The sequence below is a fragment of the Ensifer sp. Root423 genome, from assembly GCF_001426275.1.
In the GTDB taxonomy this organism is placed as follows: Bacteria; Pseudomonadota; Alphaproteobacteria; order Rhizobiales; family Rhizobiaceae; genus Ensifer; species Ensifer adhaerens.
This window is the reverse complement of the sequence record NZ_LMEG01000001.1, coordinates 53,914-110,697: the sequence shown is the minus strand read 5'-3', so window position 1 is coordinate 110,697 and position 56,784 is coordinate 53,914. Positions and strand designations below refer to the sequence as shown.

Genomic DNA, 56,784 nt, shown 5'->3' with positions numbered 1-56,784 from the left:
GGATCGCGCTGCAGGCGGTCCGGGTCAACACCCGGGCGCCACGAGCAGTGGCATCGAGCGCGTTGAGCACCACGAGGCGCGCGTCATCGACCCAACAGTCGGAATATTCGAACGCTTTGCGATAATCGCGCTTGATCGGCGCGCCCTCGGGCGCCGTCGCAAGGTTGAGGCTGCGGGTGCCCGGCAGGCGTTTGCGCCCGCCGAGATGGTCGTAGAGGAACAGCCCGAGCCGGACGAGCCAGGCCGGGCGGTCCTGAGGGTTATGCGGCAGCACGAAGCGCATCGGCCAGATGATATGCGGCGCGGACTCCAAAAGCACCTCGCGCTCGATCAGCGCCTCGCGCACCAGCCGGAACTCGTAATATTCGAGATAACGCAGGCCGCCATGCACCAGCTTGCCGGAGCGCGAGCTGGTGCCCTGCGCCAGGTCGTCCTTTTCGCACAACAGCACCGAGAGCCCGCGCCCGGCCGCATCGCGCGCGATGCCCGCACCATTGACGCCGCCGCCGACGACGAACAGATCGTATATTCCGGTCTCGGAACTCACCATCGTTGCTCCTGTCATCAGCACGGATTGACCGGCGGCAGACCGGCGATGTAGCGGCGGACTTCCTCGGCCGCCATTTCGGCGGCGAAGGTGACGGTGCGTACCGAGGCGCCGGCAATATGCGGCGTCAGCGTCACATTCGCCAGTTGCAGCAGCGGCCAGTCTTTCGGCACCGGCTCGATCGCGAAGGTTTCGAGCATCGCCGCCGACAGATGGCCGCTCACCAGGTTCTCATAAAGGGCGTCGTAGTCGCAGAGCGGACCGCGCGCCGTGTTCACGAAGATCGCGCCCGGCTTCATCCTGGCGAAGGTCTCGGCGTTCATCATGTTGCGCGTCTCCTCCGTGACGCGCGGATGCAGGGTCACGACATCGGAACGGGAGAGAAGCGTGTCGAGCGACACCTGCTCGACGCCGGCGTTCAGATCATCGGCCGAGAGCTGCACATAGGGATCGTGCACCACCACCTTGGTGCCGAAGGCGCGCAAAAGGCGCACCACCTTGGTCCCGATATTGCCGTAGCCGATGACGCCGACGGTCATTTCGCAGAGCTCGCGACCGGTGCGATCGGCGCGGTAGAGATCGCCCCGCCACTCGCCCTTGCGCAAGGCTTCGTGGCCGGTGCGGATCAGCCGCGTTTCGGCGAGAATGGCACCAAGCGTGAACTCGGCAACGGCGTTGGCATTGCGGCCGGGCGTGTTGACGACGCGAACGCCGGCATCGCGTGCGGCCCCCATGTCGATGTTGACAGGACCGCCGCGCGAGACGGCGACGAGCCTCAAGCCGGGCAGTGCCTGAAGCATTCCGCGCGACAGAGGCGCCAGCTGCGTCACCAGGATCTCGGCGTCACCGATGAAGTCGATAATGTCCTCCGGCTTGCCGAGATATTCCTTGAGCCCGTCCATGCCCTCGACGGCATAGCCGTGCTCCATCGGCACATCCGGCCAGGGCAGTTCGAGCGTGCGGATGTCATGGCCGTTGCCGGTCGCCTCGACGATCTTGTCGCGAAACACGTCCGGCAGCATGAACCGGTCGCCGATAATGGCTATCTTCTTCATTTCGATGTTTCCTGTTGAGTTCCCGCGGCCGCACCTTGGGAGAGTGCGTGCCAGACGGGCCTGAGCGCTGTGCGCGACTGCTGGTAGGTGGGAAAGAGTTCGTTGTAGCGGCGGGCAAGCGCCGGATCGGCGGCCTCCGCGGGGCGCTGATAGGGCGTCACCCAATCGCCGAGGCAATCGGCCATCGAGGGATAGATGCCGAGCGAGACGGCGGCGATCATCGCGGCACCGGCAGCACCGGCCTCTTCCCGCTCGCTCGTCTGGACGCTGGCGCCAAGGGCAGCACCGAGGATGCGGCGGAGCGAGGCGCTGCGGGCAGCTCCCCCCGTCAGCCGGATGCGGCCTGGAAGCGGCCCCATCTCGGCGTAGCAATCGCGCGCCGCCATGGCGAGCCCGTCGAACACCGCCTTTACCATGTCGGGAAAGCCGTGGGTGATTGACAGCCCGACGAAGGACGCCCGCGCCGTCGCGTCGACGAAGGGGCCACGCTCGCCGGCTTCCGAGATATAGGGCTGGAAGATCAATGGCGTGTCCTTGGCATCGGCCAGCCAGCCGTCGACAAAAGCGAGCAACTCGCTCTTGGATTTCTCGACCCCCATGCCCTTCAAGAGGCCTGAGGCCAGCGAGAGGATCCAGTCGATATTGAGCGTCGCGGCCATGTTCGACTGCATCTGCGCATAGGCGCCGGGGATCGGCATGCACATGGTGTAGCCGGTCAAGTCCCGGTTCAGCCGCACATCGTCGGCGCCATTGGCGAGCCGCATGTGCATGCCGGTCGAGCCGATGATCGAGCAGCCGGTATCGGTGCCCGGATCGTAGAGCCCGGCGCCAAGGGCTGTGCAGACGACATCGACGTAGCCGAGCACGATGGGCGTGCCCTCGGTGAGCCCGGTGATCCCGGCCGCTTCCGCCGACAGCGGATGATGGGTCGCCGCTCCGTCGACGATCTCGGGCAGCACATGCTTCAGCTTTTCAAGGCCGAGAAAGCGGATGACATCGTCGCTATAGCTGCGGCTGCGGAAATTGCCGAAACTGAAATTCGCCTCGGAGGGATCGGTGGCGCGTTTGCCCGTCAGCTTGAAATAGAGCCAGTCCTTGCAGTGGAAGGTGGTGGCGACGCCTGAGAGCATCTCGGGCGCATGGTCGCGCATCCAGCGAAGCTGCGGCCCCTGCTGGCAGGCGGCAAGGCCCGAGCCGGTGCTTTCGAAGCGGGCGATATCGCCGCTGTCGGCGCGCAGCCGCTCGACGGTCTCGCCGGCGCGCGCGTCGAGCCACAGCCAGCCCTTGCCGACCGGCACGCCGGCCTTGTCGATCATCCATGTGCCGTCGCCCTGACCGGTCACGGCGATCGCAGCGACACGGCCGGCGAGGTTCTCGATCTTGTCGGAGAGCTGCTTCAGCGTCGTTGCCGCGTCGGCCCAGGTGCGGTCGAGGTCCTGCACGCTGCCGGCGCGGCCTACGGCCTCATAGGCGTTCGGTAGTGCCGCCGTGGCGATCTGCCGGCCGGTGAGATCGAAGGCCACCGACTTGATGACCGACGTCCCCGCATCGATGCCGATGAGGATGTCCCGCATCAGGCGAGCTCCTGTCCGTGACTGATCGCCCGTCCGCTCTCGCCATCGAACACATGCAGGCTCGACGGATCGAGATGAATGCCGATCGGCTGGCCGACATCGAGCTCCGTGCGATCGTGCTCGACCAGCACCATGGTGCCGCCGGCAAAGTCCGCGGCGATATGGGTCTGGTCGCCGAGCCACTGGTTGACGGCGACGCGGCCCGTCACACCATCAGCGCTGCGGCGCACCGAATAGGGCCGGATTCCGAGCACCACCTTCTGCCGCTTGATGAGTTCGTCGCGCACCGCATGCGAGAAATCCGACGCCGCATATTCGAGCCGCACGCCGTCCTTGAGCCCAAAGGCCATCTTGCTGTCCGAGCCGGTGACGCTGGCCTCAAAGACGTTCATCGGCGGCTCGCCGACGAAGGTGCCGGTGAACAGATTGGCCGGCCGCTCCTTGATCTTCTGCGGCGTATCGAACTGTTGCAGCACGCCGCCCTCCATGACCGCGATGCGGTCGGCAAGCGCGTTCGCTTCGGTTTGGTCGTGGGTCACGAGGATCGCCGTCAGCCCGCGCTCCTTGATGAAGTGCTTGATGCGGCCGCGAAGCAGCGCCCGAAGCTGCGGCTCGAGCTGTCCCATCGGCTCGTCGAGCAGGTGCAGGTTGGCGTCGCGGATCAGCGCCCGCCCGAGCGAGGCGCGCTGCTGCTGGCCGCCGGAGATCGAGCTCGGATAGCGCCCGAGAATGTCCTCGATTTCGAGCAGTTTGGCGATACTGGCCACCTTCTCGTCGACGACGCCCTGCGAGAGCTTCGAGGCCTTCAGCGCAAAGGCGATGTTCTCGCGCACCGTCAGCGGCGGATAGAGTGAATAGCCCTCGAATGCCATGGCGACGTTGCGGCGCACCGGCGGCAGCGTCTGGACCTCTTTGCCTGCAAGCGAGATCGTTCCGCGCGAGACCGCCTCGAAGCCGGCGATCATGCGCAAGGTCGAAGTCTTGCCGCATCCGGAGGAGCCGAGCAAAGCGATGATCTCGCCCTTTCGCACATCCATGTTCAGCTTCTTCACGGCATGCACGCCGAAGTCGACGGGGCCGTAGAACTTGTCGACGTCCTTGATCAAAAGAGCGGTGTCGGTCATGCCGCTTCTCCATTACGCTTGGCTGCAAGGTCGGCGCGCGGCAAAAGAGCGCCGCTCGTCTTGTCGAAGAGAAAGGCCTGCGCGCCATTGACGGCAATATGGGCAGGTCCGGCGGTCGGACCAGGCGTGCCGGCCGGACGCGACACCAGGATTTCGCGGCCGCGTGCCGTCAGCGCCAGCGTCACGGTCTTTTCGTTGAGCGGCGTTTCCGCCTCGACCGTCACAGGAATGGCGCCAGGTGCTGCCGCATCGACGAAACTGATCGCCTCCGGCCTGAGCCCGATAACGCACGGACTGCCGACGACATCGGCGCCATAGTCGCCGAGCCGCACCCGTACATTCGAGAGCTCGACGAAGGCGTCTCCGCCGCTGCGCTGCGGCGTGACATCCAGCAGGTTGATCGTCGGATCGCCGAAGAGCCGTGCGATCTCGATGTCGGCGGGCGCGTTGTAGATCTCTTGCGGCGTGCCGATCTGGCGGATGCGGCCTGAGGCCATGACCGCGATCCGGTCGCCGAGCGCCATCGCCTCCTTGTAGTCCTGGGTGACGTAGACGACGGTGGCGCCTTGCGCTGCGAGCAGTCGCGGCAGTTCCAGCCGCATCTCGAAGCGGAGCTTCGCGTCGACGTTGCGCAAGGGATCATCGAGGAGAAGCAGCGGCGGCGAGCCGACAAGCGCACGGGCAAGTGCCGTGCGCTGCTTCTGACCGTTCGACAGTGCCTTCGGGTGATGCGTCAGCACATGGTCGATCTTTAAGAGCTTGGCGACCTTCTGCACGCCTGCCGCTATTTTCTCCTTCGACGATCGCGTCGCCGTCAGCGGGCTTGCAATGTTGTCGAAGGCACTCATGTGCGGGAAGAGCGCGAAGTTCTGGAATGCCATGCCGACGCCGCGATGTTCGGCATCGACATCGGTCATGTCCTCGCCGCCGATCAGCACCCTGCCCTCGTCCGGCTCGATAACGCCGGCAACCAGCCGGAGCAGCACGGTCTTGCCGGCGCCGGAGGGGCCGAAGAGCACCAGCCGTTCACCGTCGGCGACGTCAAGCGTAAGATCGTCGAGAACCGTCTGGCTCTTGTAGCGCTTGACGATATTCTTCAGTTGCAGCGTGGTCATGAGTTACCCTTTCACCGCGCCGAGCGACAGGCCTTCGACGAGGTAGCGCTGGGCGTAGAGTGCAAGTGCGAGCGTCGGCGTCACCGAAAGCACGATGGCCGCGGCGATCTGTCCGTATTGGATGCCCGAGGAGGTGACGAAGGCAAGCGCGCCGACCGTCACCGGCTGCTTGTCGGCAGATGCCAGCACCAGCGCGAAGACGAAGTTGTTCCAGGCGAAGATGAAGGCGAGCAGGCCGGCGGCGGCAATGCCCGGTCCGGCAAGCGGCAGGGCGATCTTGCGGAACGTCGCAAACCAGGAATGGCCGGCGATGCGATAGGCATATTCGACGTCGGCCGAGATGTCCTCGAAGTAGCCGCGCACGATCCAGAGAATCAGCGGCAGGCAGATCAGCTGGTAGACCCAGATCAGGCCGAAGTAAGTGTTGGAGAGCCCGAGCCACTGGAAGTACTGCGTCAGCGGCAGGAGCACCAGCAGCGGCGGCGCGAAGCGGAAGGACAGCAGCGTGAACGCGATGTCTTCCGATCCTTTGAACTTGTGGCGGGCAAAGGCATAGGCCGCTGGCACGCCGAGCACCAGCGCCACGGCGACGGAGGCGACCGACAGGAAGATCGAGTTGCCGAGATTGCGCATGAAGGCGATGTCGAGCGTTCCGGCCGCCGTCTGCAGCTTGCCGGTGATCAGCGCCGCATAGTTGGAAAGCGTCGGCGAGAACACGACCGATGGCGGGATCGCGAGGATCGTCTCGTTCGTCTGGAACGACATCAGGAAGATCCAGAAGATCGGGAACATGAAGAAGACGACGACGAGCGTGAGGGCGAGACCGCGCAAGGTCCGTTCGAGCGGAGACATGGTTTCCATTGGTCCCTCCTTTACGCTTCGCCGCGTGCGCGTTCGCGCAGCCGCAGCCAGTTCTTGATGAAGACGTTGGACAGCGTGTAGGTGATCGCCCACAGGATGATCAGCAGTGCCGCCGACCGGCCGACATTGGTCGACTGGAAGAAGTTGAGATAGGCCTCGACCTGGAAGACGGTGAGCGTGTTGCCGGGCCCGCCCTGGGTCATCGCGTAGATGATGTCGAACTGCTGGATACTGTCGAGCAACCGGAACAGCGTTGCCGTCAGGATGTAAGGTGTGAGCATCGGAAGCGTGATGCGGAAGAAGACGAAGCTGCGCGGCACGCCATCGAGTGCGGCCGCCTCGAAGGGCTGCGTCGGCAGCGAGCGCAAGCCCGCAAGCAGCAGGATCATGATGAAGGGCGTATAGACCCAGATGTCGACGAGCACGACGGTGAGCAGCGCTGTGTCCGGCGAGGACGCCCAGCGGAAATCATGCAGTCCGATCAGGCTTGCGAGATAGCTGAGGATACCGAAGCTCGGATTGGTCATCAGCTTCCACATCAAGGCGGCCAGCGCCGGCGCGATCATCAGCGGCAAAAGCAGCATGATCGAGATGAAGTTGTTGACCGCGGAGCGCCGCTGCAGCAGCAGCGCGATGCCGAGACCGAGCAGCAGTTCCAGCGTCACGGTGAGGCCGGCATAGAGCAGCGACACTTTCAGCGTGTTCCAGAAGGCCGGGTCGGTGAAGAAGTTGAGGTAGTTTTCGCCCCAGTTGAACTGGCGCGCCCAGGGCTGGCTCAACCGGTAGCGCTGGAAGGAGTAGATGACCGCCGTGAAGAACGGGATGAGGATGCCGATGCAGACGAGCAGCGCCGGCAGGCTCAGCACATAGGGAAGCATCTTCCTGCTGATCCTGAAACCGGAGGCTGGTCTCTTGAGGGTTTCTGTTGAAGCCATGTCGAGCTCCGTTCCTGACGTCTTTGAAGAGCACGCGGCACGCGGCAGCCTTCAGGCGCCGCGCCAGTTCCTCGGCATCTCAGGTTGATTTCGGCGCGACCTCAAACCGGTCGCAACAGGCCGGTCGAGCCGGCATCTCGGGATCCCCGGCGCGTGCTGGCGCCGGGGATCGCTTGGGAGGCCTATCAGCCGAGACCCGCCTCTTGGAGCTGGCGGTTGATGCTTTCCACGAGCTGGTCGAGACCCTCATCGACCGGCACCTGCTTGGCGACCATCTTCTGCAGCGTCGACGCCCATTCGGTGGTCACGTCGAAGAACAGCGGCTGCGGCGTGAACTTGATGGAGGCGCCGGCGGCCGAGGCGTCGAACATTTCGACGTAACCCGGATACTTGCCGTTGAGCTTCTCGCGGAAGATCTCGTCCTTCCAGATCGACTGGCGAACCGGATCGACGAAGTCCATCTTGGTGGCGCCGAACAGCGCATGCTCCGGACCGGAAGCCCATTGCAGGAAGTACCAGGTGGCGTCCTTGTCCTTGGAGAAGTTGGACATGGCGAGCGACCAGATCCAGATGTTCGGCGTCGAGGCAGTGGCTTCCGGGTTGGCGGCGAAGGCGGCATAGCCGAGCTTGCCGGCCATCTTGTTGTCGCCACCGTTCATGAAGTAGCCGAGGCAATCGGCGTCGAAGATCATCGCCGAAGCGCCGGCGCCAAGGTCGGTGCCGACCTGATACCAGGTGTAGGTCGACCAGTCCTTCGGACCGCTTTCCTGGATCATCTGCACGAACTTGGCGTGGTAGGCCTTGGATTCCGCCGTGCCCATCGCCGCTGACAGCTTGCCGTCGGCCGAGACGTTCAGGTCCTTCTGGTTGAAGTTGGCATAACCCGACAGGAAGCCCGGATGGATCGTCGCCCAGGAGCGCGAACCGCGAACGCCGATGCCGTAGATGCCACCGATGTCCTTCTGCAGCTTGGCCGCCACCGTGATCATGTCGTCGAGGTTCTTCGGCAGCTCGACGCCGGCCTTGTCGAACATCTCGCGGTTATAGGTGATGTTGTTCTGCTCGAACGCCCACGGAATGCACCACTGCTTGGCGTCTTCCGAGCCGAGCGCCCCGCCCGGCTGGCCGTTCCAGGCGCAGGAATTCTTCACGCCTGCGAGGAAATCGTCCCAGTTGTAGTTGGGGTTGGTCTTGGCCGGATCCTTGATCCATTCGTTGAGGTCGGCGATCCAGCCGGCCGGTCCATAGGTCCAGGTCATGTAGGCGCCGGTCATGAAGGCATCGTATTCTGCCGAGCCCGAAGACAACGCCGCCGTCACCTTGTCGAAATAGACGTCTTCCGGAAACACGTCATAGGTAACGTCGATGCCGGTCAGGTCCTTGAAGGCCTGCAGGTTGGCGATCATCGCATCGGCGTAAGGGTGCTTGTTCAAAAGCAGCTTCAGCTTCTTGCCCGAATGCGCCTTCCAGTCGAAATCGGCGGCGAGCGCCTGCGTCGACATCATGTTGAACAACGTGCCGGCCGTGCCGGCTGCCAGGCCTGCAGCCCCCAATCCCTTGAGCATGCCGCGGCGGTCCACCTCCCCACGCAGGAATGCGCTGATGAGGTCCTTCTCCTTCTCGTACATTCGTCTTCTCCTCCGTTGCGGGTATGATTGCGACTGCCGGCTACCCCACCGGTATTCCTCCCGTTAAGGCCCGGATGGCAGATCCTCCCTGCCCTCCGCATGGCCTCGAATGTTTCAGCGCCTCATGCGCCGTCGGCGGCCAGCGCCCTCGCAGTCCTCTCGTCGGTGATGAGACCGCTCAATTGCCCGCTGGCGAGCACCGCCCGGATGGCCGGAACCTTGATCTTGCCGCCGGCAACAGCGACCGTGCGGCGGTTCTTCAGGTCCTCGCGGCTGAGCGTAAACGTGCGGTCGGAAAGCGTCGTCTCGACCGGCTTGCCGTCGCGGTCGAAGAAGTGGCCGAGCAACTCTCCCATCGCCCCGCCCTTCTGGATGTCCTCGATCTCGCTGGTCTCGATCATGCCGGTCGAAACCAGCGACGCCTCGCGCTCGACGGTGCCAATGCCGACCATCAGGAGATCGGCTGTCTTGGCGAGATCGAAGACTTCGCGCACGCCGCGCTGGCTGAAGAGCACGTCGCGATCCTCGACCGTGTTGGCGAAGAACGGCACTGGCATGACATAGGCCTCTGCCCCCGTACGCTCGGCGAGCCGGTGGATCACGTCATGCGGGTTGGCGGAGAACTTGCGGGTAAGCCCGCCGAGCAGCGACACGAAGCGGGTGTTGCCGCTGGCGATCCGCGGCAGATATTCGACGCAAGCAGCAAGCGTGCGGCCATGACCGACTCCGACCAGCGCCGTTTCGCCACGCTCGATCTCACGCTTCAGGAACTGTGCGCCGGAAATGCCAAGCGCCTTCAGCGGCAGGTCATCGGAATCGAAGTCCGGCACCACTTCGCAATAGTCGAGGCCGTAGCGCGCCGAAAGCGCCTGTTCGAGCTCCACGCATTCGGAGACTTCGCCGTCGATATAGACCTTCACCAGGCCTTCCTGGTTGGCCTTCATGATCAGCCGGTGGGCCTTGAGCGAGGTGAGCCCCAGGCGCTTGGCGACCTCCGCCTGGGTCAGGCCGCCGGCATAGTGCAGCCACGCCGCCCGTGTCGCCATGCTGGTTTCGTCATCACGAATGCCCGTCCCGCCAATCGTCATTGTCTCCACCCGGCTCTTGTTGCGCTGCATGATATTTTTTGCACCGCGTGATATTTTTATCCGTTAATGAAAGAAATTTCATGGCGTGAAATTTTTGTCAATAGCGTTTGACAAATGAGCGATCACGTTTGCGAAGAGACGGTTGAGCAGTTGCGGCGGCTGCACGCAGGGGCAGCGGTCGCAGGCAAGCGCCAGACGGCGTAGGCTCGTCAAAAGCGGAAAAAGGGCAACGCAGGCGGAAGATCGAACGGCCGATCAGCGGTGCAAGGATCGCAGGATTATTGCCCGAGATTTCTCAGATAGAGCGACAGAAGCTGGGTCTGCGAGGAGATGCCGAGCTTGCGATAGACGTTGCGGCGATGAACCTTCACCGTGCCGGTGGAGATGCCGAGCCTGAGGCCGATCGATTCTGACGAATGGCCCTGCAGCACCAGTTCGATGATCGAGGCTTCGCGGTCCGTCAGATTGAGATGCTGCCAGACGCCGTCGGCCGGCGGGTGCGTCGCCTTGCGCCTGCTGCGCCCGGTTTTCGCCAGCGCCGCATCGAACCGGCGGCCGAGATCGGCCCAGTGATGGCGCACCAGGCCGGAGACCAGCGGCTCCACCTTTTTCAACAGCGCGAACTCCGTCGCGCTGAAAGTCCCCGTCGCCTCGCGCCGCATCAGCGAAAGCACGACGGTGATCTGCTCGTCGATCGGCACGAAGAAGCCGACCTCTTCGGCAAGCCCCGTCTGCACATAATAGGTGCGATAATATTCCGAGGAGAAGAACCGGTCGGGCGCCAGCTCCCGCATCCGCCAGACGCCGGGCTCACTCTTGATCGCCGCGTGGTAGAACGGGTCGAGCAGGTACGGTCCAGCCTGATAGAGGCTGACGAAGAGCACGTGATCCTTGGCGTTGAAGGTGCTGTAGAGGTCGATCGGGCGTTCCTTGCCGCGATAGGCAAAGACAACCACGTAGTCGAAGGTCATCAGCGTCGACATCAGCCGCCGATAGGTGGAGCCGACAGCATCGTCGTCCATCGCGGCACCCGCCACCAGCGGCGCCATGACCTGAAAAAGTCCTTCGAGATCGACGCTCAAACCGCCCTCCCGGCCGGTGTTTCCTGCTCTGGGGTATACTCCTCACACAGAGCAATCTGCGTTGAAATACCTCTCTCGGGGTATATACCGGCAGGGCACGCGGTGACTAGGCTGTGTGTCAATGACGGTGGAGTGCCAGGATGCAAGATCCTGGCGACATCCGATAACAACCGCAGGGAACAGACGTGACATCCGCTTCGACGAACGACATCGAGTTCCGTTCGGTCGCCAAACGTTATGGCGCCGTGACGGCCGTTTCCGACATCAATCTTCAGGTGCCGCGCGGCGCCTTCATGGCGCTTCTCGGGCCATCGGGTTGCGGCAAGACCACGTGTCTGCGCATGATCGGCGGCTTCGAGCAGCCGAGCGAAGGCACGGTCTTCATCAGCGGCGAGCCGATGAATGGCGTTGCCGCCTATCGCCGCCCGGTCAACATGGTGTTCCAGCACTATGCGCTGTTCCCCCATCTCGACGTCGAGCAGAACGTCTCCTACGGGCTGAAGCAGATGCGGCCGCGCATCGCCGGCGCCGAGATTTCTCGCCGCGCCCAGGAGGCGCTGGAGATGGTACGGCTCGGCGGTTTCGGCAAGCGCCGCATCCACGAAATGTCCGGCGGCCAGCAGCAGCGCGTGGCGCTCGCCCGCGCCATCGTCAACAAGCCGAAGGTGCTGCTGCTCGACGAGCCCCTCGCCGCCCTCGACAAGAAGCTGCGCACCGCCATGCAGATCGAGCTGCAGACGCTGCAGCGCGAACTCGGAATCACCTTCGTGCTCGTCACCCACGACCAGGAGGAAGCGCTGTCGATGAGCGATTTCGTCTGCGTCATGAATGCCGGTCGCATCGTCCAGGTCGGCCCGCCGCAGGAAATCTACGACAGGCCCGCAAGCCTCTTCGTCGCCGATTTCGTCGGCAAGACCAACCGCATCTCGGCGACCGTCGACGGCAACGCCTCGATCGAGCTCGCCAACGGCACGCGTTTTGCCGCCCCCGCGATCAACGGCACACGGGGGGCGGCCATGGTGGCACTCCGGCCCGAGGCGATCCGCCTGACGCGCAACGGTGCCGTCAGCACGGCGGCGCTGGCCGGCACCGTCACCCACCGGATCTTCCTGGGGTCAGCGGTCGAATATTCCGTCGCGGTCGACGGTCTCGGCGACTTCCTCGTGACGGCCGACCGCCGCACGCTCGGCGACAGCGAGCTGGTCGAGCCCGGCGAAAAGGTCGGCCTCGCCTTCGATCCGAACGCGCTTCACGTCTTTCCAGCCTGACATCGCCCGGCTTCCGAAGCCGGTTCTGCCGCCTACGCATGAACGTCAAACGATAAAGGGAACAGCGTCATGAGCAAATGGTACAGAGAAAATGCCCCTATCACCGCCGACCAGCTCGCGGACGAACTGATGCGCCTGAAGCGCGGCTCGGTCACGCGCCGCCACTTCCTCGGCGTCACCGGCCTCGGTCTTGCGACCGCCGTTCTGGCGCGCCAGCCCGGCCTCTTCAATTCCACCGCCTTTGCCGGCGACCTCGGCACGCAGATGTCGATCGCCACCTGGCCGAACTACCATGATCCGGCGACCTTCGAAGCCTTCCAGGCGGCCACCGGCGTTGCCGTCGAGGTCAACGTCTTCGGCTCCAACGAAGAGATGCTGGCGAAACTCCAGGCCGGCGGCACCGGCTGGGACCTCTTCGTTCCCACCAACTACACGATCTCGACCTATGTGAAGCTTGGCCTCATCGACGAACTCGATCTTTCCAAGCTTGCGAACTACGACGCGTCGACCGAGACGGCGCGCTTCACCAACGAAGGCATCGTCGACGGCAAGACCTATGCCGTGCCGAAGAACTGGGGCACGACCGGCATCGCGGTCAACTCGGCGAAGATCAAGAAGCCGGTGACGAGCTGGAAGGAATTCTTCGAGATCGCCATGACCGAAGGCGACGGCCGCGCCATGGTGCACGATTACCAGCTCACCACCATCGGCAACTCGCTCGGCTATTCCTTCAACTCGATCAAGCCGGACGAACTCGCCAAGGCCGAGGAACTGCTGATCAAGGTGAAACCACACCTCTACGCCATCAACAGCGACTACCAGCCGTCGATGCGCGCGACCGATGCCTGGATGACCATGTGCTGGACCAATGACGGCGCCCAGCTCAACCGCGACATGCCGGAAATCCTGTTCACGCTCGGCAAGGACGGCGGCGAGATCTGGTCGGACTTCTACGCGATCCCGAAGAGTGCCGCCAACAAGGCCGCCGGCTACGCGCTGCTCAACTATCTGATGGCGCCGGAAAACGCCATGAAGGAGCACATCGCCAACGGCGCACCGACCACCGACAGCCGCGTCATGAAGCTGCTGCCGGTCGACGTTACCTCCAACAAGATCGTCTATCCGGACGAGGCCGCGCTGACGCCGCTCGAATTCGGCGCCGCCGTGACCCTCACCGACCCCGGCCGCGCCGAACTGATGGCGCGCTTCAAGTCGGCTTGATCTGGCATGTGACTGCCCCTCATCCGCCTGCCGGCACCTTCTCCCCGCAAGCGGGGAGAAGGAACAAGCGGCAAGCTCCCCGCCCTCCTGCTTCTGCCGGAAGAAAGGGACCGGGCGGGTGCCACAAATCCCCTTCCCCCACCTGCGGGGGGAAGGTGCCGGCAGGCGGATGAGGGGCCTTTCCCTCCCGCTCGCATCGAAGTGCTGATGAAACGCGAACGGAAGAATTTATGACCGCGGCAACGAACACGAAGAGAAACCTGGTGACGGCGGCGCTGGTGGCGCCGGCCGCGGCCTGGCTGATGATCTTCCTCGTGCTGCCCTTCATCGCCATGCTGGTCTTCGCTTTCGGCGAACGCGCACCGGAAGGCGGCTATCAGGCAGCCTTCACCTTTGCCCAATTCGCCAACCTGCCGACACGGGCGGCCGCCTTCTGGAACACGCTGATCCTCGCGCCGGTCGGCGCGCTCGCCTGCCTGCTGATCGCCTATCCGGTCGCCTATTATCTGGCGGTCAAGGCGAACCCGCGCTACCGGCTGATCCTCGTGTCGCTCGTCGTCGTGCCCTTCTGGACGAGCCTGCTCGTGCGCACCTATGCCTGGATGTACATTCTTGGCTCGCGCGGGATCCCCAATCTGCTCTCGATGATCGGCATCGAGGACGTGAGGATGTTGAACACGCCGGGCGCCGTGCTTCTCGGTATCGTCTACGGCTACCTGCCGCTGATGATCATGCCCATTTACGTGAGCCTTGAAAAACTCGATCGCCGCCTGCTCGAGGCCTCCGCCGACCTCGGCGGGAGGCCGGTGTCGACCTTCTTCGGCGTCACCCTGCCGCTCTCCTTGCCGGGTGTCATGACCGGCGTCGCGCTGGTGACGATCCTGCTGCTCGGCGAATACCTGATCCCGCAGCTCCTGGGCGGCGGCAAGGTTTTCTTCATCGGCAATGCGTTGGTCGATCTCTTCCTGCAATCGCGAAACTGGCCGTTCGGCTCCGCGATCGCCGTCACGCTGGTTGCCGTCGTCGTCGTGATCCTGATGGTGGCAATGCGCATTGCCTTCCGCGTCGCCGGCACAAGACAGGTGGATCTCGTCTGATGCGCGCCTTCATCTCCTCCGTCTACCTCTTCCTCTACGCCCCGATCGCGCTCGTCGTCCTGTTCTCCTTCAATGCCGGGCGCAATGCGAGCGAGTTCACCGGGTTTTCGACCGCCTGGTACGGCAAGGCGCTTGGAAATACCTTCCTGGTTTCGGCGCTGCAGAACAGCCTGCTGATCGCCTTTACCAGCGCCACACTCGCCGCGATCTTTGGCACCATGGCAGCCCTCGGGATGGAGCGGATGGCTCCGCGCAACCGGGCGATCTTCGATGCGCTGTTTGCAGCCGCAATCGTCGTGCCCGGTGTGGTCATCGGCATCGCCACGCTGGTCGCCCTCGTTGCCGTCTTCTCCTTCGTCAACCCGGCGCTGGCGACGATCTGGCCCGGCGACCAGCCGCCGCAGCTCGGCCTTGGCTACGGCTCTATCATCGCCGCTCACGGCCTGTTCTCGATGGCGCTGGTGACGATGATCGTGAAGGCCCGCATCGCCAGCCTCGGCCGCGATATCGTCGAGGCATCGAGCGACCTTTACGCGACACCGCTCACCACCTTCCGGCTGATCGTGTTGCCGCAGATCCTGCCGTCGATCCTTGCCGGCTTTCTTCTGGCCTTCACCTTCTCCTTCGACGATTTCATCATCGCCTTCTTCGTCGCGGGCTCGAAGACCACGCTGCCGATCTACGTCTTCGCCTCGATCCGCCGCGGCGTGACGCCCGAGATCAACGCGATCGCGACGCTGGTGCTCGTCGCCTCGCTGCTTCTGATCCTGACCGCCCGCATCCTGATGCGGGAAAAGAAAACGAAATCCGGGGAGTGAAACCATGATCCTGAAAGACCGGGTCGCGATCGTGACCGGAGCGGGCTCCGGGATCGGTCAGGCGGGTGCGGCCATCATGGCGCGCGAAGGCGCCCATGTCGTCGTCATCGACCGCAGCCTTTCGGCCGCGGCAACCGCCGTCGAGGCAATCGCCGCCAAAGGCGGCAGCGCCGAGGCGCTCACCATCGACGTGACGGATGACTCGGCCCTTTCTGACGGCATCGCCGATATCCTCTATCGCCACGGCCGCATCGACATTCTGCACAACCACGCCGGCGCCCAGGTCGCGGGGGACCTGGAAGAGGTCGAGGTCGCCGGCTTCGACCGCTCCTGGAACCTCAATGTCCGCGCCCATTTCATGGCAGCGCGGCTGGTCATGCCGTCGATGCGCGCCGCCGGCCGCGGCGTCATCCTCAACACCTCCTCATCCTCGGGCGTGCTCTACGACCGCGAGATGATCGCCTACACGACCACCAAACACGCCGTCATCGCCATGACCAAGCAGATGGCCGGCGACTACGCCCGCCACGGCATTCGCGTCAACGCGCTCTGCCCCGGCTGGGTCGACACCCCCTTCAACGAACCGTTCATCGCGCAAATGGGCGGCCGCGGCGCAATCGAATCCTATATCCGCGAAAAGGTGCCGCTCGGCCGCTGGGCCAGCGTCGAGGAGATCGCCGAGTCGATCCTCTTCCTCGTTTCCGACCGCTCCTCCTACATGACCGGCCAGATCCTGGTGGTGGACGGCGGCGAGACGGTGGTGTGATGAACAGAGAGTGCGGTAACATCCCGTCATGGTGAAGTGCCGCGGCGGAAAATCCGACACTGAAGAAGTGAGCGCCGGAAGGCCCACGCCGTGAGGCGGTCCCAATGCTCGCAATCACGAGATGGCAAGGCATGAGCCGGTTCAAGAATGGGCGCAGATGTGCCGCGTGTTGCATCACTTCGGCGTCATGAAGGATTACAGCGCAGCGGAATGCTACCGCATCGCCAAGGAACTGAAAAAGCTGGTCGCTGAAGGCAAGGTGGTGAAGATCAGTCGCGGGCGCTATCGCTTCCTGCCACCAGTCGACGACAGAAATGGTGAGGAATGACGGCGGCAAGTGAGGAGCCCGCTACGCCCCAGGAACAATCCCCCGGCAGGCCCAGGCAACCGCCGCAAAGGACCGCGGCCCATCGGGCTGGCCAGCCTGGTAGGCGGCCCTGACCGCCGCATCGATCTTCGCCCGCTGACCAGAATCCAGCGCACCGATGTATTTGCCGAGCGGTCCTTCGCCCGCCGCGATCGGCTGCCAGAAATCCTCGAACGACTGATAGTCCATGCGGATCATCAGTGACGTCTGCTCGACCCTTTCAAGACCGTGCGCCGCAAAGTTCTGCATCATTTCCCCGGGCCGCATCATCGGCTGGAAACAATAGCGACTGCGCACCTGCTCGGCATTTCCATCCAGCATCGCCGCCACATCGAGCACCATGCGCATGCCCGGCATGCCGCCAAAGTGATCCCAAACAACGGCTGCAACGACGCCGCCCGGCCGGGTGACTCGGCGCATCTCGGCGACCGCCTTTCCCGATTCCGGCACGAAATGCAGCACCAGCAGCGCCATCGCCCGGTCGAAGGATGCATCGGCAAAGGGCAGCGCGCAGGCGTCGGCCTGCTGGACTTTGATCCGCGGATCTGAACTCGCCCGGATCGTCGCTTCGACGAAAACAGGCGAAAAGTCGATTGCAACGATCTCGCTGACATCGGCCGCGCGCGGTAAGGCAAAGGTAAGGCTGCCCGTGCCGCAACCGACATCCAGCACCCGCTCACCGTCGGCAACACCCGCAAAGTCGATGAATGGCGGCGCAAGCCGCCGGCTCCACCGGCCCATCAACTGTTCGTAGCCGGCAGCACTCTGCACATTGAAGCTCGATGTCATGATCGCCTCCGGGCAGTGAGGCGTGCATTGTAACGTGTGGCAGGCGCGACACCAAGACACCGGCTCACCGCTCGAGCGCCGTCAGCAGAAACGGTGGAAGGTACGTCGTCAGATCGCCTGCGTGAGCGGGCGTGATTTTTGAGAATGGCAAAGCAGCAAGGAAGTCAGGAAGGTTGAGGCGTCTGAAGCAAGTTGCTCGGGATTTGTTGCAACAATTCCGCCAATCGTTTCTGCCAATGCGGATTGCGCTGTCTTAGCGGCTCTAGAGCGTCGCCTGACACGTTCTCCAATTCGCTCATCAACGCGCGCGATGATCGAGCCTCTGCAAGACGCCCGGCAGCCGCATAACAGCAGGCCAGCGTTTCTTGGACCGGCCGCCATCCGGGGCGCACCTTTTGGGCCTTCACGGCAGCAGCGAGCGCGTTTGTTCCATCGCCTGCAAACAGGTGGGCGAGCGCCAGAAAATTCAGCCAGACGAAGTTCTGCGGGTCATTGGCGTTCAACATGAGACCGTGTTCAAGCGACGCTATGGCACCGGACGCGTTCCCCCTGAACAGCTCCGCCATCCCCAGGACAAGGTGGCCAAGGGCGAAACTCGGGCTGATCTCGATCGCCCTTTCGGCGGCGAGGACCGCCTGCTCGGGCGCATTCGCGTACGCGCTGCAGATCGCCAGCGCATAGTGTGTGTACGGGTTCTTTTCGTCGAGCCGAACGGCTGCCAAGGCGGCGTCCAAACCCTCTCTGATGTCATCGGAAGGAAGCTCGCTCCATCCATAGGCGACGATGCCTGCGCTCACGCGACCAAGCCAGAGATGCGCTTCGGCAAGCTCGGGATCAAGCCGACACGCCTCCCTGAATAGCTCTCGCGCCATCAAGTGGGTCTGCTGGCCAACCTGGTGAAAATACCAGGTCCCCTGCCGCACGATCTCCCACGCCGACAAATTTCCCGTGTGCCGCGCCGGCGAGGGGAATGATGCCGTCTTCAACAGTTCTGGTTCAATCGCACCTGCAACTCTCTCTGCGATGGCGTCTTGAACTGCGAATGCCTCTTCCATTTCCAGGTCATACCGTTCGGCCCAGACCTGGCTGGCCGAGGTGGTCTCGACCAGTTGCGTGGAGACCCGAAGACGGCCGCCGGAGCGGCGCACGCTTCCTTCGAGCACGTAATCGACATCCAGGTCTCGGCCCACCTGCTTGGCGCTCACCGACTTGTGCTTGTAGACGAAACTTGAATTGCGCCCGATGACCCGAAACCACCGAAATCTCGTAAGCGCGGTGATCACATCTTCGGTGATGCCATCGACAAGATACGACTGTTGCTTGTCACTGCTCAGATTTGCAAACGGTAGGACCACGATCGATGGTCTGCCCGGGTTCGCGGGCGAACCTGGCAGTGCCGGCGACGCATCAGCGGCAACCGGATGCAGGCTATTCACCCGGGCGGCAAAACGATAGCCCGCACGCGGCACGGTGGCGATCCATTCGTTCCCCTCCGGTTGAGGGCCCAGCATCTTGCGCAAGGCAGCGATCTGAACCGAGAGATTGCTCTCCTCGACGACAGCCGCGGGCCAGGCTGCCTCCATCAGCGCGGACTTGCTCACGACCTGCATCGACGCTCGCACCAGCGCGTGCAGCAGCAACAAGCCCTTATGGCCAATTGCGACCCGCCGCCCTTCACGCGTCAGTGCGCCGCGCTCCATGTCGAGGATGAATGTCCCGAACGCGAACAGTTGCGGCTCGACACTATCGGCCACGACGTCTTCGGAAGAATTCGGAACTTTTCGCCCTCCCATTCAGGACTCCAGCCGGTCTTCTTGCGATCCTTTGCGCAGGTCGACCAGACTACCACAGAGGAGACCGAAAAATGACGATTTCAGAAGAACGAACCGACGCGCGTCCAGGCTTCTCGCGGGGCAAGGCCCTCGTATCCAAAGGGGACGCCGGTTACCGGGCTGAACAGGGGCCCGATTACCTGCCCGGCATTAGTGCAGAGTCGGTTGGCTCCACCGCACTGTGGCTCGGTATCGCTACGATACCGCCTGGAAAGCGCACCAAGGCGCATGTGCATGAGCGCCACGAAACTGCCTTCTACATGTTGAGCGGCGAAGAGCTGGAACTATGGAGTGGCGATGAACTCCAGCACCGGGATGTGATGCACCCAGGAGACTATCTGTACATCCCCGCCAACGTGTTGCACGTGGCCGTTAATCGAGCTGACCAACCAGCCGTATTTATCGGGGCGCGCAACGAGCCAACCGCGCAGGAGAGCGTTGTTCTTTATCCTGAAATGGATTCCAGAGTGCCGTAACAGGTGCAAAACTGCTTATGGCAAAGCCGCCGCCAGGTCCTTACACCTTCACAGGTCCTTACACCTTCACATGCCCGATGCCCTTGGCGGCGATCTCCTCAAGGCTCTCGTCATAGCCGGCATCCGCATAGCGGATGACGCCAAGCGAGGTGTCGTTGGTGAGGGCATAGTCGAGGCGCTCGTCGGCCTCGACCGTGCCGTCGGCAACAACGGTCACGCCGCAGCTCGTCATGTAGCCGGCATAACCGCCACCACCGGAATGGACGACCACGAGATCGGCCATGGAGGAGCAGAGCAGCATGGCGTCGAGTAGCGGCCAGTCGGCGATCGCGTCCGAGCCGTCCTTCATCCGCTCGGTCATGATGTTCGGATGCGCCATGGCGCCGGCATCGAGATGGTCGCGGGAAAACGCGATCGGGCCTTTGAGTTCGCCAGATGCCACCAGTTCGTTGACGCGCCGCGCCAGCGCCGTGCGTTCGCCGTGGCCGAGCCAGGCGATGCGGGCCGGCAGGCCCTCGAAGGGAATATGCTGGCGCGCAAGCCTGATCCAGTTGGTGACGATGCGGTTGTGCGGAAACATGTCGAGCAGCAGATCGTCGATCCGGGCGATGTCGCTCTCCTCGCCGGAAAGCGCCATCCAGCGGAAGGGGCCGATGGCGCGGGCAAAGAGCGGACGCAGATAGGCCTCGGTGAAGATCGGGATGTCGAAGGCATTGGCAACGCCGCCCTCGCGCGCCTGGGTGCGGATGAGGTTGCCGTTGTCGAAGACTTCCGCGCCCTTCTGCTGGAAGTCGAGCATCGCCTTGACGTGCTCGACGATCGAGGCGCGGCTCGCCGCCATCAATTGCCCCTGGCCGTCGTCGCGCAGCGATTTCACCTGGTCGAGGCTCATGCCCTTCGGCACATAGCCGTAGACAAGATCATGCGCTGACGTCTGGTCGGTGACGACGTCGGGCACGATGCCACGCCGGGCGATCTCCGGATAGATCTCAGCCGCATTGCCGACGAGGCCGACGGAGAGCGCCCGCTTGTCCTTCACTGCCGCGTCGATCATCGAGAGCGCAGTATCGAGATCGGGCGCGATCTCCTGCAGATAGCCGATCTCCCGGCGCTTCTTCGCCCGCTCCGCGTCGATATCGACACAGAGGATCGCCGCCCCCGCCATCCGGCCGGCAAGCGGCTGGGCGCCGCCCATGCCGCCAAGCCCCGCCGTCAGCACGAAACGCCCGGAGAGATCGCCGCCGAAACGGCGTTCGGCGATGCGCATGAAGATCTCGTAGGTGCCCTGGATCACGCCCTGGCTGCCGATATATTGCCAGGCGCCGGCCGTCAGCCCGCCCCAGCAGATCAACCCTTTTCGCTGCAAATCATAGAACACCTCGGCGTTCGCCCATTGGCCGACAATGTTGCAATTGGCCATGATGACGAGCGGCGCCTTGGCGTGGGTCTTCAAGAGCCCCACCGGCTTGCCGGACTGGATGACGAGCGTCTGGTCCTCGTCCATTTCGATGAGCGTCTTGACGATAGCCCGGTGCGCCGGCCAGTTGCGCGCCGCCTTGCCAAGTGCTGCATAGACGACCAGATTGTCAGGATCCTCGCCGACCGAAAGCACGTTTTCCAGGAGCCGCAGCAGCGCTTCCTGCCGCCAGCCCTTGGCGCGCAGCTCCGGTCCACCGGGGATGGGAAAACCAGGATGACGGGGATTGGCCTTGGGCATCGTCTCGTTCCTCTTTGTCTTGTCGGCGGGGTGGTTGCCCCACGCATTCATGGCGACGGGAGGTCGCTGCCTCTCGTTTATGGCGGGGGCAGATCCCTGCTCCCTTGCATTCGTGGCACGCGCAAGTCGCCGCCTCTCATGCTTGTGGCGACGGGTGGTGACGGCCCGACACGCACTGGCGAGAGCGGCCAATGAGGCTCGCCGCCGAGGCAGCGAGCCTCATTCACTTCGGCGGCAGCGTCTCGACGAACGCGATCGCCCCATCCAGCAACCGCCGGCGCAGCGCATCATCGCCATAGGCATCCGCCCCTGCGCGCACCCAGCCATGCATCGCCCGTCCGTTCATCACCATCAGCTCGATATCCGGCAACGCCAACGCCCAGCCGTCATTGCCCTTGCCGAGGCGCACGAGCAGAGAGCCCTCGCGCGCGCCAAGTAGCAGGTTGCCTTGAAGCAGATAGGCCCAGCCGCCGAACATGGCTTTTTCCGAAAGCCCGGCGCGGTCACCGAGCTCTTCGCGGATTAGTTCCTCTAGCCCTGCATCGCGCGCCATCACCCTGCTCCCGTCAGCTACGGCTGGAAAGCGCGTAGCGGGCGAGCTCGATGCCCATCGCCTTTTCAACCGATGGATAGACCGTCGGGTCGAGCACGCTGGAGGACAGCGGGATCACCGTCTTCGGCACATGCAGCACGAAGATCCTCATGCCCACCTGCAGCTGGCCGACACTCAAAGGCTCGCCCTCCCGCGACAGCGTGGTGATGACGTCGGGGAAGGTCCCAAGCCGCGTGCCTTCCGCAGAGTCAACCGCCATATACTCGTTCATCACGTGCAATACCGTTGAGTCAGCGCCCTTCCCCAGCGTCACCGTGCCGATGTCGAAGGCTTCCTTGGTATATACGACCGATTTGTCAGTGATCGTGCCCTCGGCGAGAATCGCGCCATTGGTCGTCTTGACGATCGCGTCGATCACTGCGCTGCCGCCCTTGGCTTCCGCCGCGATGATCGCCTCGCCGAGCGCCAGCGCCAGCGAGATGCCGCCCAGCGCCGCATTGGCTTTCACATAGGATGCCCTGACCGGATTGCGGCAGGAGGCAATGAAGCCGCCGGACATGTCGGAGGCGGTGCGCAAGACCGGCGAGACCTTGGCCGTGGCGCCGCGCACGACCAGCTCGATATAGCGGTTCTCGTCGCGATTGCCGCCGACCGCCGTCTGGATCATCGGCTCGGGCGAACCGGCAAGGCCGATCGAGCCCATGTCACCGGTCGGGTGCGCGCGGATGTCGCCGACCGCGTCCACCACCTTGGTGCCGAGTATCGCCGACGGCAGCCAGCCGTTCAGCGTCGAGGACTTGCCGTTCTGGCCGATGATGAGCCCCGAGAGCTTCTCGCCGAGCGCCTCCTGCAACAGCTGCACGGCCTTGACGTAATCGACCCCACGCATCTCCCAAGGCGTGGTCGAGGCCGGTGCACCGATCGCGGCGGCCGTAGCCACCCAGTCCTGTGCCTCGAGTTCGTCGATCGAGACGAGCTCGGGTTTGCCGATCGAGACCGCTGCATAGCCGAGCATACGACCATGATCGGCCCAGCCGCCGCCGCCTGCGGCATAGACGGAACCGCCCTTGACCGCTGCCTCGACATCCTTTTCCTTCAGTATCCGGCCCATCTCACACCTTCTCCTGCAATTTCTTGTCGAGTCGCTTCACCGCATCGAAGAGAACGGCCGCGCCGAGCGCGATATCATCGTTTTCGGCCCACTCCTCCGGCGCATGCGAGCGCCCGCCGAGGCAGGGAATGAAGATCATCGCCGAACGGGTGATGCGTCCCATCCAGGCGGTGTCGTGACCGGCGCCGGAGGCCATGCGCCGATGCTTGGCGCCGATCGCATCGCAGCTTTCTTCAAGCGTCGAAAGCAGGAGCGGATCGCCCGGCGTCGGGTGGTTGTCCGAGATCACATTGGCGGGCGGGATCGTCACGCCCGACGCCTCGGCGACACCCTGGCAAAGGGAGCCGAGCGTTGCCAGAAACCGCTCCATTTGCGGCCGCAGCTCGGCACGCGCATCGATCAGCAGCCGGACGCGAGACGGCACCACATTGGCTGCATTCGGCTCGATCGAGAATTCACCGACCGTCGCGGTGAAATGCCCGTCGCCGTGAGAAAATTCCGTCGCCAGCCGCTCGATCTCCAACACCAGATGCGAGGCGGCAACCAGCGCGTCGCGCCGATGCCCCATCGGAGTCGTACCGGCATGGTCCGCCTGGCCCTCGACGATGATCTCGATGCGGGTGATGCCCGAGATGGCGGTGACCACCCCGACATCGAGCCGCCCAGTCTCCAGTATGGGCCCCTGTTCGATGTGCAGTTCGAGGAAGGCCTTGATGTCGGAGCGTTTCGAGCCGGAAAGCCTGGAGGGGTCACCGCCCACTTCGACGATACCCTGCCTGAGGCTCAGATCCCCTTGCGTGCGGCTGAGCCACCCATCGGGCAGCACGCCCGCCATGCCGCGGCTGCCGACGCAGGAAACGCCGAAGATCGACACTTCCTCGGCCAGGAAATCAACGATCTCCAGATCGTGGTCGAGGTCGATGCCGTTGTCAGAAAGCGCGCGCGCCACTTCAAGCGCCGCCGCCACGCCGGCGATGCCATCGAAGCGGCCGCCATCCGGCACCGTGTCGGAATGGGAGCCGAGCAGGATGGTGCCGAGCGCCGACTTTTTCCCCTTGCGCCGGCCGATCAGGTTACCGGCGGCGTCGATGCGGGTTTCAAGCCCGGCCGCGCGAAAACGCCGGTCGAGAAAGGCCCGGCCTTCGAGGAACAGCGGCGTGAAGGCGCGGCGTGTGTAGGGCCGGTCCGGCTCGGTGATACCAGCCAGGCCGTTGACGATGCCGGCAATCCGGCTGGCATTGACGGGCAGATTGGCCGGAACTTTGTGGGCGGTCTTGCTCATCACATTTCCTACATCTCGATGCCGGATGCGGGCGGAAAATCGCACGCACTTTTCCGCATTCCGCTTTACAGAGCCAAAGTGGCGAGTGGCCGGACAAACTGTCCCGCGCCCGGCTCGGCCAAAACCTGGCGACCATCGAACGCAAGCCTGCCCCGCAGATAGGTCGCTGAAACGCGCCAGGGCAGTCGAATGCCATTATAGGGCGACCAGCCGACGACGTTGTGACCGCTCTCGGCCGCATCATAGACATAGGGCTCCGGCGTCATGACGATGATGTCGGCATCCTTTCCAGGTTCCAGCGCACCCTTCTGATGATCAAGACGGAAATGCCTGGCCGGGTTCAGCGTCATCAGCTCGGCTGCGCGCGTCAAGGGAATGCCGCGCTCCAGCGCGCCCTTGACGAAGAGCGGCACCATGACTTCGAGCCCCGGAACGCCAGACGCGTTCGCCAGCATGTCCGGATTGGTCTTGCGATCCTCAGACCAGCTGACGTGATCGGTCGAGACCATCGTCACCGTGCCGTCGGCCACGTGCCGCCAGAGCTTTTCCACCTCGGCGTGCGGCCGGATCGGCGGGTTGATCTTGGCCTTGCCGCCGAGACGGCGAACATCGTTTTCCTCGTCGAGCGTCAGGTAGTGGATGCAGCACTCGATCGTCGCTTTGTAGCCCTGGGCGCGATAGGCGGCGGCAATCTCATAGCCGCGCCCGAGCGAGCAGTGCACCACATGCGCCGGGCAGCCCGTGGCGGCACCCGTCTCGTAGATCTGGTTGGTGGCGAGCAGTTCCGTCAGCGGCGGACGCGACAGCCCATGGGCGCGGTAGTCGGTGATGCCAGCCGCCTTGACCTTGTCGATCGCGGCACGCACCGCCTCGTCATCCTCGTTGTGGACGCCGGCTGAAAGCCCGGTTGGCGCGATCGCCCGGAAGCAGTCTTCGAGAAGGGCTGCCGGAATGCGGGGAAAGCGCTTTGGATCGGTGCCGAAGGTCGAGAACTTGAAGGCGGCGACACCCGCCTCCACCATCTCGCCGATGCGCGCCGGTCCCTCCTCCGGGTCCACGGTGCCATAGAGCGCGAAGTCGACGCGCGCCTGCGGTCCCGCATGGTCGATCTTGCGACGAAGAGCCTCGGCCGAACAGACAAGATTGCCCTCGTCATAGGGCATGTCGACAATAGTGGTCACACCGCCGGCCGCCGCCGAGCGGGTCGACCAGAGGAAATCCTCCTGGTTCTTCTGCGACAGCGAATGCACCTGCGCGTCGACGGCCCCGGGCAGGATCAGCGCGTTGCCGAGATCATGCCGCTCCCGCGCGGCGGGTGCAGCCCCTTGCCCGACATGCACCACCTTGCCGTCGCGCACCGCCACGTGGCCGCCCTCGACGATCCTTTCGGGGAGAACAACGGTGCCTTTCAGAACGAGATCGAAATCGGACATGCTGCTCTCCCAGTCGGATTATTTGTCGAGCGCGAAGAAGTCGTCGAATTCCGGCATCGGCGCCAGAGCGACGAAGGAGCGCAACAGGTCGTGGCAGGTGAACGCATCCTGCAGCGCCTCGATCTCCTTCGAGAGCGGCCGGTCTTTGAGATACATGGGGCTGACCGAACGGGTCTGGTCATAGGCGCGCTTGACGATCCCCTGCGGCTGGTCGCCGACGAGATCGATCGCCTGGGCCGAAAGCATCGCCTCGATCGCGGCGAGCTGGCGCAGATCGCGCACCTGGGTTTCCATGCGCTCGACGATCAGCGGCAGGAAGGTCGCCTCCTCTTCGAGACCGCCGGCAACCACGATCGACTGCGCCGAAAGCGGCACGGCGAGCGACTGCACGCGCATATAGAGTTCGACCGCAAGCTTCATCAGCGGCCCGAGCCCGGTCGCGACTTCCCCCGGCGCCACCAGATTGACCGAGAGATTGCGGCGTCCGCCGTTCGACAGCAGGATGCAGCGGTTCAAAACATTGCGCGCCGCATGGGAAAAGGCGATCTGCGCCGCCTCGATATAGAGCGTCGTCGTCAGCGGCAGCGATGCGCCGGAGGAATGGACCTGGCCGCCGATGACAACAGGGTTGTCGTCGGAGAGATAGGTCTGCTCCACCAGCCGGCCGGCGGCGACCAGCAGCGTATCGACGACCGCGCCGAAGACCTGGGCGGTCATGCGCAGGCTCAAGGGATCGTGGATCGCCGTCGGTAACGGCCAGTCGGAAATGCCGGACTGGCCATAGAGCCAGGAGCCGACCAGCGCCTCGCCGCGGGTCGAGAGCGTCGCGGCCACCCGCCACGGGTCGGCGGAGGCACCGAGCGCCTGAGACGACATGACGCCGGTGACGAGCAACACGCGGATCGCGGCCGCCGCCTCGCGCAGCACGTTTACGGCAGCGGCAAAGGAAATGGCGTTGACGCTGAGAGCCGCCAGTGCATCGCGCGGCTGCATGACGAACGGCTTGAGACCCGCCTCGGCAAGCGCCGTATCGGCCGAAACGAGGCGCCCTTGGTAATAGGCCTCGCCGACACCGGTCAGCACCGAGGCGATCTGGCCCATCAGCCCGATATCGGCGCAGCCCATGGAGCCGTGGCGGCGCACCGCCGGAATGATGTCGTGCTCGCTGAGTGCCAGAAACGCCCGGATCAGGTCCGGGCTGCAGCCGGTGTGGCCCCGCATCGCGGTGTTCACGCGGATGGCGATCGCCATGCGTACGATCGCCGGCGCAAAGAATTCGCCGGTGCCGAAATGGTGGGCTCTGACCAGCGCATTGTTGAATTCGGCGAGATCGTCGGCGGTCCAGAGCCGGTCCTTCATCGAGCCGACGCCGGTGTTGGAGCCGTAGACGGGAAGCCCCATCGCGACACGTTCGGCAACCACCTTGTGGGCGGCGGCCACCCGTTCCATGCCGCCGTCGTCAGCCACCGGTCGCGCCCTTCCCGCCCCGATATCCTCGAGCGTCGCGAAGTCCAGCGGTTTCCCGCAGAGAACGGTGGTTTTGACCTGATACAGCATGCCGATAAATATCCTTCCGCGCCGAGCGCGCTTCGGTTTCGAAACGGTGCGCGGATGCTCTGATGTCTCGCACCCGACGCTCGAAAACGCCGGGGTGCTTCATGCATGCTATGCGCTTATCGCGCATCCATGCTATATCCCAAATCCGGAACGGGTGATGCATATTTCAGAACGCACCTGATGAAGGTGCCACGTCCGGGGTCATTGGAATGGATATGGCGACGATCGCTTTGGTCGATGCGGTGCTTCGTGAAGGTGGCGTTCGCCGCGCCGCAACTCTCTGCGGCCGGGCGCCGTCGAGCGTGAGCGCCGCGGTCAAGCGCTTCGAGCAGGCGATCTCCATGCCGCTTTTCCGTCGGGAAGAAACAGCGCTGGTGGTGACGCTCGAAGCGCGCGCGCGCGCCGTCGACGTCGAAGAGGCAACCGGCAAGATCACCGCCATCCTGGAAGGCGTCGAACGGGAGACGACCGCCCCCGTGCCGCCGATAGGCCTCGTCGCGCTCGACCGCTTCGTGCGCATCGCCCGCTCCGGCAGCATCCGTGCCACGGCAAAGGCGCTCGGCCTCGGCCAGCCGCAACTGACGCGGCAGATGGCGGATCTCGAACGCCATCTCGGCACCAGGCTGTTCGAACGCTCCCATGGCGGGGTCCTCTGTACGCCAACCGCGGAGCGGATCATTCCTCTCAGCGAGGCCCTGCTCGATATCTGGGCGCGGCTGACCCACGCCTCTGCCGACCGCTTTCGCCGCGACGTCGCCACCTGGCGGCTCGGCGCCGTCATGCCGCTTGGTCCGGAAAGCGAGATCGCCCGCATGCTGGCGGCCCTGACGGCGAACTGGCACCGCGCCCGCCCGCGCCAACCACTGTTCATTTCCAGCACCACGGCCGACGAACTGCTCGTCGGCCTTCGCAGCCGACGGTTCGATGTCGCGCTGCTCGATGTCGCCGAGATCCCGGCCGACTGCGACGGCCGGCTGGTGTCGCAGACGCCGCTGGTGCTGGCGGGGCCAGCCTCCGCCCTTTCGGAACTGGGCGGCAACCTGCCCCGGCTGCTCGCCGCCTGCCCGATCGCGGTGCCGAGCGTCCGGAGCGGCCTTCGCCGCGAGGCCGCGCGCTTCCTCGACGACACGCTTGATGAAGCCGAACGGCGGCGCATCACCCTCGTCGAGGTCGATTCCATCCCCGTGATCATCAACCTCGTTCGCCAGCACGGTTATCTCTCGGTGCTGCCGCAATCCTCGCTCGCCCGCGTGCATCGCCCGCCAGCCATGATCCGGCTCGGCCCCGCCTATCGGCAGTCGCTGACACTCGTCTGGCCGCGCGGCGCCTTCGCCGCCGAGATCGGCGAGTTGATGATTTCGATGATGAAGATGAGCGCCGAGACGAGATCGCCGGCGGAATCAGTTCCTGATCATCGGCCGCCAAACGCCTGAAACGACTCTGAAATTCCCGCCTGAATCGATACTTGAAGCGCGCGCTCAGCTCTTCAGCTTCAGCCGCCTGCGCGTTTCGCTCGGGCTTTCACGGTAGTGCGCCCTGTAGCTGCGCGAGAAAGAAGACGACGAGTTGAAGCCGGAGATCGCGGCAATGTCGGCAAATTCCATCCGCGTCTCGATCACCTTGCGCCGCGCCGCATTGAGACGAAGCGCCAGGTAGTGCTCGTGCGGCGCAACGCCCATCGTGTCGCGAAAGAGATCTTGCAGATGCCGGGTGCTGACGCCGATGCGGCGGGCGAGCCTGGCGAGCGTCAAGGGCGCTTCCACCGTTTCCTCCATCAGCTTGACGGCGGCACCGACGCGTGGATCGAGGATGCGCATGTTGCCGATCGTCGGCATCTGCAGGAGATCGCCGCGGGTGCGCTCCTGCTCGTAGATGAAGAGGCGGGAGACTTCGAGTGCCAGCGAATAGCCATGCGCCCGGCGGATCAGCTCCAGCATCAGGTCGAGCGTCGGCAACGAGCCACCGGTCGTGATGCGCTTGCCGTCGATGACGAAGCGCTCGCGCACCATCGTCACCTGCGGGTAGGCAGCGGTGAAATCCTCGAAATCCTCCCAGTGGGTCGTCGCCTTGAAATTGTCGAGCAGGCTGGTCTCGGCAAGCAGCCAGGAGCCGGATTCGATGCCGGCCATCAGCTCGCGGTGCCGCGCGGTCTGCGAGAGCAGCATCTTTAGCTGCGAAGTGGCGCTGCGCTGCCAGTTGTAGCTCGAGAGGATGAAAAGCGGCGACGTCTCGCGCTGCGGCCGGAAGATACCGGAGACCGGAATGGGGATGCCGCTCTTCGTTTCGATCGGCGCACCGTCGGGGCTGTAGATCGTCCAGTCGTAGAGCGGGCGGCCGGCAATGCGGTTGGCGGCACGCATCGGCTCGATGACCGAGGCAACGAGGATCAGATTGGTCTCCGGCAGCACCAGGACATCGACGTGCTGCACCTGCGAAACGTTCTGATCCATGCCCAAACTTCTCCACTCTGTCGCCGATAATGTATAGAATGAAGCCGATAATGAAAAGCAACGCGGTCTTTCTTGGCTCGTAATGGGCGCAATAAAAGGGAGACAGCAATGCCGCTCAGCATGAACCGCGAGGTATTCATCACCTGTGCCGTCACCGGCTCGGGAGACACCGTTTCAAAGTCCAGCCACGTGCCGATCACGCCGAAACAGATCGCCGAAGCGGCGGTCGAGGCGGCCAAGGCCGGCGCTGCCGTGGTCCACTGCCACGTCCGCGATCCGGAGACCGGCGCGCCGGCCCGCAGGCTTGATCTCTACAGGGAAGTGACTGACCGTATCCGCTCTGCCGATGTCGACATGGTGCTGAACCTGACCGCCGGCATGGGCGGGGACCTGATCTTCGGCAATGTCGAAAGCCCGCTCCCGCTCAGCGAGAAAGGCACCGACATGGCCGGCGCCACCGAGCGCGTCGCCCACGTGGCCGAATGTCTGCCGGAAATCTGCACGCTCGACTGTGGCACCATGAACTTTTCGCTCGGCGACTACGTCATGACCAACACGCCGTCGATGCTGCGCGAAATGGCCCGCCAGATGACCGCCCTTGGCGTGCGTCCGGAGATCGAAGCCTTCGACACCGGCCACCTCTGGTTTGCCAAGCAGCTGGTCGAGGAAGGCCTGATCGAGGATCCGGTCTTGATCCAGCTCTGCATGGGCATTCCGTGGGGCGCGCCCGACGACCTCAACACCTTCATGGCCATGGTCAACAACGTGCCTGCCAACTGGACCTTCTCGGCCTTCTCCATCGGCCGCAATGCGCTCGCCTATCCGGCAGCAGCCATCCTTGCCGGCGGCAACGTCCGCGTCGGCCTCGAAGACAACCTCTATATCGGCAAGGGCCAGCTCGCCACCAACGGTCAGCTCGTCGAAAAGGCGGTTGGCGTCATCGAGGGCATGGGCGCCAAGATCATCGGACCGAAAGAGGTCCGCGAGAAACTGAAGCTGACGAAGCGCTGAGCAAGGACTGGACACCATGAGCTTTATAACCAAAGCAGCCTGTGTCGGCGGCGGCGTCATCGGCGGCGCCTGGGTGGCGCGCTTTGCGCTTGCCGGCATCGACGTAAAAATCTTCGACCCGCATCCGGAAGCCGAGCGCATCATCGGCGAAGTCATGGCCAATGCCGAGCGCGCCTATGCCATGCTGACCATGGCGCCGTTGCCGCCGAAGGGAAAGCTCACCTTCTGCAAGAGCATCGAGGAAGCGGTCGAAGGCGCTGACTGGATTCAGGAAAGCGTGCCGGAGCGGCTGGAACTGAAGCGCGGCGTGATCACCAAGATCGATGCCGCCGCAAGGCCCGATGCGCTGATCGGGTCCTCCACCTCGGGCCTTTTGCCCTCCGACCTGCAGTCCGAGATGCACCACCCCGAGCGCATGTTCGTGGCGCATCCCTACAACCCCGTCTACCTCTTGCCGCTCGTCGAGCTCGTCGGCGGCAAGAAGACGTCGAAGGCGACGATCGAGCGCGCCATGCAGGGCGTCGAGCAGATCGGCATGAAGGGCGTCGTCATCGCCAAGGAGATCGAGGCCTTCGTCGGCGACCGCCTGCTCGAGGCACTCTGGCGCGAGGCGCTCTGGCTGATCCAGGACGACATCTGCGATACCGAAACGCTCGACAACGTCATGCGTTATTCCTTCGGCATGCGCTGGGCGCAGATGGGCCTGTTCGAGACCTATCGCATCGCCGGCGGCGAGGCCGGCATGCGCCACTTCCTCGCCCAGTTCGGCCCCTGCCTGAAGTGGCCCTGGACGAAGTTCACCGACGTCGTCGACCTCGACGATGCGTTGGTCGAAAAGATCGGCGCCCAGTCGGACGCGCAGGCCGCCGGTCGCTCGATCCGCGAGCTCGAACGCATCCGCGACGAAAACCTCGTCGGCATCATGCATGCGCTGAAATCCGGTAACGGCGGCGAAGGCTGGGGTGCGGGCAAGCTGCTTGCCGATTTCGAGGCCAAGCTCTGGGCCAACGCCCGGAAGCCGGAAGCCGACCTCGGCGACGTCAAGCCGCTGCGCATCCTCGACACCAAGGTCAGCGCCGCCTGGGTCGATTACAACGGCCACATGACCGAGCACCGTTATCTCCAGGTCTTCGGCGACACCTCCGACGGCGTGCTGCGCCTGATCGGCGTCGACCTCGACTATGTCCGCGACGGTCACAGCTACTACACGGTCGAGACCCATATCCGGAACCTTGGCGAAGCCAAGCTCGGCGAGGCGCTCTACTCGACCTGCCAGATCCTGTCGTCGGACGAAAAGCGTCTTCACATCTTTTCGACGATCTACAACGCCGCAACCAACGAGGCCGTCGCCACCGCCGAACAGATGATGCTTCATGTCGACAGCAAGGCCGGCAAGGCGGTCGCGGCACCCGAGGCGGTGCTGAGCAAGCTCCGCGCAATCACTGAAGCCCATGCGCAACTGCAGACGCCCGATGGTGCCGGACGCTTCGTCGGCCAGAAGCGCGCCTGACCGCAACAGCGGCAGGCCAGCAACAACAGGCAGCTTCGCCTTCCGGCGGAGCCGCAAACCGCAGCCGAAGGACGCTTGAGGAGGCGGCCATCGTTTGCGGCACCTACGTCAGCGGCGCGAAAACGAGGGGAACAACACAATGAACTTCGCACTGACCGAAGAACAGCAGATGATCGTCGATACGGTCAGGAGCTTCGTCGAAACGGAAATCTATCCGCATGAGGACGAGGTCGAGCGCACCGGCGTAGTGCCGCGCGAACTCGGTCAGGAGATCGCCCGAAAATGCAAGGAGATCGGCTTCTTCGGCTGTAATTTCCCGGAGGAAGTCGGCGGCGCCGGTCTCGATCACACCTCCTTCACCCTGGTAGAGCGCGAGCTTGGCCGCGGCTCCATGGGCCTGACCGTCTTCTTCGGTCGCCCCTCTGGGATCCTGATGGCCTGCAACGCCGAGCAGCGCGAAAAGTACCTGCTGCCGGCCGTCAAAGGTGACAAGTTCGATGCGCTTGCGATGACCGAGCCGGACGCCGGCTCGGACGTGCGCGGCATGAAGTGCTTTGCCCGCAAGGACGGCGACGACTGGATCGTCAACGGCACGAAGCATTTCATCAGCCACGCCGACATCGCCGATTTCGTCATCGTCTTCATCGCGACCGGCGAAGAGGATACGCCGCGCGGCCCGAAGAAGAAGATCACCTGCTTTCTCGTCGATCGCGGCACGCCCGGCTTCGAGATCCGCAAGGGCTACAATTCCGTATCGCACCGCGGCTACAACAACTGTGTCCTGACCTTCGACGATTGCCGCCTGCCCTCCGCCCAGATCCTCGGCGAGGTGCACAAGGGTTTCGACGTCGCCAACGACTGGCTGTTCGCCACCCGCCTGACGGTGGCGGCGACTTCGGTCGGCCGTGCCCGTCGCGCCTTCGACTATGCGCTGAATTACGCCGCCGAACGCAAGCAGTTCGGCAAGCCGATCGGTGCCAACCAGGGCGTCTCCTTCAAGCTCGCCGACATGATCACCGAGATCGACGCCGCCGACCTCCTGACCCTTTCGGCCGCCTGGCGGCTCGATAACGGCCTGCCCTCGAACCGCGAGATTGCGTCCGCCAAGGTTTTTGCCACCGAGATGCTCGCCCGCGTCACCGACGAGGCGATCCAGATCTTCGGCGGCATGGGCCTGATGGACGACCTGCCGCTCGCCCGCTTCTGGCGCGACGCTCGCGTCGAACGCATCTGGGACGGCACGTCTGAAATCCAGCGCCACATCATCAGCCGCGACCTGCTGCGGCCGCTGGGAGCGTGATCGGCCGATGATACGCTCCCTCGACCGCCTCATCCGCCCGCGCACCATCGCCGTCTTCGGCGGCAAGGAAGCCCGGCGTGTCATCGAGCAATGCGACAAGATGGGCTTTACCGGTGAGATCTGGCCAGTGCACCCGCGCGAAGCCGAAATCCTCGGCCGCAAGTGCTATCGCTCGGTGGCAGAACTGCCAGGCGCACCGGATGCCTCCTTCGTCGGCGTCAACCGGCAGCTGACGATCGATATCATCCGCGATCTTGCGAGCCGCGGCGCCGGCGGCGCCGTCTGCTACGCCTCCGGCTTTCGCGAGGCGGCAAGCGAGCTTGACGACGGCAACGACATGCAGGAGGCGCTGGTGGCGGCTGCCGGCGACATGCCGATCGTCGGGCCGAATTGCTACGGCTTCATCAACATGCTCGATGGCGCCCTGCTCTGGCCGGACCAGCACGGCATGCAACGCGTCGAAAAAGGCGTCGCGATCCTGACGCAGTCCTCCAACATCGCCTGCAACATTTCGATGCAGACGCGCGGTCTGCCGCTTGCCTATGTCATGACTGCCGGCAACCAGGCGCAGACGGGCCTCTCCGACATCGCCTGCGCCGTGCTCGAAGACCCGCGCGTCACCGCCGTCGGCCTGCATATCGAGGGTTTCGACAGCGTTGTTGCCCTCGAGCGGCTGGCGACGCGCGCGCGCGAACTCGGCAAACCGGTCGTGACGCTGAAGGTCGGCAAGTCGGAAGCGGCGCAGCTTGCGACGGTGTCGCACACCGCATCGCTTGCCGGCAACGACCGCGTCTCCTCGGCGCTTCTTGCCCGCCTCGGCATCGGCCGAGTGGACACGTTGCCGGCGCTCTTGGAAACGCTGAAGCTGCTGCATGTGGCAGGCCCACTCGAGAGCAACGACATCTCCTCGATGAGCTGCTCCGGCGGCGAGGCCTCGCTGATGGCGGATGCCGGCGAGCGCTACCGGGTCAATTACCGGCCCTTGCGCGACGAGCAGAAGAAGCCGCTGAAGGATGCGCTCGGCGAGATGGTGACGATCGCCAACCCGCTCGACTACCACACCTTCGTCTGGGGCAACCGCGAGAAGCAGACCACCGCCTTTACCGCCATGATGAAGGGCGGCTACGCGATCAATCTGCTCGTGCTCGACTTCCCGCGCCTTGACCGCTGCGACCCGGCAGACTGGGAAACCACCTGCCATGCGGTGATCGACGCGGCCCGGGCAACGGGTGCCCGCGCCGGCATCGTCGCCAGCCTTGGCGAAAACATGCCGGAAGCCACCGCCCTCTTCCTGATGAAGGCGGGCGTCGTACCCTTCTTCGGCATCGAGGAGGCACTGGCAGCCATCGAGACGGCCGCCGACATCGGAGCCGCCTGGGCCAAACCCGCCCCGCCCCGCCTGCACGATGGCGGTGTCGCCGCTGCCGGTGAAGCCATCACGCTCAGCGAACACGAGGCCAAGGTGGAGCTTGCTGCCGCCGGTCTGACCGTGCCGAAGGGCAAGACCGCAGCAACCGCCGAAGAAGCCGCAGACGCTGCCGAAGCGCTCGGTTTCCCGGTCGTGCTGAAAGGCCTCGGCGTCGCCCACAAGACCGAAGCGGGTGCCGTGAAACTCAACCTTGCGAGCCGCGCGGACGTCCTTGCGGCGGCCAAGGCCATGGCCGCCGTCACCTCCGGGTACCTTGTCGAGAAGATGGTGGCGAAACCGGTCGCCGAGCTCATTATCGGCGCCACGCGCGACCCCGTCGCCGGCCCGGTTTTGACGATCGGTGCCGGCGGCATCCTCGTGGAACTGCTCGATGATTCCGCCATCCTGACGCTGCCGACGACGCCGGAAGCGATCGGGGAAGCAATCGGCGGGCTGAAGATCCGCAAGCTGCTCGACGGCTATCGCGGCGCGCCTGCTGCCGATTACGCCGCTTTAACCGCGGCTGTCGCGGCAGCGGCATCCTATGTCGTTGCAAACGCTTCGAAACTCGAAGAACTGGATATCAATCCATTGATGGTGTTGCCGAACGGTCAGGGTGCCGTTGCCGCCGACGCTCTCATTCGCCGGAGGAACTGACCCTCATGACCGGACCTATCCTCACACGCCGCGAAGGCGGTATTCTGGAAGTCACGATCGACCGGCCGAAGGCGAACGCCATCGACCTGAAAACCAGCCGGGTCATGGGCGAGATCTTCCGCGACTTCCGCGACGACGACAGTCTACGTGTCGCGATCATCACCGGCGCCGGTGAAAAATTCTTCTGTCCGGGATGGGACCTGAAGGCTGCTGCCGACGGTGACGCGGTCGATGGTGACTACGGCGTCGGCGGCTTCGGCGGCATGCAGGAACTGCGCGATCTCAACAAGCCGATCATCGCCGCGATCAACGGCATCTGCTGCGGCGGCGGCCTCGAGATCGCGCTTTCGACCGACCTGATCCTTGCCGCCGAACACGCGACCTTCGCGTTGCCCGAAATCCGCTCCGGCACCGTTGCCGATGCTGCCTCGATCAAGCTGCCGAAGCGCATCCCCTATCACATCGCCATGGACATGCTTCTGACCGGCCGCTGGCTCGACGTGCAGGAAGCCCACCGCTGGGGCTTCGTCAACGAGATCCTGCCGGCGGGCAAACTGATGGAGCGCGCCTGGGAGCTCGCCCGCCTGCTCGAAAGCGGCCCGCCGCTGGTCTATGCGGCGATCAAGGAAGTGGTCCGCGCCGCCGAGGGCGAAGCCTTCCAGACGACCATGAACAAGATCACCCAGCGGCAGTTCAAGACCGTCGATATTCTCTATTCGAGCGAAGACCAGCTGGAGGGCGCGCGCGCCTTCGCGGAGAAGCGCGACCCCGTGTGGAAGGGTCGCTGAGACCGAACGAGAATGCGTGCGGTTTCCGCCCGCAACGCGCTTCGAACAGCACCGCCGACCCTTGGCGGCGTAGGCAACAGAGCCGGATGACCGGCACCGGAACGTGACGAGACGCGCGGGCAACATCGCGCGCCATTAAACACGTGTCCATAAGCCACGCTTATGGAAATAAATTGTAATTTAGGGCGTTACAACAAGAGTTCCAGCGATTACGCTTATCGATCTGAACGAAGGACGCCCGGCCAGAAGGAAGGAGAGACAAGAACCCGGAAGAAAACAAGCGGCCCTCCGGCCCAGTCCGAAGCCATCGATACAATGGCTGTACGCAGCAATCTCTACCAACCACAACGAACGGCGAATGCCGACGAGAAAAGGGAACAGGGGAATGAGCGATTACAAGGATTACCTCACACGACAGGTCATGCTCGGCAAGATGAACCGGCGCGAGTTTTTGGGCCGCGCGGCAGCAGCCGGCATTCTCGCCTCGACGGCCGGCACTTTGTTTGCCACCAGCGCTGCAGCGCAGGAGCCGAAGCGCGGCGGTCACCTGAAACTCGGTCTCGAAGGCGCTGCCGCCACCGACTCGAAGGACCCGGCCAAGGCGCTGTCGCAATTCATGTTCGTCGTCGGCCGCAACTGGGGCGACATGCTCGTCGAAAGCCACCCGACGACCGGCGCGCCGGTGCCGGCACTCGCCGAATCCTGGGAGCCCTCGACCGACGCGTCGACCTGGACCTTTACCATCCGCAAGGGCGTAAAATTCCACGACGGCAAGGAGCTGACGCTCGACGACGTCATCAAGACGCTGCAGCGCCACACCGACGAAAAGTCTGAATCCGGCGCGCTCGGCGTGATGAAGTCGATCAAGGAAATCAAGGCCGACGGCGACAAGCTGGTGCTCGTGCTGACCGAAGGCAATGCCGACCTGCCGCTGCTTCTGACCGACTATCACCTCATCATCCAGCCGGGCGGCGGCATCGACAAGCCGGACGCAATGATCGGCACCGGCCCCTTCAAGGTGACGAGCTTCGAAGCCGGCGTTCGTGCCACCTTCGAGAAGAATGCCGACGACTGGCGCACCGACCGCGGCTATGTGGACTCGGTCGAGCTGATCGCCATGAACGACGCCACGGCCCGCATCGCCGCGCTTTCCTCCGGCCAGGTGCACTACATCAACCGCGTCGATCCGAAGACGGTCAACCTTCTGAAGAAGGCGCCGACGGTCGAGATCCTGAACACGTCCGGCCGCGGCCATTACGTGTTCATCATGCATTGCAACACCGCACCCTTCGACAACAACGACCTGCGCATGGCGCTGAAATATTCGATGGACCGCGAGACCATGGTCCAGCGCATCCTCGGCGGCTACGGCAAGGTCGGCAACGACTTCCCGATCAACGACACCTACGCCCTCTTCCCCGAAGGCATCGAGCAGCGTGCCTATGATCCGGACAAGGCGGCCTTCCACTACAAGAAATCCGGCCACAGCGGTCCGGTACTGCTGCGCACCTCCGACGTCGCCTTCCCGGGTGCTGTCGATGCAGCGGTGCTCTACCAGGAAAGCGCCAAGAAGGCGGGCATCGAGATCGAGGTCAAGCGCGAGCCGGGTGACGGCTACTGGACCAACGTCTGGAACGTGCAGCCCTTCTCCACCTCCTACTGGGGCGGCCGTCCGACCCAGGACCAGATGTACTCCACCGCCTATCTTTCGACCGCCGACTGGAACGACACCCGCTTCAAGCGTCCGGATTTCGACAAGATCCTGCTCGAGGCCCGCTCTGAACTCGACGAGGCCAAGCGCAAGGACATGTACCGCACCATGGCCATGATGGTGCGTGACGAAGGCGGCCTGATCCTGCCGATGTTCAACGACTTCGTGAACGCCTCCACCAAGCAGGTGAAGGGCTACGTGCACGACATCGGCAACGACATGTCGAACGGCTATGTCGCAACCCGGGTATGGCTGGACGCATGATGATGGAAAGCGGACCGCTCACTGGTCCGGTTCCGACGGATGGAACCGCGGGTGCAACACACCCGCGGTCTGCCGAACTTTCCGGAGTACCAGCAAAACCCAACCCTGCCACCAATCCCTCGAACGGTGAAATCGGCGGCACCTTCTGGCGGCGCTTCACCTTCCGCCGCCCGCTCGCGGCGCTGATCCTGCAGCGCCTCGGCTTGAGCGCCGGCCTTCTCTTCGCCGTATCGCTGATGATCTTCGGCGGCATCGAGGCGCTTCCCGGCGACTTCGCCACCACCTATCTCGGCCAGTCGGCAACGCCGCAGGCGGTCGAAAACATCCGCAAGGATCTCGGCCTCGACCGGCCCTGGACCGAACGCTACGTCTCCTGGCTCGGCGGCGCTGTCCAAGGCGATTTCGGCACCTCCTGGGCGAGCAAGAATTCGGTCGGCGAGCAGATTTCCAAGCGCCTCGGCAACTCGCTGTTCCTTGCCTTCTTCGCAGCCCTCGTCTCCGTACCGCTCGCCGTCGGCCTCGGTATGCTGGCGGTGCAGTTCCGCAACCGGCTGCCCGACAAGATCATCAACGTCGTCTCGCTCGCGGCGATCTCGCTGCCCGAGTTCTTCGTCGGCTATCTCCTGATCATGTTCTTCGCCGTCAAATACGGCGTCGCGACCTTCCCCGCGACCGTCTATGACAGCATGAGCTTCACCGAACGTCTCTCGGCGATCGCGCTTCCCGTCGCGACCCTCGTTCTCGTCGTTCTCGCCCACATGATGCGCATGACCCGCGCGGCGATCCTCAACGTCATGTCGTCGGCCTATGTCGAGACGGCGGAACTGAAGGGCCTCGGCATGTTCCGCATCATCGCGCGTCACGCCGCCCCCAATGCGGTGGCGCCGGTCATCAACGTCATTGCGCTCAACCTGGCCTATCTCGTGGTCGGCGTCGTCGTGGTCGAAGTGGTCTTCGTCTATCCGGGCATGGGCCAATATATGGTGGATGCGGTGACCGTGCGCGACATGCCGGTCGTTCAGGCCTGCGGTCTGATCTTTGCCGCCTTCTACATCTTCCTGAACATGGCGGCCGACATTCTCGCGATCATCGCCAACCCGAGACTGAGGCATCCGCGATGAACCTGAGATCCATCCCCTTCAGCGCCTGGATCGGCATCGCCGGCATCGCGATTGCGATCTTCTGCGCCCTCTTTGCGCCTGTCATCGCCCCCTTCGGCGAACGCGACGTGGTCGGCGACGTCTGGCTTCCGGCCGGCGGCGACTTCCTGCTCGGCACCGACAATCTCGGCCGCGACCTGCTGTCGCGTCTGATCTATGGCGCCCGCACCACCATCTTCGTGGCATTTGCGGCAACCGTGCTTTCCTTCTCGCTCGGCATGATCCTGAGCTTCACCGCCGCTGTTGTCGGTGGTTTCACGGACCAGCTGTTTTCCCGCTTCAACGACCTGATGATGGCGATTCCGACGCTCATTTTCGCCCTCGTCGTTCTCGCCGTCCTGCCGCAGCATCTGTGGATCCTGATCCTGGTGATGGCGGTGCTCGACAGTACCCGCGTCTTCCGCATCGGCCGCGCCGTGGCGCTCGATGTCGCGGTCATGGAGTTCGTCGAGGCGGCAAGGCTGCGTGGAGAAGGTTCGCTCTGGATCATCTTCCGCGAGATCCTGCCGAACACACTGTCGCCGCTCTTGGCAGAATTCGGCCTGCGCTTCGCCTTCTCGATCCTGTTCCTCTCCACCCTCTCCTTCCTCGGCCTCGGCATCCAGCCGCCGGCAGCCGACTGGGGCGGCATGGTCAAGGACAACAAGGACGGCATCATCTTCGGCATTTCGGCAGCGCTCATACCCGGTGCTGCGATCGCGACGCTCGCGATCTGCGTCAACCTCGTGGTCGACTGGCTGATGAAGAGAACCTCGAGCCTCAAGGGAGGACGCGGCGATGCCTGAGATGCTCTCCGTCAAGAACTTGAAGATCGAAGCGACCAGCTACCCGCCGGGCGAACCGCCGAAGGTCGTCACCCTCGTCGAGGGCGTCTCCTTCGACGTTCAGAAGGGCAAGGTGCTCGGCCTCATCGGCGAGTCCGGCGCCGGCAAGTCGACCATCGGCCTTTCGGCGCTCGCCTATGGCCGCGGCGGCGTGCGCATTACCGGCGGTCAGGTCCTGCTCGACGGCAAGGACATTCTGACGCTCGACAAGAACGGCATCCGCTCGATCCGCGGCGCCCGCGTCTGCTACGTCGCGCAATCGGCAGCGGCCGCCTTCAATCCGGCGCATCGGCTCGGCGACCAGGTGATCGAGGCGTCGCTCCGCCACGGCATCATGAGCCGCGAGGAGGCTAAGAAGCGGGCGCTCTATCTCTTCCGCGTGCTGGGCCTGCCCAATCCGGAAACCTTTGGCGAGCGCTATCCGCACCAGGTCTCCGGCGGCCAGCTGCAGCGCGCCATGACCGCCATGGCGCTCTGCCCCAACCCGGAGCTGATCGTCTTCGACGAGCCGACGACCGCGCTCGACGTCACCACCCAGATCGACGTGCTCGCCGCGATCAAGCATGCGATCGAAGAGACGCACACGGCAGCCCTCTACATCACCCACGACCTCGCCGTCGTCGCCCAGATCTCCGACGACATCATGGTGCTGCGCCATGGCAAGACGGTGGAATACGGCTCGACGAAGCAGATCATCGAAGAGCCGCGCGAGGAATACACCCGGGCACTCGTCAGCGTCCGCCAGACGAAACGCGAGGAAGCCGCCGACCAGACCGGGACGCAGTTGAAGATCGAGCATATCAGCGCCGGCTATGCCAACGGCTTCAAGGTGCTGCATGATGTCTCGATGCATCTGCCGAAAGGCCAGACACTGGCGATCGTCGGCGAAAGCGGCTCGGGCAAGTCCACCCTTGCCCGCGTCATCACCGGGCTTTTGCCGCCGACCGAGGGGCGCATCACCTTCGAGGGCAAGGAGCTGCCGCGGGCGCTGAAAGGCCGCAGCAACGACGAGCTCCGCCGCATCCAGATGATCTACCAGATGGCCGATACGGCGATGAACCCGCGCCAGACGGTGCGAGACATCGTCGGTCGACCGCTCTCCTTCTACTTCGGCATGCACGGCCAGAAGAAGACGGAGCGGGTCAAGGAACTGCTCGACCAGATCGAAATGGGAACGCGTTTCCTCGATCGTTATCCGGCCGAACTTTCGGGCGGCCAGAAGCAGCGCGTGGCGATCGCAAGGGCGCTCGCCGCCAAGCCGGAGCTGATCCTCTGCGACGAGCCCACCTCGGCACTCGATCCGCTTGTGGCCGAAGGCATCCTGAATCTGCTTCTGAAGCTTCAGGAGGAAACCGCTGTTTCCTATGTATTTATCACCCACGACATCGCCATCGTGCGGGCGATCGCCGACAGCGTCGCGGTCATGCATCGCGGCCGCCTCGTGCGCTTCGGGCCGAAGTCGAAGGTGCTGTCGCCGCCCTTCGACGACTACACGGACCTGCTGTTGAAGTCGGTTCCGGAGATGGAAATCGGCTGGCTGGAGCGGGTGCTGAAGACACGCCGCATGGAAAGCGCCGGCAACTGAAAAACGAGACGGCGGCACGATCGCGTGCCGCCGTCTCATGCCTTCGTCAGGCAAGCTCAGCGTTGCCAGAAGGCCTTGCTCGTCTCTGCGCGAACCTCAGCCCTCGTCATCCCGATATCCTTGAGCCGCTCCGGATATTGATCGGCCATAAGCTGAAGTTGCTCGCGGACGCGAACGCGGTCCTCCCAGACGACAAGGATCCGGAAGGGATCGTGGCGGCCGAGGCTGTCGGCCAGATGCTTGGCCGGCTGGTTGAGATCAAGCCGGACGGCATGATAGAAATCGGACATTCCCGAAAGCAGGCTGCTCATCGCCGTTCCCACCTCTTCCTGCCCCTCAGGGCGTTGAAACATTGTCGGAACTTTAGGCCCGTGGAACGCGTCCCACATCGCGCAGCTGCTGTGTTTTCCTCTCCTGCATTTGTAGTATTTTGCCTGCAGCACCGCGCGCCCCGTTGGACGCGCAAGAGGCACTGTGGCACCTTGCCTTATGTCGCCATTGAAAACGGCCCGGTCAGATGGCAGGAAGCAGCCATGAACCGTATCCCGACACCACAGGTCGCCACCGAAGCCTTGTCAGACCGCGAGCGCGCCGTGGCCGAGCGTTTTGCCGCCGGCCTGACCTATCGCGAAATCGGCGGGGCGCTGTTTATCGCGCCGTCGACGGTGCGCACGCATCTGGCGACGATCTACGGCAAGCTCGGCGTTCGCAACAAGATCGAGCTTGCCGCCTCGGTCGCGCAGATGGTGGCCGGCAGGACGGCGACCGAGGCGGTCGCGCCGTTGCGCGACGCCGAGCCCGCCTCGCCGACGCTCGCCGTCTTTCCCATTGAAAGCCTCAATCCGGAGGAGCGCTGGCGCCGTTTCGCCGACGGGCTGTCATCCGACATCTGCGTCGATCTCGCGCGCTTCGCCGATCTGCCCGTGATCGCCTTCCACACAATGAAGCTGCTCGGCAACCGGCCGGAAAGCTTCGAAGACCACGTCCAGGCGGTCGGCGCCACCTATGCCATCACCGGGCAGCTGCGCGCGGACGACCGGCGGGTCCGCCTGACGATCCAGCTTTCCGATACCCGCACCGGCATGACGCTCTGGAGCGAGCGCTACGAGCGCACGATGGAGGACGTGCTGACGCTGCAGGACAGCCTCACCGAAAGCGTCATCAACGTGCTCGCCGGCTGCTTCGGCACGCTGGCCGCCATCGGCCGCAAGGCGAGCCGGCAAAAGCCGCCGGGCAGCCTGCAAGCCTATGACTACTTCCTGCTGGGCGTCGAACAGCACAATCGCTTCAGCCCCGATGGCAACGCCGCCGCCATGCAATTGCTGACGCGCTCGATCGAGCTCGATCCGGGGCGGGCGCGCGCCTGGACCGAACTTGCCTATGCCCATTCCATCCAGGCGGCGAACGGCTTCGGCGACGACCTCGAAAGCGCAAGAAAGAACTGGCGCAGCGCCGCCGAGGAGGCGCTGCGGCTCGATCCGACGGATCCGGCCGGCCATACCTGTATCGGCGATTTCAAAGCCTGCATCGGTGATCTGGCGGGTGCCGCCGAGGCCCACGCCCGGGCGCTCGAATATGGCAGGAACAACGCCGATACGCTGGCGCTGCTCGCGGGAGCCAAGGCCCTGATCGTCGGCGATCCCGCCGACGGGATTCCCTTCATCGAGCGCGCCCTCTCGCTCAACCCGCTCGGCCCTCCCTGGTACCACGGCATGTTCGCGCGCGTTCTCTTCGTCGTCGGGCGCTATCGCGCGTGCTTGTCCGCGCTTGAAAAGAGTTCGCAGGAATCGCCGAACACACTGATGTTCCAGGCGATGGCACACGCGTACCTTGGCGAGATGGAGGAAGCGGCAGAGGTCGTATCGCGGCTGCAAACCCAGTTCCCGTCGTTCACGGTCGAGGGCTTCATTGCCGGCTATCCCATCTCCAATCCGCCGGCGCTTTCGGCCGTTCGGGAGGGTGCCCGGTTGGCCAGGCTCGTCTGACGATAGCTGTCACTTCTGCCGGCAATCGACGTCGCCCACCCTCTGCGCCGCCTCGCCTTCGAAGGTCACCGTCGCCTCGCCCTTGGCCGAGCAGTCGCCCTTTTCGCCGCTGCCGGCGCGGAAGTGCACCACCGGCTGGCCTTCGACCATGATGCTCGGCACCACCTCGTAGAGTTCCGGCGGGCAATTGGCGACATCGGAAAGCCTGAGCGCCGGCTGCCCGCCGATCATCACGCTGGACGCACCCGAAAGCGCACAGGACGGGATCAGCGCCCGTGCCTCCTCGGCCTTTGCCGGTGACATCGGCAATGCGAAGCAAAGGCAGGCGATAGCGGCCAAAGCAGATTTCATGATCCCCTCCTCGATCGGTGCGTTCGGCGAAACCTACCACATGGCGACGCCGCCTCAATATTCGGTCGGCACGGTCAAGAGCTCGGCATCGGGCGTATCGAGGAAGGCTCGCACCGTCTGCGGCAGGTGCCGCGAGCCGAAGGACAGCACGCCGCAGCGTGAGAGCATCTGCCGCAGATCCGGCTGCGCCCCGAGCGAGCGCCAGATCATCCGGGACGCGTAAGGCAGGTTTTCCTTGCGCCAGGAGACCCCCATGGTGGTGCCGCGCAGATAGACCCGCTGATGCACTTCGAACGGCAGAAGGATGGTCTGCGCCAGCATCGGCTCGCGCCCGATGCTGCGCTCGGCGATGAAGATGCGGTTTCGCCAGAGAGTGACGAGGCCGACATATTTTGAGAACTGCTGGATCTCGTTTGCGGGATCGCGGATGCGCTCGATCGATTTCACCCGGATCGAGCCTGCCTCCTCGTAGATCCGCGCGCAGGAGCAGACGACCAGCCCCGGCCAGGAGAGCGACACGTGATAGGTCTGGTAGTAGCCGACATGGCGCCGGAGGCCCGCGATGTCGCCCGGGAAACCCTCAAGCAGCAGGCCGGCATCCGAGCGGTCCCGATCGGGGCGCGTCATGCGCGCCTCGAACTGTTTGGCCGGCAACGCGAAGTCTTCGGCCGAAAGCCCGAAGAAGCGGGCAATGCGCGCCACATTGTGCGCCGATGGCCGCGCCTCGCCACCGATGTAGCGGTTGAACTGCTGGCGGTTAATGCCGATTTCGCGGCAGATCTGCGAGATCGACCGTCGCGTCGCACAGGCAAACTTGAGATTGGCGGCGAAGATGTCGATGTCCTGCACGATGCTTTTCGAACCCCATTCAACGCGCTTCCAATCCCTGTCGAACAGGAAGCATTCAGGTAGCGTAAAAGAGCGTAAAGAAGCGTCAAGTCGCGAAATTGTGTGCCGGTCGGCAAACGCTAGGTTTTCCCTAACAAGCATCACTCCAAAGGGAACCCTAGAATGACCGAATTCACGAAGCGTCCTGACGGCCTCCTTATCCCCGCGAGCCTTGCCTCGACCGGCCTCAGCCGGCGCGGCTTCCTGGCCGGCACGGCAGCATTGGGCCTTGCGGCCGGTTTCGGCGGCACGCTCGCCGCCACGGACGCAAGGGCTCAGGAGCCGAAGCGTGGCGGCCATCTGAAGCTCGGTCTCAAGGGCGGCGCCACGACGGACTCGCTCGACCCGGCCGCCTATAGCGGTTCCGTTTCCTTCGTCATCGGTCACCTCTGGGGTGATACGCTGGTCGAATCCGACCCGAAGACCGGCGCGCCCCTGCCGGCGCTTGCCGAATCTTGGGAGCCCTCGGCCGATGCGTCCGAGTGGACCTTCAAGATCCGCGGCGACGTGAGCTTCCACGACGGCAGCAAGCTGACCGTTGCCGACGTCGTCGCCACGCTGAAGCGCCATGCGGACGAAGGCTCGAAGTCCGGCGCGCTCGGGCTGATGCGCTCGATCAAGACGATCGAGGAGAAGGCAGGCAGCCTGGTGCTGACGCTCACCGAAGGCAATGCCGACCTGCCGCTGCTTCTGACCGACTATCACCTGATCATCCAGCCGAAGGGCGGCGTCGACAATCCGGCCTCGCCCGTTGGTACCGGCCCCTACAAGCTTGCAAGCTACGAGGCAGGCCTGCGCGCCACCTTCGAGAAGAACGCCGATGACTGGCGCTCGGACCGCGGCTTCGTCGACAGTGTCGAGATCATCGTGATGAACGACACGACGGCGCGCATCGCAGCACTTTCTTCCGGCCAGGTCCACTTCATCAACAACATCGACCCGAAGACCGTGCCGCTCCTGAAGCGCGCCCCGCGCGTCGAGATCCTCAGGACCTCCGGCAAGGGCTTCTACAGCTTCCTGATGCATTGCGACACCGCGCCCTTCGACAACAACGATCTGAGGCTGGCGCTGAAATATGCGGTCGATCGACAGGCGATCCTCGACCGGGTGCTCGGCGGCTTCGGCACGCTCGGCAACGACTATCCCGTCAACGGCAACTATGCGCTGGCACCCGAAGGCATCGAGCAGCGCGCCTATGACCCGGACAAGGCGGCCTTCCACTTCAAGAAGTCCGGCCATGACCGGCCGATCCTGCTGCGCACCTCCGACGCCGCCTTCCCGGGTGCTGCCGACGCCGCGGTGCTCTTCCAGGAAAGCGCCAAGAAGGCGGGCATCGAGATCGAAGTGCGCCGCGAGCCGGAAGACGGCTACTGGACCAATGTCTGGAACGTGCAGCCCTTCTGCGCCTCCTATTGGGGCGGCCGGCCGACGCAGGATTCGCGCTACTCGACCTCCTATCTCTCGACCGCCGAATGGAACGACACCCGCTTCAAGCGTGAAGATTTCGACAAGCTCCTGCTGCAGGCCCGCTCCGAGCTCGACGAGGCCAAGCGCAAGGAAATGTACCACACCATGGCTATGACGGTGCGCGACGAAGGCGGCCTGATCCTGCCCGTCTTCAACGATTACGTGAACGCCGCCTCGGCTTCGCTCAAGGGCTTCGTCGACGACATCGGCAACGATCTCTCGAACGGCTACGTCGGCAGCCGCGTCTGGTTCGACAGCTAAGCCATTGTGACGAAAGCCGGACGCGGGCTCGCGTCCGGCATTTCCCGAGAAAACAAAGAGATCGTTAGAACCACATGTCAGAGCGCGAATTCACAGTCATCGAAAACGAATGGATCCGGCTGAAGGACGGCACCGAGCTTGCCGCCCGCATCTGGATGCCGGCCGGCACGGAGGCCGATCCGGTTCCGGCCGTGCTCGAATACCTGCCCTACCGCAAGCAGGGCGGCACGAGCCTGCGTGACGAATCCACCTATCCTGTCTTTGCCGCCGCCGGCATTGCCGGCGTGCGCGTCGACATCAGAGGCTCCGGCGAAAGCGAAGGCGTGATCGACGGCGAATATACGCCGCGCGAGCTTTCCGACGGTTGCGAGATCGTCGAATGGATCGCCGCCCAGCCCTGGTCAAACGGCAAGGTCGGCATGATGGGCATCTCCTGGGGCGGCTTCAACTGCCTGCAGGTCGCGGCCTTGAAGCCGCCGGCGCTGAAAGCCGTCATCTCCATCGCCTCGACCGTCGACCGCTACAACGACGACATCCACTACAAGAACGGCTGCCACCTCTCCGCCCAGCTGTCCTGGGCGGCGACCATGCTCGGCTACCAGTCGCGCTCGCCGGATCCCGCCATCGTCGGCGACCGTTGGAAGCAGATGTGGATGGAGCGGCTGGAGAAGGAGCCCTTCTTCATGGAGGAATGGCTGGAGCACCAGCGTCGAGACGAATTCTGGCAGCACGGATCGATCTGCGAAGATTTCGACAGGGTTGGGATCCCCGCGCTGGTCATCGCCGGCTGGGCCGACGGCTACCGCAACACGCCCTTGAAGGCGGTCGAAGGCCTTGGGGACAAGGCCAAGGCGCTGATCGGCCCCTGGGTGCACAAGTACCCGCATTTCGCCTTTCCGAAGCCGCGCGCCGATTTCCACGGCGAGGCGATCCGCTGGTGGAACCGCTGGCTGCGCGACGAGGAAAACGGCGCCGAGAACGGGCCACAGGTGCGCGCCTATATTCTCGACGGGCCCCGCCCGTCGCTCCGGCGTGACAGCGATCCCGGCCGCTGGGTGGCGAAGGACGCCTGGGCAACGCCGGAAATGCAGCTCTTCGGCATCTCCCATGACGGCCGGCTGACGCCGTCGGCCGGCGGCACCGGCATCGGCGAGGTCTACCTGAAATCGCCGCTCGATACCGGCACGGCATCCGGCGAGTATTTCACGCTGAAGCCCGATGCCGAAATGGCCGGCGACCAGCGCATCGACGATGCCGGCTCGCTCACCTTCGAGACGGCACCGCTACTGGATGCCGCCGACTATCTCGGCCAGCCAACGCTGACCGTCGACGTCACCTGCCAGGAGCCTACCGCCAATCTCGCCGTGCGCCTCGTCGACGTGCATCCTGACGGTACCGCCACCCGCGTCGCCTTCGGCGTGCTCAACCTTTCGCATCGCGACGGCAACGCCCAGCCGCGCGCCATGGAGCCCGGGCGCAAGACGCGCATCACGCTTACGCTCGATGCCTGCGGCTACCGCTTCCGCGCGGGAAATCGCATCCGGGTGTCGCTCTCGACCTCCTATTGGCCGCTGATCCTTCCCACCCCGACCGATCCGGGCCTTTCGATCGACACAGCAAGCCTCTCGCTCGCCCTTCCCCTGCTCGGCGCCCACAGGGAGATCGCCGTGCCCGAGCCGGAGAACCCCGACCCGCTGCCAAAGTATCGCGAGCTGACGCGCGGTATTTCGAGCCGCACCGTCGAGCGCGACATGACCCACGGCATGACCCATTACCGTATCTACGAGGACACCGGGCTTTCAGAACATCCGGATACGGGCCTTGCCACCCAGGATATCCGCGACGAGACCTGGTCGATCGCACCGGACGACCCCTCGTCGATGATCGGAACCTCGACCTGGACCTGTGTTGCCAAGCGCGAAGGCTGGTCTGTGCGTACCGTCTCGACCTCGACGCTCCACTGCACGAAAAGCGAGTGGATCACCGAGGCGGAGGTCGTCGCCTATGAGGGCGAGACACGGATTTTCGAGAAGCATTTCAAGAAGCGCATCCCCCGCGAGTTCATGTGAAGGGCACGGGCGGCCGGTTCCAACGCGCTGCCCCGCCCCCGCATTGACATCTCACACAAGTCATTGTACCAATCGGTAAAGAGTTTACTAATTGGTACAACCATGCGCCATTTCTTCTCGCGTCATCAGCCTCCCGTTCATATCAACCGCGGCTTGATTGCCGGCATCGGCGGCCTCGTCGCCATCGCCGCCGTCGGCGCCCTCACAGGCCTTGTCGGCCACCCCATGTTGATGGCGCCCTTCGGCGCCAGCTGCGTGCTGATCTTTTCCGTCACGGCGAGCCCGCTGTCGCAGCCGGCCAACGTCGTCGGCGGCCACTTCGTTGCCACCCTCGTCGGCCTGATCCTCAGAACCGTCTTTCCGAATGAATGGTGGGCGGTCGCCATCGCCGTCGGCGCGGCGATCGCGCTGATGGCGGCATTGCGCATCACCCATCCGCCGGCAGGCGCCAACCCGCTCGTCGTCTTCGCCGCCGATCCCGGCTTCGAATTCCTGCTCTTCCCGGTGCTGACCGGCTCGCTTATTCTCGTCGCCGTTGGCGCGCTGTTCCACCGTTTCGCCAAGGTCGAGTATCCGCTCGCGAGGAAGCCCGCATGAGCCGCGTCGTCGCTGAGCGAAAGGACGTGATCGCCATGCTTGCGGAAATCTTCCGCGAGCACGGTTATGACGGCACCAGCCTCAGCCTGATCACCGAGAAGACCGGGCTTGGCAAAGGCAGCCTCTACCACTTCTTCCCCGGCGGGAAGGAGGAGATGGCAGAGGCCGTGCTTGGCGATATCGCCGCCTGGTTCCGCACGCACATCTTCGAGCCACTACGCAATGCGGAAGACCCGGCCGCAGCGCTGGACGCGATGTTTGCCGCCGTCGACGGCTACTTCCGCCAGGGCAGACGCCTCTGCCTGATGGGGGTAATCGCCACGAGCGGCGCACACGACCGCTTCGCCCGCGAACTCAACCGCTATTTCTCCGATTGGCGTGCCGATCTATCCGCAACGCTTGAACGCGCCGGCACACCGGCCGCCGAGTGCGACGGCGTTGCCGAGGAAATCGTCGGCGGCATCCAGGGCGCGCTGATCCTTGCCCGAAGCCTCGAGGACCCCGGCGCCTTCGTCCGGGTGCTGGCCCGCCTCAAGGCGCGCCTGCCCGTATCATCGTAAAAGCAAGCGACCACCCTTCCTCCCCCGCCCAAATTGACAAAAATCAGATCGCGGCTTGAGCCTGCCTTGACAATCGCCTTTTCGCACGGATATTAACCGCTAAGTTAAATAACTCTACGGTTAAAGACTGGGCGTATTGGGGCGCCCAGAGGAGGATTCATGACAGCGGCGACCGCAAACGCAGCACGCAAGGATATCAGCCTGGAAATCGTGCGCGACTTCGAGGCGCCGATAAACCTCGTCTTCAAGGTCTGGTCGACGCCGGAGCACCTGTTGCGCTGGTGGGGACCGCAGGACTTCACGCCGCATTCGGTCAACATGGACTTCCGTCCGGGCGGGGCCTGGCGCGCCTGCATCCGCTCGCCCGAAGGCCAGGACTATTGGATGAGCGGCATCTTTCGCGAAGTGCGCGAGCCCGAGAAGCTGGTCTTCACCTTCGCCTGGGACGAAGACGGCGAGCCCGGCAGCGACACGCTGATCACCGTTTCCTTCGCCGATATCGGCGGCAAGACGCGGCTCACCTTCCAGCAAACACCATTCGAGACCGTCGAAGAGCGCGACTCGCACCAGGATGGCTGGGGCGAGTGCCTCGAGCGGCTCAGGGATTACGTCGACCATGTCTGAGATTTCGAACCTTGAAACCGAAAACGCGCCCGGTCCGAAGGCGACCCGGCGCGAATGGATCGGGCTCGCCGTGCTGGCGCTGCCCTGCATGCTCTATTCCATGGACCTGACGGTGCTGAACCTCGCGGTCCCGCAGCTTGCCGAACAGCTCAAGCCCTCGGCCGCCCAGCTTCTCTGGATCATCGATATCTACGGCTTCATGGTCGCAGGCTCGCTGATCACCATGGGCACGCTCGGCGACCGCATCGGCCGCCGGCGCCTGCTGATGATCGGCTCGGTCGCCTTTGGCCTGGCGTCGATCTTCGCCGCCTTCGCCTGGAATGCCGAGACGCTGATCATCGCGCGCGCGGTGCTTGGTGTCACGGCAGCAACGCTTGCGCCCTCCACCCTCTCGCTCATCCGCAACATGTTCCTCGACGACCGCCAGCGCACGTTTGCGATCGGGGTGTGGATCGCCAGCTTCTCGGCCGGCGGCGCCATCGGCCCCGTGGTCGGCGGGCTGATGCTGTCGCAGTTCTGGTGGGGCTCGGTCTTCCTGCTCGCCGTGCCGGTCATGGTGCTGATCCTCATCCTCGGGCCGATCCTCCTGCCGGAATTCCGCGATCCCGAGGCCGGCCGGATCGATCTCGTCAGCGCCGCCCAGTCGCTCGTCGCCGTGCTTTCGGTGATCTACGGCATGAAGCACATCGCCGAGGCCGGGTTCGATACGATCGCAGTCTTCTTCATCCTGCTCGGCATCGTCGTCGCGATCCTGTTTGCGCGGCGCCAGCTTCGTCTCGCCGATCCGCTGATCGATCTGGCGCTGTTCAGGACGCCGGCCTTCAGCGCCGCCCTTGGTGTCAATATCCTCGGTCTCTTCGTCGGCTTCGGCGCTTTCCTGTTCGTCGCGCAATACCTGCAGCTGGTGCTCGGGCTCACGCCCTTCGTCGCCGGTCTCTGGTCGGTGCCGACGGGTGTGGCGATGATCGTCGCCTCGATGACCGTGCCGATGCTTGCCACCCGTTTTGCCGCCTCCAACCTGATTGCGGCGGGCTTCGTGCTGACGGCGATCGGCTTTGCCATCTGCACCCAGGTCGGCACCACAAGCAGCCCGCTTCTCGTCACCACAGGCCTCGTGGTGCTCTGCCTCGGTTTTGCCCCGGTCGGCACGCTGACGACGGATATGATCGTTGGCTCTGCCCCGCCGGAGCGCGCCGGCGCCGCCTCGGCGATCTCGGAGACCAGCTTCGAGTTCGGCGGCGCGCTCGGCATTGCCGTGCTCGGCAGCCTGCTGACCTCGGCCTATCGCGGCCGCATGGACCAGCTGGTGGTCACCGGCCTGCCGGAGGAAACCGTTGCCGCAGCCCGGCAGACGCTCGGCGGAGCGGTCGCGGTGGCTGCCGACCTGCCTCCTGCAGAAGCCGAACGGCTGCTGACGGCGGCGCGCGACGTCTTCACCCAGTCCTTCGCCTTCACCGCCTCGATCTGCGTGCTGCTATCGCTCGGCACCGCACTCATCGCCTTCCTGCTCCTGCGCAAGGCCAGCGATGACGGTGACGGCAAGGCGCAGGTGGCCGCCGATCAGCCGGCGCATTCGGGCAACGCCGGTTAACGGTGCCCGGCGCCAGACGCCGGGCCGGAAACGCAAAGTAGCGCAATATCAAGCGGCGCCGGCCAGATGGCCGGCGGGCGATGATCTGCGTCCAATCCCAGGGAGGAAACCGATGAAGAAGCTCTATCGCGGCAGCTGCCATTGCAGCGCCATCGCCTTCGAATGCCAGCTTGATCTCGCCGAGGGCATCCGCCGCTGCAACTGCTCCTTCTGCGCCAAGACGCGCATGCAGAAGGCCTTTGCGCTGCGCGAAGAATTCGAGATCACGTCAAGCAAGGACCGGCTGACGAGCTACCGGGCCGACAATTCGAGCTGGATCGAGGGCGACGTCGATCATTATTTTTGCAGCCGCTGCGGTGTCCGGCCCTTCTCGCGTGGCTACCACAAGGATTTCATCGGCCATTTCTACGCGGTCAATGTCGCCTGCCTCGATGGTGTCAGCGACGCGGAACTCGCCGAGGCGCCGATCATCTACGAAAACGGCCGCGATGACGACCACTTCAACGCGCCCGCCGACACGCGCTTCATGTGAGCGCACACGGCCAGTCAGGCGACGGTCAGCGCCCGGAGCGCATCGAGCGCTCGCTCGGCATCCGCTTCCGGCACGAAGATGTGGTCATGGTAATAGGCGGCGATCACATTGGCGCTGATGCCCTCGCGCGTCAGCGCTGCCGAAACGGCCGCCGTCAGCCCCACGGCCTCGAGCGCCGAATGCACGTTGAGCGTGATGCGGCGAAGCAGCGGACCATAGGCGAGCCCGGCCTCGTCGGCGGCCGCGCGGGTAACGACCAGGGTCAGCCCCTCGTCCTCGCGATAGGTGGCAAGCGCCTCCAGCGCCTGGTAGCGCGCCTGATCCTGATAGGCGACGGTACAATAGACGTAGGTCTGCGGAAACAGCACCGGGTTCATCGTCGAAAGCAGTTTCGCGAGATCCGTTACTCCGGCCATGTCATCGTCCCTCGTTCTCGACGCCTCGTGCTTGCCCACTGGTATCGGATCGTCACGTTGGCGTGAAGCACGCGATCGCGATTTGACCGTTGCCAATCCCATGAAAACATGAGGTCATCGAACACCGGCGCTGGAGCCGGGCGACGGGAGGACGCGATGGCGCGCAGCAAGTCGGTACAAACCTCTGACAGATCCCTCACAAGATTGACCGCGGCCTTCGCCGCGTTGCTGGCGTTTTCGCCCATCGCCGCCGCCCAGGAGCCGGCCGTCGTCATCCCGCCGCCGTCACTCGACGAGAAGTCATCCGCTTCGACCGAAATCGCCGTCTTTGCCGGCGGCTGTTTCTGGGGCGTGCAGGGCGTCTTCCAGCACCTTAAGGGCGTGAAGAAAGCGGTCTCCGGCTATTCCGGCGGCACCGCGGCAACCGCCGACTACGAGACGGTGAGCGGCGGCAAGACCGGCCATGCGGAGGCGGTGGAAGTGACCTTCGATCCGCGCGACGTCACCTATGGCCGGCTGCTGCAGGTGTTCTTCTCCGTCGCCCACAATCCGACCCAACTCAACTATCAGGGGCCGGATCACGGCCCACAGTATCGATCGGCGCTCTTTACCGTCACCGATGAACAGAAGCGGATCGCCGATGCCTATATAGCCCAGCTCGGCAAATCAGCCGCCTTCCCGGCAAGGATCGTCACGCAGGTTTCGCCCTTCAAGGGCTTCTACGCTGCCGAGGACTATCATCAGGATTTCCTGACGCGAAACCCGACGCACCCCTATATCGTCTACAACGACCTGCCGAAGATCGAGAACTTGAGAACCCTGTTCCCCGAGGCCTTCCAGGCAAATCCGGTGCTGGTGTTCAAGCCGAAGAGCTAGGCCCGCTTCTCAAACGGACACAGCAGGTCGTCAACGCGTTCCGACAAGGACCGCCACGCCTTCCGCCAGCCGGCGAAACCCGTCGCGCGCGCCCTCGCTCATGTGCCGCGCCCTCAGCCACGCATGGATCATCTGCGGCTCCTCGCGGAAGGTGACGTTCACGCCCGCCATGGCAAGCCGCGCCGCATAGAGGCGGGCATCGTCGCGCAAGGGGTCGAAGAAGGCGCCGGTTACATAGCTCGGCGGCAGGCCCGAGAGATCCGTTTCCGCCAGCGGCGCGGCGAAGGGATTGCCCATCGGCGCCTTGAGGATATCGCGATAATAGCTGACATCGGCGGTCGTCAACCCCGGCGCCTCGGCCATGTCGGCATAGGAACCCGACACGAGATCGCCGCCAAGGCCGGGATAGATCAGCACCTGGCCAACGATGCCGGAAAGCCTTTCCGCCCGTGCCTTGAGAACGATGCCAGCCGTGAGATTGCCGCCGGCGCTGTCGCCGGCCACGACGACCGGGCGGCCGTCGGACAGGAGGTGTTGCAGCACGGCGTAGCTGTCGTCAAAGGCAGCCGGCCAGACATGCTCCGGCGCGAGCCGATAATCGACCGAGACCAGCTCGGCCTGAGCGAAATCCGCAAGCTCGGCACAGATCGCATCATGGCTGTCGAGTGAACCGACGACGAAGCCGCCGCCATGGATGTAATAGATGCGCGTTTCGCTCGAGACCTTGGCCGGCCGGTAGCGCCGGGTCGGGATACGGCCGTCGACGAGTTCATCCATGCGCGTCAGCCCGGCCGGGCTCGGCGCATCGAACTCGGCGCAGAGCGCGTCATACCATTTGCGCTGCTGCTCGATCGAGGCGTCGACCGCGTCGGCGGGATAGAAGTCCTCGCAGCGGCGATGAAAGGCGAGGATCCCCTCCTCTGTCGGCATCGGCCGCTTGGTCACCTGATCCACGTCGTCCTCCCTGCAATCCCGAAGTCGCCTGCAGCTTAGCACCGGCGTGCCGGCTCCCTGTCCGAAAACCGACATGACGGGAAAAAATCGGCGGTCGATCCGGTTGCATCGGCCACCCGCTTGCCAGCCCTGCCTCGCACCTATTAACTCTCGCCATGGCCTTCACTTTCAGACAGTTGCAATATTTCGTCGCCGTCGCCGAACAGGGATCTATCACCCGTGCGGCGCAGAACCTCTCGATCTCGCAATCCTCGATCACCGAGGCGATCAAGGAGCTGGAAGGCGATCTCGGCGTCGAGCTCTTCGACCGGCATCCGCGGGGCCTGTCGATCACCCACAACGGCCACCAGTTCCTGCGCCACGCCACCAAGATCCTCTCCAATGTCTCGGACGCCCGCCGCAGCTTTTCCGACAGCCGCGAGGAAACCGGCGGCAAGCTCAACCTCGGCGTCACCTCGCTGGTGGCCGGTTACGTGCTCTCCGATCTGCTGGCGCGATACCGCCGCGCCTGCCCCGGCGTGGAAGTCAGCGCCATCGAGGACAACGGCTCCTATCTCGAACATCTGCTGATCGGCGGCGAGCTCGATGTCGCCGTCATGGTCATCTCCAACCTGCGCGACCGCATGGCGCTGCAGGCGGAGATTTTGGAGACCTCGCCCTATCGCCTGTGGCTGCCGATCGGCCATCCGCTTGTCAGCGCCGACATCATCTCCGTCAGCGATATCGCCAAGGAACCGCTGATCATGCTGACAGTGGACGAAATCGAGGAGAACACCGGCAAGCTTTTGTCCGCACTTGGCGCCCGCCCGCATGTCGCCTTCCGCACCCGCTCGGTCGAAGCGGTGCGCAGCCTGGTGGCGACAGGCGCCGGCATCGCGCTTTTGCCTGACCTCGTCTACCGCCCTTGGTCGCTGGAAGGCGACCGCATCGAGAGCCGCGACGTGTCGGGCGCGCTTCCCGTCGTGCAGGTCGGCATGGTCTGGCGCAAGGGCTCCGGCCTGCCACAATCGGCACGCGATTTCGTCGGTATCGCCGAAGCGCTGAGAAGCGCCAGACCGCGCTAATTCACTAAATTTATTAGTCTTCTCCCGACACTGGCCACACCTTTGGCGTGCCGGTGGGTGACCGATATCGGAAAAACCGAAAGCGACATTCTGTTTAATGAATTTGCGAATACGGTGAAATGAAGGCACGCTTCATCTTGGGAACGAAGCCGCAAAACGCGGCTCAAAACTGGGAGAATTCAGATGAAGCAGATGCTCAAATCCTGCACGGCATTGACCCTGTCGCTCGGCCTTGTCGCCCCGGCCTTCGCGCAGGAGCCGCTGAAGGAACTCGGCAAGGGCGAAGGCGAACTCTCCATCGTCGCCTGGGCCGGCTACATCGAGCGCGGCGAGACCGACAAGGCCTATGACTGGGTCACGGATTTCGAAAAGCAGACCGGCTGCAAGGTCTCGGTCAAGACCGCCGCCACCTCGGACGAAATGGTGGCGCTGATGAACGAAGGCGGCTTCGACCTTGTCACCGCCTCGGGCGACGCCTCGCTGCGCCTCGTCGCCGGCAAGCGCGTCCAGCCGATCAACACCGATCTCATCCCGAGCTGGAAGACGATCGACGAGCGCATGCAGAACGCGCCCTGGTACACAGTC

General features: G+C 64.2%; 52 protein-coding genes (2 of these 52 cut by a window edge). 28 read left to right on the top strand and 24 right to left on the bottom strand.

Annotation, left to right across the window (positions count from 1 at the left end; genetic code table 11):
- The 10 genes from ASD01_RS00560 to ASD01_RS00515 form a co-directional block, all read right to left on the bottom strand.
- Nucleotides 1–550, bottom strand: partial view of a glycerol-3-phosphate dehydrogenase gene (locus tag ASD01_RS00560; protein WP_090425622.1) — the 5' end (the start) only. Its footprint begins 968 nt before the window's first position; the window shows 550 of its 1,518 coding nt (coding positions 1–550); it begins with the start codon at nt 548–550; its stop codon lies off the left edge, out of view.
- A gap of 14 nt (nt 551–564) precedes the next feature.
- Nucleotides 565–1,602 carry a 2-hydroxyacid dehydrogenase gene (locus ASD01_RS00555; protein WP_034792206.1) on the bottom strand — a complete coding sequence of 346 codons (1,038 nt, stop codon included), beginning with the start codon at nt 1,600–1,602 and terminating at the stop codon, nt 565–567.
- Entirely contained in the window at nt 1,599–3,176 is a 1,578-nt protein-coding gene (locus tag ASD01_RS00550; protein ID WP_034792204.1) for an FGGY-family carbohydrate kinase, read from the bottom strand. Before ASD01_RS00550 ends, ASD01_RS00555 begins: the two co-directional genes overlap by 4 nt.
- Entirely contained in the window at nt 3,176–4,300 is a 1,125-nt protein-coding gene (locus tag ASD01_RS00545) for an ABC transporter ATP-binding protein (protein ID WP_034792202.1), read from the bottom strand. The genes ASD01_RS00550 and ASD01_RS00545 overlap by 1 nt, the downstream gene beginning before the upstream one ends.
- Nucleotides 4,297–5,415, bottom strand: coding sequence for an ABC transporter ATP-binding protein (locus ASD01_RS00540; RefSeq protein ID WP_034792200.1), 1,119 nt, complete (start codon nt 5,413–5,415; stop codon nt 4,297–4,299). The genes ASD01_RS00545 and ASD01_RS00540 overlap by 4 nt, the downstream gene beginning before the upstream one ends.
- A gap of 3 nt (nt 5,416–5,418) precedes the next feature.
- Complete coding sequence (locus tag ASD01_RS00535) at nt 5,419–6,276, bottom strand: carbohydrate ABC transporter permease (protein ID WP_034792198.1); 858 nt, start codon at nt 6,274–6,276, stop codon at nt 5,419–5,421.
- Between the two features lie 11 nt (nt 6,277–6,287).
- Entirely contained in the window at nt 6,288–7,211 is a 924-nt protein-coding gene (locus tag ASD01_RS00530) for a carbohydrate ABC transporter permease (protein ID WP_034792195.1), read from the bottom strand.
- A gap of 185 nt (nt 7,212–7,396) precedes the next feature.
- Entirely contained in the window at nt 7,397–8,839 is a 1,443-nt protein-coding gene (locus ASD01_RS00525) for an extracellular solute-binding protein (protein WP_034792193.1), read from the bottom strand.
- Nucleotides 8,840–8,961: 122 nt separating this feature from the next.
- Nucleotides 8,962–9,927: a sugar-binding transcriptional regulator gene (locus ASD01_RS00520; protein WP_034793557.1), complete on the bottom strand. Its 966-nt coding sequence runs from the start codon at nt 9,925–9,927 to the stop codon at nt 8,962–8,964.
- Nucleotides 9,928–10,205: 278 nt separating this feature from the next.
- The gene (locus tag ASD01_RS00515) at nt 10,206–10,949 is read right to left on the bottom strand and encodes a helix-turn-helix transcriptional regulator (RefSeq protein ID WP_164475044.1); all 744 of its coding nucleotides are present in this window, start codon (nt 10,947–10,949) and stop codon (nt 10,206–10,208) included.
- A 245-nt stretch (nt 10,950–11,194) separates the two neighbouring features.
- On the opposite strand from ASD01_RS00515, the gene ASD01_RS00510 reads away from it, so the two are divergent.
- The 6 genes from ASD01_RS00510 (at nt 11,195) to ASD01_RS00485 (ending at nt 16,507) form a co-directional block, all read left to right on the top strand.
- Nucleotides 11,195–12,277 (top strand): ABC transporter ATP-binding protein, encoded by a 1,083-nt coding sequence (locus tag ASD01_RS00510; protein ID WP_034792163.1) that lies wholly within the window; start codon nt 11,195–11,197, stop codon nt 12,275–12,277.
- 69 nt (nt 12,278–12,346) lie between these two features.
- On the top strand, nt 12,347–13,498 hold the full coding sequence (locus tag ASD01_RS00505) for a polyamine ABC transporter substrate-binding protein (RefSeq protein WP_060643514.1): 1,152 nt from the start codon (nt 12,347–12,349) through the stop codon (nt 13,496–13,498).
- A gap of 230 nt (nt 13,499–13,728) precedes the next feature.
- Entirely contained in the window at nt 13,729–14,595 is an 867-nt protein-coding gene (locus tag ASD01_RS00500; RefSeq protein ID WP_029742635.1) for an ABC transporter permease, read from the top strand.
- Nucleotides 14,595–15,413, top strand: coding sequence for an ABC transporter permease (locus tag ASD01_RS00495; RefSeq protein ID WP_029742634.1), 819 nt, complete (start codon nt 14,595–14,597; stop codon nt 15,411–15,413). The genes ASD01_RS00500 and ASD01_RS00495 overlap by 1 nt, the downstream gene beginning before the upstream one ends.
- A 4-nt stretch (nt 15,414–15,417) precedes the next feature.
- Nucleotides 15,418–16,179: an SDR family NAD(P)-dependent oxidoreductase gene (locus tag ASD01_RS00490; RefSeq protein ID WP_034792159.1), complete on the top strand. Its 762-nt coding sequence runs from the start codon at nt 15,418–15,420 to the stop codon at nt 16,177–16,179.
- Nucleotides 16,180–16,336: 157 nt separating this feature from the next.
- Nucleotides 16,337–16,507 carry a hypothetical protein gene (locus ASD01_RS00485; RefSeq protein ID WP_156552976.1) on the top strand — a complete coding sequence of 57 codons (171 nt, stop codon included), beginning with the start codon at nt 16,337–16,339 and terminating at the stop codon, nt 16,505–16,507.
- A gap of 21 nt (nt 16,508–16,528) precedes the next feature.
- Here the strand turns inward: ASD01_RS00485 and ASD01_RS00480 are convergent, their stop codons facing one another.
- Nucleotides 16,529–17,335 (bottom strand): class I SAM-dependent methyltransferase, encoded by an 807-nt coding sequence (locus ASD01_RS00480; protein ID WP_034792154.1) that lies wholly within the window; start codon nt 17,333–17,335, stop codon nt 16,529–16,531.
- Between the two features lie 164 nt (nt 17,336–17,499).
- Nucleotides 17,500–19,128 (bottom strand): winged helix-turn-helix domain-containing tetratricopeptide repeat protein, encoded by a 1,629-nt coding sequence (locus tag ASD01_RS00475; protein WP_082572745.1) that lies wholly within the window; start codon nt 19,126–19,128, stop codon nt 17,500–17,502.
- Nucleotides 19,129–19,199: 71 nt separating this feature from the next.
- Between ASD01_RS00475 and ASD01_RS00470 the strand changes: the two genes are divergently transcribed.
- Complete coding sequence (locus ASD01_RS00470; protein ID WP_082572744.1) at nt 19,200–19,643, top strand: cupin domain-containing protein; 444 nt, start codon at nt 19,200–19,202, stop codon at nt 19,641–19,643.
- 58 nt (nt 19,644–19,701) lie between these two features.
- Here ASD01_RS00470 and ASD01_RS00465 read toward each other — a convergent pair whose 3' ends face one another.
- The 6 genes from ASD01_RS00465 to ASD01_RS00440 form a co-directional block, all read right to left on the bottom strand.
- Complete coding sequence (locus tag ASD01_RS00465) at nt 19,702–21,360, bottom strand: urocanate hydratase (RefSeq protein ID WP_034793553.1); 1,659 nt, start codon at nt 21,358–21,360, stop codon at nt 19,702–19,704.
- Between the two features lie 223 nt (nt 21,361–21,583).
- Nucleotides 21,584–21,913, bottom strand: a complete 330-nt coding sequence (locus ASD01_RS00460; protein WP_034792152.1) for a TfoX/Sxy family protein — start codon at nt 21,911–21,913, stop codon at nt 21,584–21,586.
- 13 nt (nt 21,914–21,926) lie between these two features.
- Nucleotides 21,927–23,024 (bottom strand): DUF917 domain-containing protein, encoded by a 1,098-nt coding sequence (locus tag ASD01_RS00455; protein WP_060643513.1) that lies wholly within the window; start codon nt 23,022–23,024, stop codon nt 21,927–21,929.
- Nucleotide 23,025: 1 nt separating this feature from the next.
- A complete protein-coding gene (locus ASD01_RS00450) occupies nt 23,026–24,306 on the bottom strand; it encodes a Zn-dependent hydrolase (protein ID WP_034792149.1) in 1,281 nt (426 codons plus the stop codon).
- 65 nt (nt 24,307–24,371) lie between these two features.
- Complete coding sequence (locus tag ASD01_RS00445; RefSeq protein WP_060528746.1) at nt 24,372–25,739, bottom strand: dihydroorotase; 1,368 nt, start codon at nt 25,737–25,739, stop codon at nt 24,372–24,374.
- A gap of 18 nt (nt 25,740–25,757) precedes the next feature.
- Nucleotides 25,758–27,296: an aromatic amino acid ammonia-lyase gene (locus ASD01_RS00440; RefSeq protein ID WP_034792145.1), complete on the bottom strand. Its 1,539-nt coding sequence runs from the start codon at nt 27,294–27,296 to the stop codon at nt 25,758–25,760.
- A 215-nt stretch (nt 27,297–27,511) separates the two neighbouring features.
- On the opposite strand from ASD01_RS00440, the gene ASD01_RS00430 reads away from it, so the two are divergent.
- Nucleotides 27,512–28,729, top strand: coding sequence for a LysR family transcriptional regulator (locus ASD01_RS00430; protein WP_159415442.1), 1,218 nt, complete (start codon nt 27,512–27,514; stop codon nt 28,727–28,729).
- A 45-nt stretch (nt 28,730–28,774) separates the two neighbouring features.
- On the opposite strand, the gene ASD01_RS00425 is transcribed toward ASD01_RS00430, so the two are convergent.
- Nucleotides 28,775–29,746, bottom strand: coding sequence for a GlxA family transcriptional regulator (locus tag ASD01_RS00425; protein ID WP_029742620.1), 972 nt, complete (start codon nt 29,744–29,746; stop codon nt 28,775–28,777).
- 108 nt (nt 29,747–29,854) lie between these two features.
- Between ASD01_RS00425 and ASD01_RS00420 the strand changes: the two genes are divergently transcribed.
- From ASD01_RS00420 to ASD01_RS00380, 9 genes are all read left to right on the top strand, one after another.
- A complete protein-coding gene (locus ASD01_RS00420; protein ID WP_029742619.1) occupies nt 29,855–30,757 on the top strand; it encodes a beta-keto acid cleavage family enzyme in 903 nt (300 codons plus the stop codon).
- Nucleotides 30,758–30,773: 16 nt separating this feature from the next.
- On the top strand, nt 30,774–32,267 hold the full coding sequence (locus ASD01_RS00415; RefSeq protein WP_034792138.1) for a carnitine 3-dehydrogenase: 1,494 nt from the start codon (nt 30,774–30,776) through the stop codon (nt 32,265–32,267).
- A 139-nt stretch (nt 32,268–32,406) separates the two neighbouring features.
- Nucleotides 32,407–33,567, top strand: a complete 1,161-nt coding sequence (locus tag ASD01_RS00410; protein WP_029742617.1) for an acyl-CoA dehydrogenase family protein — start codon at nt 32,407–32,409, stop codon at nt 33,565–33,567.
- Nucleotides 33,568–33,574: 7 nt separating this feature from the next.
- Nucleotides 33,575–35,632 carry an acetate--CoA ligase family protein gene (locus ASD01_RS00405; RefSeq protein WP_034792136.1) on the top strand — a complete coding sequence of 686 codons (2,058 nt, stop codon included), beginning with the start codon at nt 33,575–33,577 and terminating at the stop codon, nt 35,630–35,632.
- 5 nt (nt 35,633–35,637) lie between these two features.
- A complete protein-coding gene (locus ASD01_RS00400; RefSeq protein ID WP_029742615.1) occupies nt 35,638–36,420 on the top strand; it encodes a carnitinyl-CoA dehydratase in 783 nt (260 codons plus the stop codon).
- Nucleotides 36,421–36,805: 385 nt separating this feature from the next.
- On the top strand, nt 36,806–38,395 hold the full coding sequence (locus ASD01_RS00395) for an ABC transporter substrate-binding protein (protein WP_029742614.1): 1,590 nt from the start codon (nt 36,806–36,808) through the stop codon (nt 38,393–38,395).
- Nucleotides 38,380–39,516 (top strand): ABC transporter permease, encoded by a 1,137-nt coding sequence (locus tag ASD01_RS00390; RefSeq protein WP_034792133.1) that lies wholly within the window; start codon nt 38,380–38,382, stop codon nt 39,514–39,516. The genes ASD01_RS00395 and ASD01_RS00390 overlap by 16 nt, the downstream gene beginning before the upstream one ends.
- A complete protein-coding gene (locus ASD01_RS00385) occupies nt 39,513–40,340 on the top strand; it encodes an ABC transporter permease (protein WP_029742612.1) in 828 nt (275 codons plus the stop codon). The genes ASD01_RS00390 and ASD01_RS00385 overlap by 4 nt, the downstream gene beginning before the upstream one ends.
- Nucleotides 40,333–41,964 carry an ABC transporter ATP-binding protein gene (locus tag ASD01_RS00380; RefSeq protein ID WP_034792132.1) on the top strand — a complete coding sequence of 544 codons (1,632 nt, stop codon included), beginning with the start codon at nt 40,333–40,335 and terminating at the stop codon, nt 41,962–41,964. The genes ASD01_RS00385 and ASD01_RS00380 overlap by 8 nt, the downstream gene beginning before the upstream one ends.
- Nucleotides 41,965–42,020: 56 nt before the next feature.
- Here ASD01_RS00380 and ASD01_RS00375 read toward each other — a convergent pair whose 3' ends face one another.
- Nucleotides 42,021–42,317, bottom strand: coding sequence for a DUF1127 domain-containing protein (locus ASD01_RS00375; RefSeq protein WP_127889278.1), 297 nt, complete (start codon nt 42,315–42,317; stop codon nt 42,021–42,023).
- Between the two features lie 180 nt (nt 42,318–42,497).
- Here ASD01_RS00375 and ASD01_RS00370 point away from each other — a divergent pair, with 180 nt between their 5' ends.
- Entirely contained in the window at nt 42,498–43,949 is a 1,452-nt protein-coding gene (locus ASD01_RS00370) for a LuxR C-terminal-related transcriptional regulator (RefSeq protein WP_034792124.1), read from the top strand.
- 9 nt (nt 43,950–43,958) lie between these two features.
- Here the strand turns inward: ASD01_RS00370 and ASD01_RS00365 are convergent, their stop codons facing one another.
- Both ASD01_RS00365 and ASD01_RS00360 read right to left on the bottom strand, forming a co-directional pair.
- Nucleotides 43,959–44,300 (bottom strand): PAAR domain-containing protein, encoded by a 342-nt coding sequence (locus ASD01_RS00365; protein WP_034792122.1) that lies wholly within the window; start codon nt 44,298–44,300, stop codon nt 43,959–43,961.
- Between the two features lie 54 nt (nt 44,301–44,354).
- A complete protein-coding gene (locus ASD01_RS00360) occupies nt 44,355–45,149 on the bottom strand; it encodes a helix-turn-helix domain-containing protein (RefSeq protein ID WP_029742607.1) in 795 nt (264 codons plus the stop codon).
- A 162-nt stretch (nt 45,150–45,311) separates the two neighbouring features.
- Here ASD01_RS00360 and ASD01_RS00355 point away from each other — a divergent pair, with 162 nt between their 5' ends.
- The 7 genes from ASD01_RS00355 (at nt 45,312) to ASD01_RS00325 (ending at nt 52,889) form a co-directional block, all read left to right on the top strand.
- Nucleotides 45,312–46,916, top strand: coding sequence for an ABC transporter substrate-binding protein (locus ASD01_RS00355; protein ID WP_051659243.1), 1,605 nt, complete (start codon nt 45,312–45,314; stop codon nt 46,914–46,916).
- A gap of 74 nt (nt 46,917–46,990) precedes the next feature.
- Nucleotides 46,991–48,985, top strand: coding sequence for a CocE/NonD family hydrolase (locus ASD01_RS00350; RefSeq protein WP_060643511.1), 1,995 nt, complete (start codon nt 46,991–46,993; stop codon nt 48,983–48,985).
- Nucleotides 48,986–49,087: 102 nt separating this feature from the next.
- Nucleotides 49,088–49,582 (top strand): HPP family protein, encoded by a 495-nt coding sequence (locus ASD01_RS00345; protein ID WP_034792117.1) that lies wholly within the window; start codon nt 49,088–49,090, stop codon nt 49,580–49,582.
- Nucleotides 49,579–50,142: a TetR/AcrR family transcriptional regulator gene (locus ASD01_RS00340; RefSeq protein ID WP_034792115.1), complete on the top strand. Its 564-nt coding sequence runs from the start codon at nt 49,579–49,581 to the stop codon at nt 50,140–50,142. The genes ASD01_RS00345 and ASD01_RS00340 overlap by 4 nt, the downstream gene beginning before the upstream one ends.
- Before the next feature lie 159 nt (nt 50,143–50,301).
- Nucleotides 50,302–50,766 carry an SRPBCC family protein gene (locus ASD01_RS00335; RefSeq protein ID WP_034792113.1) on the top strand — a complete coding sequence of 155 codons (465 nt, stop codon included), beginning with the start codon at nt 50,302–50,304 and terminating at the stop codon, nt 50,764–50,766.
- Nucleotides 50,759–52,357: an MFS transporter gene (locus ASD01_RS00330; protein ID WP_051659242.1), complete on the top strand. Its 1,599-nt coding sequence runs from the start codon at nt 50,759–50,761 to the stop codon at nt 52,355–52,357. Before ASD01_RS00335 ends, ASD01_RS00330 begins: the two co-directional genes overlap by 8 nt.
- A gap of 112 nt (nt 52,358–52,469) precedes the next feature.
- Nucleotides 52,470–52,889 carry a GFA family protein gene (locus ASD01_RS00325; RefSeq protein ID WP_034792111.1) on the top strand — a complete coding sequence of 140 codons (420 nt, stop codon included), beginning with the start codon at nt 52,470–52,472 and terminating at the stop codon, nt 52,887–52,889.
- A gap of 14 nt (nt 52,890–52,903) precedes the next feature.
- On the opposite strand, the gene ASD01_RS00320 is transcribed toward ASD01_RS00325, so the two are convergent.
- Nucleotides 52,904–53,305, bottom strand: coding sequence for an ACT domain-containing protein (locus tag ASD01_RS00320; RefSeq protein ID WP_034792109.1), 402 nt, complete (start codon nt 53,303–53,305; stop codon nt 52,904–52,906).
- Nucleotides 53,306–53,461: 156 nt separating this feature from the next.
- Here ASD01_RS00320 and msrA point away from each other — a divergent pair, with 156 nt between their 5' ends.
- Complete coding sequence (gene msrA / locus ASD01_RS00315; protein WP_034792106.1) at nt 53,462–54,181, top strand: peptide-methionine (S)-S-oxide reductase MsrA; 720 nt, start codon at nt 53,462–53,464, stop codon at nt 54,179–54,181.
- A 30-nt stretch (nt 54,182–54,211) separates the two neighbouring features.
- Here msrA and ASD01_RS00310 read toward each other — a convergent pair whose 3' ends face one another.
- Nucleotides 54,212–55,111 carry an alpha/beta hydrolase gene (locus ASD01_RS00310; RefSeq protein ID WP_082572780.1) on the bottom strand — a complete coding sequence of 300 codons (900 nt, stop codon included), beginning with the start codon at nt 55,109–55,111 and terminating at the stop codon, nt 54,212–54,214.
- 179 nt (nt 55,112–55,290) lie between these two features.
- Here ASD01_RS00310 and ASD01_RS00305 point away from each other — a divergent pair, with 179 nt between their 5' ends.
- Nucleotides 55,291–56,199 carry a LysR family transcriptional regulator gene (locus ASD01_RS00305; RefSeq protein WP_029742595.1) on the top strand — a complete coding sequence of 303 codons (909 nt, stop codon included), beginning with the start codon at nt 55,291–55,293 and terminating at the stop codon, nt 56,197–56,199.
- 183 nt (nt 56,200–56,382) lie between these two features.
- Nucleotides 56,383–56,784: the 5' portion of an ABC transporter substrate-binding protein gene (locus tag ASD01_RS00300; protein WP_034792104.1), read on the top strand. Its footprint extends 759 nt past the window's final position; 402 of the gene's 1,161 nt are visible here — the first part of the coding sequence; the start codon lies at nt 56,383–56,385; the stop codon falls past the right edge of the window.

Excerpts from the sequence above, each read along its gene's own strand:
- ASD01_RS00420 (WP_029742619.1), top strand. The coding sequence starts at position 29,855 with ATGCCGCTCAGCATGAACCGCGAGGTATTCATCACCTGTGCCGTCACC.
- ASD01_RS00355 (WP_051659243.1), top strand. The coding sequence starts at position 45,312 with ATGACCGAATTCACGAAGCGTCCTGACGGCCTCCTTATCCCCGCGAGC.
- ASD01_RS00530 (WP_034792195.1), bottom strand. The coding sequence starts at position 7,211 with ATGGCTTCAACAGAAACCCTCAAGAGACCAGCCTCCGGTTTCAGGATC.
- ASD01_RS00310 (WP_082572780.1), bottom strand. The coding sequence starts at position 55,111 with ATGCCGACAGAGGAGGGGATCCTCGCCTTTCATCGCCGCTGCGAGGAC.
- ASD01_RS00520 (WP_034793557.1), bottom strand. The coding sequence starts at position 9,927 with ATGACGATTGGCGGGACGGGCATTCGTGATGACGAAACCAGCATGGCG.
- ASD01_RS00545 (WP_034792202.1), bottom strand. The coding sequence starts at position 4,300 with ATGACCGACACCGCTCTTTTGATCAAGGACGTCGACAAGTTCTACGGC.
- ASD01_RS00375 (WP_127889278.1), bottom strand. The coding sequence starts at position 42,317 with ATGTTTCAACGCCCTGAGGGGCAGGAAGAGGTGGGAACGGCGATGAGC.
- ASD01_RS00405 (WP_034792136.1), top strand. The coding sequence starts at position 33,575 with ATGATACGCTCCCTCGACCGCCTCATCCGCCCGCGCACCATCGCCGTC.
- ASD01_RS00340 (WP_034792115.1), top strand. The coding sequence starts at position 49,579 with ATGAGCCGCGTCGTCGCTGAGCGAAAGGACGTGATCGCCATGCTTGCG.
- ASD01_RS00350 (WP_060643511.1), top strand. The coding sequence starts at position 46,991 with ATGTCAGAGCGCGAATTCACAGTCATCGAAAACGAATGGATCCGGCTG.
- ASD01_RS00430 (WP_159415442.1), top strand. The coding sequence starts at position 27,512 with ATGGCGACGATCGCTTTGGTCGATGCGGTGCTTCGTGAAGGTGGCGTT.
- ASD01_RS00395 (WP_029742614.1), top strand. The coding sequence starts at position 36,806 with ATGAGCGATTACAAGGATTACCTCACACGACAGGTCATGCTCGGCAAG.
- ASD01_RS00555 (WP_034792206.1), bottom strand. The coding sequence starts at position 1,602 with ATGAAGAAGATAGCCATTATCGGCGACCGGTTCATGCTGCCGGACGTG.
- ASD01_RS00475 (WP_082572745.1), bottom strand. The coding sequence starts at position 19,128 with ATGGGAGGGCGAAAAGTTCCGAATTCTTCCGAAGACGTCGTGGCCGAT.
- ASD01_RS00330 (WP_051659242.1), top strand. The coding sequence starts at position 50,759 with ATGTCTGAGATTTCGAACCTTGAAACCGAAAACGCGCCCGGTCCGAAG.
- ASD01_RS00320 (WP_034792109.1), bottom strand. The coding sequence starts at position 53,305 with ATGGCCGGAGTAACGGATCTCGCGAAACTGCTTTCGACGATGAACCCG.
- ASD01_RS00490 (WP_034792159.1), top strand. The coding sequence starts at position 15,418 with ATGATCCTGAAAGACCGGGTCGCGATCGTGACCGGAGCGGGCTCCGGG.
- ASD01_RS00365 (WP_034792122.1), bottom strand. The coding sequence starts at position 44,300 with ATGAAATCTGCTTTGGCCGCTATCGCCTGCCTTTGCTTCGCATTGCCG.
- ASD01_RS00380 (WP_034792132.1), top strand. The coding sequence starts at position 40,333 with ATGCCTGAGATGCTCTCCGTCAAGAACTTGAAGATCGAAGCGACCAGC.
- ASD01_RS00505 (WP_060643514.1), top strand. The coding sequence starts at position 12,347 with ATGAGCAAATGGTACAGAGAAAATGCCCCTATCACCGCCGACCAGCTC.
- ASD01_RS00370 (WP_034792124.1), top strand. The coding sequence starts at position 42,498 with ATGAACCGTATCCCGACACCACAGGTCGCCACCGAAGCCTTGTCAGAC.
- ASD01_RS00425 (WP_029742620.1), bottom strand. The coding sequence starts at position 29,746 with ATGGATCAGAACGTTTCGCAGGTGCAGCACGTCGATGTCCTGGTGCTG.
- ASD01_RS00460 (WP_034792152.1), bottom strand. The coding sequence starts at position 21,913 with ATGGCGCGCGATGCAGGGCTAGAGGAACTAATCCGCGAAGAGCTCGGT.
- ASD01_RS00550 (WP_034792204.1), bottom strand. The coding sequence starts at position 3,176 with ATGCGGGACATCCTCATCGGCATCGATGCGGGGACGTCGGTCATCAAG.
- ASD01_RS00455 (WP_060643513.1), bottom strand. The coding sequence starts at position 23,024 with ATGGGCCGGATACTGAAGGAAAAGGATGTCGAGGCAGCGGTCAAGGGC.
- ASD01_RS00415 (WP_034792138.1), top strand. The coding sequence starts at position 30,774 with ATGAGCTTTATAACCAAAGCAGCCTGTGTCGGCGGCGGCGTCATCGGC.
- ASD01_RS00500 (WP_029742635.1), top strand. The coding sequence starts at position 13,729 with ATGACCGCGGCAACGAACACGAAGAGAAACCTGGTGACGGCGGCGCTG.
- ASD01_RS00540 (WP_034792200.1), bottom strand. The coding sequence starts at position 5,415 with ATGACCACGCTGCAACTGAAGAATATCGTCAAGCGCTACAAGAGCCAG.
- ASD01_RS00345 (WP_034792117.1), top strand. The coding sequence starts at position 49,088 with ATGCGCCATTTCTTCTCGCGTCATCAGCCTCCCGTTCATATCAACCGC.
- ASD01_RS00470 (WP_082572744.1), top strand. The coding sequence starts at position 19,200 with ATGACGATTTCAGAAGAACGAACCGACGCGCGTCCAGGCTTCTCGCGG.
- ASD01_RS00480 (WP_034792154.1), bottom strand. The coding sequence starts at position 17,335 with ATGACATCGAGCTTCAATGTGCAGAGTGCTGCCGGCTACGAACAGTTG.
- ASD01_RS00485 (WP_156552976.1), top strand. The coding sequence starts at position 16,337 with ATGTGCCGCGTGTTGCATCACTTCGGCGTCATGAAGGATTACAGCGCA.
- ASD01_RS00440 (WP_034792145.1), bottom strand. The coding sequence starts at position 27,296 with ATGCTGTATCAGGTCAAAACCACCGTTCTCTGCGGGAAACCGCTGGAC.
- ASD01_RS00465 (WP_034793553.1), bottom strand. The coding sequence starts at position 21,360 with ATGCCCAAGGCCAATCCCCGTCATCCTGGTTTTCCCATCCCCGGTGGA.
- ASD01_RS00335 (WP_034792113.1), top strand. The coding sequence starts at position 50,302 with ATGACAGCGGCGACCGCAAACGCAGCACGCAAGGATATCAGCCTGGAA.
- ASD01_RS00305 (WP_029742595.1), top strand. The coding sequence starts at position 55,291 with ATGGCCTTCACTTTCAGACAGTTGCAATATTTCGTCGCCGTCGCCGAA.
- ASD01_RS00450 (WP_034792149.1), bottom strand. The coding sequence starts at position 24,306 with ATGAGCAAGACCGCCCACAAAGTTCCGGCCAATCTGCCCGTCAATGCC.
- ASD01_RS00325 (WP_034792111.1), top strand. The coding sequence starts at position 52,470 with ATGAAGAAGCTCTATCGCGGCAGCTGCCATTGCAGCGCCATCGCCTTC.
- ASD01_RS00515 (WP_164475044.1), bottom strand. The coding sequence starts at position 10,949 with ATGGACGACGATGCTGTCGGCTCCACCTATCGGCGGCTGATGTCGACG.
- ASD01_RS00385 (WP_029742612.1), top strand. The coding sequence starts at position 39,513 with ATGAACCTGAGATCCATCCCCTTCAGCGCCTGGATCGGCATCGCCGGC.
- ASD01_RS00410 (WP_029742617.1), top strand. The coding sequence starts at position 32,407 with ATGAACTTCGCACTGACCGAAGAACAGCAGATGATCGTCGATACGGTC.
- ASD01_RS00525 (WP_034792193.1), bottom strand. The coding sequence starts at position 8,839 with ATGTACGAGAAGGAGAAGGACCTCATCAGCGCATTCCTGCGTGGGGAG.
- msrA (WP_034792106.1), top strand. The coding sequence starts at position 53,462 with ATGGCGCGCAGCAAGTCGGTACAAACCTCTGACAGATCCCTCACAAGA.
- ASD01_RS00400 (WP_029742615.1), top strand. The coding sequence starts at position 35,638 with ATGACCGGACCTATCCTCACACGCCGCGAAGGCGGTATTCTGGAAGTC.
- ASD01_RS00495 (WP_029742634.1), top strand. The coding sequence starts at position 14,595 with ATGCGCGCCTTCATCTCCTCCGTCTACCTCTTCCTCTACGCCCCGATC.
- ASD01_RS00445 (WP_060528746.1), bottom strand. The coding sequence starts at position 25,739 with ATGTCCGATTTCGATCTCGTTCTGAAAGGCACCGTTGTTCTCCCCGAA.
- ASD01_RS00535 (WP_034792198.1), bottom strand. The coding sequence starts at position 6,276 with ATGGAAACCATGTCTCCGCTCGAACGGACCTTGCGCGGTCTCGCCCTC.
- ASD01_RS00390 (WP_034792133.1), top strand. The coding sequence starts at position 38,380 with ATGGCTGGACGCATGATGATGGAAAGCGGACCGCTCACTGGTCCGGTT.